At 47.1% G+C, this 57,671-nt stretch carries 45 protein-coding genes (1 of these 45 running past the window's edge); 27 read left to right on the top strand and 18 right to left on the bottom strand.

The window, feature by feature from the left end; genetic code table 11:
• From AB5903_RS04490 to gdhA, 4 genes are all read right to left on the bottom strand, one after another.
• A protein-coding gene (locus tag AB5903_RS04490; protein ID WP_272710801.1) for a cobaltochelatase subunit CobN crosses the window boundary here: on the bottom strand, positions 1-183 show its beginning. The gene continues 3,987 nt to the left of window position 1, outside the view; 183 of the gene's 4,170 nt are visible here — the first part of the coding sequence; the start codon lies at positions 181-183; its stop codon lies beyond the left edge, outside the window.
• A 16-nt stretch (positions 184-199) separates the two neighbouring features.
• Positions 200-2,449: a TonB-dependent receptor gene (locus tag AB5903_RS04485; protein ID WP_368117674.1), complete on the bottom strand. Its 2,250-nt coding sequence runs from the start codon at positions 2,447-2,449 to the stop codon at positions 200-202.
• Positions 2,450-2,451: 2 nt separating this feature from the next.
• Entirely contained in the window at positions 2,452-3,123 is a 672-nt protein-coding gene (locus AB5903_RS04480; protein WP_272710163.1) for an HmuY family protein, read from the bottom strand.
• A 199-nt stretch (positions 3,124-3,322) separates the two neighbouring features.
• Positions 3,323-4,660 (bottom strand): NADP-specific glutamate dehydrogenase, encoded by a 1,338-nt coding sequence (gene gdhA / locus AB5903_RS04475; RefSeq protein WP_005657089.1) that lies wholly within the window; start codon positions 4,658-4,660, stop codon positions 3,323-3,325.
• A 291-nt stretch (positions 4,661-4,951) separates the two neighbouring features.
• Here gdhA and AB5903_RS04470 point away from each other — a divergent pair, with 291 nt between their 5' ends.
• From AB5903_RS04470 to AB5903_RS04430, 9 genes are all read left to right on the top strand, one after another.
• Positions 4,952-7,918, top strand: coding sequence for a PEP/pyruvate-binding domain-containing protein (locus tag AB5903_RS04470; RefSeq protein ID WP_005657091.1), 2,967 nt, complete (start codon positions 4,952-4,954; stop codon positions 7,916-7,918).
• 201 nt (positions 7,919-8,119) lie between these two features.
• Positions 8,120-10,591: a DUF4493 domain-containing protein gene (locus tag AB5903_RS04465; RefSeq protein WP_005657093.1), complete on the top strand. Its 2,472-nt coding sequence runs from the start codon at positions 8,120-8,122 to the stop codon at positions 10,589-10,591.
• Between the two features lie 6 nt (positions 10,592-10,597).
• Positions 10,598-11,866 carry a DUF4493 domain-containing protein gene (locus AB5903_RS04460; RefSeq protein WP_005657095.1) on the top strand — a complete coding sequence of 423 codons (1,269 nt, stop codon included), beginning with the start codon at positions 10,598-10,600 and terminating at the stop codon, positions 11,864-11,866.
• A gap of 10 nt (positions 11,867-11,876) precedes the next feature.
• The gene (locus tag AB5903_RS04455; RefSeq protein ID WP_368117673.1) at positions 11,877-14,045 is read left to right on the top strand and encodes a DUF4493 domain-containing protein; all 2,169 of its coding nucleotides are present in this window, start codon (positions 11,877-11,879) and stop codon (positions 14,043-14,045) included.
• 13 nt (positions 14,046-14,058) lie between these two features.
• On the top strand, positions 14,059-14,793 hold the full coding sequence (locus AB5903_RS04450; protein WP_368117672.1) for a hypothetical protein: 735 nt from the start codon (positions 14,059-14,061) through the stop codon (positions 14,791-14,793).
• A 6-nt stretch (positions 14,794-14,799) separates the two neighbouring features.
• Positions 14,800-15,678, top strand: a complete 879-nt coding sequence (locus AB5903_RS04445; RefSeq protein WP_368117671.1) for a hypothetical protein — start codon at positions 14,800-14,802, stop codon at positions 15,676-15,678.
• Positions 15,679-15,683: 5 nt separating this feature from the next.
• Positions 15,684-17,273 carry a PCMD domain-containing protein gene (locus AB5903_RS04440; protein WP_368117670.1) on the top strand — a complete coding sequence of 530 codons (1,590 nt, stop codon included), beginning with the start codon at positions 15,684-15,686 and terminating at the stop codon, positions 17,271-17,273.
• 15 nt (positions 17,274-17,288) lie between these two features.
• Entirely contained in the window at positions 17,289-19,004 is a 1,716-nt protein-coding gene (locus tag AB5903_RS04435) for a DUF4493 domain-containing protein (protein ID WP_005657104.1), read from the top strand.
• 19 nt (positions 19,005-19,023) lie between these two features.
• The gene (locus tag AB5903_RS04430) at positions 19,024-19,812 is read left to right on the top strand and encodes a DUF4493 domain-containing protein (RefSeq protein ID WP_005657105.1); all 789 of its coding nucleotides are present in this window, start codon (positions 19,024-19,026) and stop codon (positions 19,810-19,812) included.
• A gap of 185 nt (positions 19,813-19,997) precedes the next feature.
• On the opposite strand, the gene AB5903_RS04425 is transcribed toward AB5903_RS04430, so the two are convergent.
• A complete protein-coding gene (locus tag AB5903_RS04425; RefSeq protein ID WP_272710175.1) occupies positions 19,998-20,900 on the bottom strand; it encodes a metallophosphoesterase in 903 nt (300 codons plus the stop codon).
• Between the two features lie 107 nt (positions 20,901-21,007).
• Between AB5903_RS04425 and menA the strand changes: the two genes are divergently transcribed.
• Positions 21,008-21,919: a 1,4-dihydroxy-2-naphthoate octaprenyltransferase gene (menA, locus tag AB5903_RS04420; RefSeq protein ID WP_005657109.1), complete on the top strand. Its 912-nt coding sequence runs from the start codon at positions 21,008-21,010 to the stop codon at positions 21,917-21,919.
• Positions 21,920-21,922: 3 nt separating this feature from the next.
• Here menA and rfbB read toward each other — a convergent pair whose 3' ends face one another.
• The 3 genes from rfbB to AB5903_RS04405 all read right to left on the bottom strand — a co-directional run bounded on the left by rfbB (position 21,923) and on the right by AB5903_RS04405 (position 24,615).
• Positions 21,923-23,062 carry a dTDP-glucose 4,6-dehydratase gene (gene rfbB / locus AB5903_RS04415; protein ID WP_005657111.1) on the bottom strand — a complete coding sequence of 380 codons (1,140 nt, stop codon included), beginning with the start codon at positions 23,060-23,062 and terminating at the stop codon, positions 21,923-21,925.
• A 54-nt stretch (positions 23,063-23,116) separates the two neighbouring features.
• Positions 23,117-23,989 (bottom strand): glucose-1-phosphate thymidylyltransferase RfbA, encoded by an 873-nt coding sequence (gene rfbA / locus AB5903_RS04410; protein WP_005657113.1) that lies wholly within the window; start codon positions 23,987-23,989, stop codon positions 23,117-23,119.
• Between the two features lie 134 nt (positions 23,990-24,123).
• Positions 24,124-24,615 (bottom strand): metallophosphoesterase, encoded by a 492-nt coding sequence (locus AB5903_RS04405; protein WP_005657116.1) that lies wholly within the window; start codon positions 24,613-24,615, stop codon positions 24,124-24,126.
• A 60-nt stretch (positions 24,616-24,675) separates the two neighbouring features.
• Between AB5903_RS04405 and AB5903_RS04400 the strand changes: the two genes are divergently transcribed.
• Positions 24,676-26,766 carry an RNA degradosome polyphosphate kinase gene (locus AB5903_RS04400; RefSeq protein WP_117902833.1) on the top strand — a complete coding sequence of 697 codons (2,091 nt, stop codon included), beginning with the start codon at positions 24,676-24,678 and terminating at the stop codon, positions 26,764-26,766.
• A gap of 90 nt (positions 26,767-26,856) precedes the next feature.
• Entirely contained in the window at positions 26,857-29,100 is a 2,244-nt protein-coding gene (locus AB5903_RS04395; protein ID WP_016661769.1) for an inorganic phosphate transporter, read from the top strand.
• 252 nt (positions 29,101-29,352) lie between these two features.
• On the opposite strand, the gene AB5903_RS04390 is transcribed toward AB5903_RS04395, so the two are convergent.
• Positions 29,353-30,777 carry a CCA tRNA nucleotidyltransferase gene (locus tag AB5903_RS04390; protein ID WP_005657121.1) on the bottom strand — a complete coding sequence of 475 codons (1,425 nt, stop codon included), beginning with the start codon at positions 30,775-30,777 and terminating at the stop codon, positions 29,353-29,355.
• Between the two features lie 82 nt (positions 30,778-30,859).
• Here AB5903_RS04390 and AB5903_RS04385 point away from each other — a divergent pair, with 82 nt between their 5' ends.
• Positions 30,860-31,690 (top strand): hypothetical protein, encoded by an 831-nt coding sequence (locus AB5903_RS04385; RefSeq protein WP_175455993.1) that lies wholly within the window; start codon positions 30,860-30,862, stop codon positions 31,688-31,690.
• Positions 31,691-31,861: 171 nt separating this feature from the next.
• Here the strand turns inward: AB5903_RS04385 and AB5903_RS04380 are convergent, their stop codons facing one another.
• From AB5903_RS04380 to AB5903_RS04370, 3 genes are all read right to left on the bottom strand, one after another.
• A complete protein-coding gene (locus tag AB5903_RS04380; protein ID WP_016661771.1) occupies positions 31,862-33,352 on the bottom strand; it encodes a RagB/SusD family nutrient uptake outer membrane protein in 1,491 nt (496 codons plus the stop codon).
• A 13-nt stretch (positions 33,353-33,365) separates the two neighbouring features.
• A complete protein-coding gene (locus tag AB5903_RS04375) occupies positions 33,366-36,494 on the bottom strand; it encodes a TonB-dependent receptor (protein ID WP_005657129.1) in 3,129 nt (1,042 codons plus the stop codon).
• 201 nt (positions 36,495-36,695) lie between these two features.
• Positions 36,696-37,097, bottom strand: coding sequence for a response regulator (locus AB5903_RS04370; protein ID WP_022104055.1), 402 nt, complete (start codon positions 37,095-37,097; stop codon positions 36,696-36,698).
• Between the two features lie 86 nt (positions 37,098-37,183).
• Here AB5903_RS04370 and AB5903_RS04365 point away from each other — a divergent pair, with 86 nt between their 5' ends.
• The 6 genes from AB5903_RS04365 (at position 37,184) to AB5903_RS04340 (ending at position 46,531) form a co-directional block, all read left to right on the top strand.
• A complete protein-coding gene (locus AB5903_RS04365; protein WP_005657133.1) occupies positions 37,184-38,818 on the top strand; it encodes an ABC-F family ATP-binding cassette domain-containing protein in 1,635 nt (544 codons plus the stop codon).
• Between the two features lie 78 nt (positions 38,819-38,896).
• Positions 38,897-40,276, top strand: a complete 1,380-nt coding sequence (locus tag AB5903_RS04360; protein ID WP_005657135.1) for an FAD-dependent oxidoreductase — start codon at positions 38,897-38,899, stop codon at positions 40,274-40,276.
• 62 nt (positions 40,277-40,338) lie between these two features.
• On the top strand, positions 40,339-40,746 hold the full coding sequence (locus AB5903_RS04355) for a DUF6769 family protein (protein WP_016661773.1): 408 nt from the start codon (positions 40,339-40,341) through the stop codon (positions 40,744-40,746).
• A gap of 113 nt (positions 40,747-40,859) precedes the next feature.
• On the top strand, positions 40,860-42,086 hold the full coding sequence (locus tag AB5903_RS04350) for an efflux RND transporter periplasmic adaptor subunit (RefSeq protein ID WP_118086298.1): 1,227 nt from the start codon (positions 40,860-40,862) through the stop codon (positions 42,084-42,086).
• An 11-nt stretch (positions 42,087-42,097) separates the two neighbouring features.
• Entirely contained in the window at positions 42,098-45,244 is a 3,147-nt protein-coding gene (locus AB5903_RS04345) for an efflux RND transporter permease subunit (RefSeq protein WP_368117669.1), read from the top strand.
• A gap of 57 nt (positions 45,245-45,301) precedes the next feature.
• On the top strand, positions 45,302-46,531 hold the full coding sequence (locus AB5903_RS04340; RefSeq protein WP_368117668.1) for a TolC family protein: 1,230 nt from the start codon (positions 45,302-45,304) through the stop codon (positions 46,529-46,531).
• Positions 46,532-46,547: 16 nt separating this feature from the next.
• Here AB5903_RS04340 and AB5903_RS04335 read toward each other — a convergent pair whose 3' ends face one another.
• The gene (locus AB5903_RS04335; protein WP_005657147.1) at positions 46,548-48,026 is read right to left on the bottom strand and encodes an rRNA cytosine-C5-methyltransferase; all 1,479 of its coding nucleotides are present in this window, start codon (positions 48,024-48,026) and stop codon (positions 46,548-46,550) included.
• Between the two features lie 146 nt (positions 48,027-48,172).
• Here AB5903_RS04335 and AB5903_RS04330 point away from each other — a divergent pair, with 146 nt between their 5' ends.
• From AB5903_RS04330 to AB5903_RS04305, 6 genes are all read left to right on the top strand, one after another.
• A complete protein-coding gene (locus AB5903_RS04330; protein WP_005657149.1) occupies positions 48,173-48,856 on the top strand; it encodes a DUF6249 domain-containing protein in 684 nt (227 codons plus the stop codon).
• Positions 48,853-49,401 carry an RNA polymerase sigma factor gene (locus AB5903_RS04325; RefSeq protein WP_217733030.1) on the top strand — a complete coding sequence of 183 codons (549 nt, stop codon included), beginning with the start codon at positions 48,853-48,855 and terminating at the stop codon, positions 49,399-49,401. The genes AB5903_RS04330 and AB5903_RS04325 overlap by 4 nt, the downstream gene beginning before the upstream one ends.
• Positions 49,385-49,711 (top strand): DUF5056 domain-containing protein, encoded by a 327-nt coding sequence (locus AB5903_RS04320; RefSeq protein WP_060385434.1) that lies wholly within the window; start codon positions 49,385-49,387, stop codon positions 49,709-49,711. Before AB5903_RS04325 ends, AB5903_RS04320 begins: the two co-directional genes overlap by 17 nt.
• A 223-nt stretch (positions 49,712-49,934) precedes the next feature.
• Positions 49,935-51,125 (top strand): cardiolipin synthase, encoded by a 1,191-nt coding sequence (gene cls / locus AB5903_RS04315; protein ID WP_258998680.1) that lies wholly within the window; start codon positions 49,935-49,937, stop codon positions 51,123-51,125.
• Between the two features lie 72 nt (positions 51,126-51,197).
• The gene (locus AB5903_RS04310) at positions 51,198-51,992 is read left to right on the top strand and encodes a thymidylate synthase (protein ID WP_016661792.1); all 795 of its coding nucleotides are present in this window, start codon (positions 51,198-51,200) and stop codon (positions 51,990-51,992) included.
• A gap of 51 nt (positions 51,993-52,043) precedes the next feature.
• Positions 52,044-52,532: a dihydrofolate reductase gene (locus AB5903_RS04305; RefSeq protein ID WP_016661793.1), complete on the top strand. Its 489-nt coding sequence runs from the start codon at positions 52,044-52,046 to the stop codon at positions 52,530-52,532.
• Positions 52,533-52,541: 9 nt separating this feature from the next.
• Here AB5903_RS04305 and AB5903_RS04300 read toward each other — a convergent pair whose 3' ends face one another.
• A complete protein-coding gene (locus tag AB5903_RS04300; RefSeq protein WP_016661794.1) occupies positions 52,542-53,018 on the bottom strand; it encodes an Lrp/AsnC family transcriptional regulator in 477 nt (158 codons plus the stop codon).
• A 189-nt stretch (positions 53,019-53,207) separates the two neighbouring features.
• Here AB5903_RS04300 and AB5903_RS04295 point away from each other — a divergent pair, with 189 nt between their 5' ends.
• Positions 53,208-54,485, top strand: coding sequence for an IgA Peptidase M64 (locus tag AB5903_RS04295; RefSeq protein WP_368117667.1), 1,278 nt, complete (start codon positions 53,208-53,210; stop codon positions 54,483-54,485).
• Between the two features lie 26 nt (positions 54,486-54,511).
• Entirely contained in the window at positions 54,512-55,045 is a 534-nt protein-coding gene (locus AB5903_RS04290) for a GNAT family N-acetyltransferase (RefSeq protein WP_016661796.1), read from the top strand.
• Positions 55,046-55,141: 96 nt separating this feature from the next.
• Here AB5903_RS04290 and AB5903_RS04285 read toward each other — a convergent pair whose 3' ends face one another.
• Genes AB5903_RS04285 through AB5903_RS04270 form a run of 4 tightly spaced genes read right to left on the bottom strand, consistent with a single transcriptional unit; the run spans position 55,142 to position 57,532 of the window.
• The gene (locus AB5903_RS04285) at positions 55,142-55,606 is read right to left on the bottom strand and encodes a biopolymer transporter ExbD (RefSeq protein ID WP_005657168.1); all 465 of its coding nucleotides are present in this window, start codon (positions 55,604-55,606) and stop codon (positions 55,142-55,144) included.
• The gene (locus AB5903_RS04280) at positions 55,606-56,196 is read right to left on the bottom strand and encodes a biopolymer transporter ExbD (RefSeq protein WP_005657170.1); all 591 of its coding nucleotides are present in this window, start codon (positions 56,194-56,196) and stop codon (positions 55,606-55,608) included. The genes AB5903_RS04285 and AB5903_RS04280 overlap by 1 nt, the downstream gene beginning before the upstream one ends.
• Positions 56,197-56,231: 35 nt before the next feature.
• Positions 56,232-56,717: a hypothetical protein gene (locus tag AB5903_RS04275; protein ID WP_005657172.1), complete on the bottom strand. Its 486-nt coding sequence runs from the start codon at positions 56,715-56,717 to the stop codon at positions 56,232-56,234.
• Positions 56,718-56,722: 5 nt separating this feature from the next.
• Positions 56,723-57,532 (bottom strand): MotA/TolQ/ExbB proton channel family protein, encoded by an 810-nt coding sequence (locus AB5903_RS04270; RefSeq protein WP_005657173.1) that lies wholly within the window; start codon positions 57,530-57,532, stop codon positions 56,723-56,725.
• Positions 57,533-57,671 lie beyond the last annotated feature (139 nt).

Raw genomic sequence — 57,671 nt, 5'->3', positions numbered from 1 at the left:
GGTACTGACTTCTGCTATCTTTATAAACGAATTATCATTAGCCTTGGCCATTTGTCCGAGACTGATAACTTGATAATTGACAAATGCTACTCTTGTAGAACTGAACCATAAGTTCCAGATACCTATAAGCAGCAACACGAGGACGGCCGCACAGCCGCTCCCCAATAGTTGTTTTTTCTTCATATCGATATTTTAATATTTATAACCCGAACATATCTGCAATATTAAGATTTACGGTTCCTATTACACTGATTCCTTTTTGCGGAACCTGCAGGGAACTATCGGCAGCCTTGTCTTTATAATTGAACAGGTTATCGATACCCAGATTGAGGGATATGCCTTTCGGAAGGGTAACTCCGGTATTCAACGAACACATCGTACGTGCATCGTAAGTGGTTATTTCATACGCATAAGTACCGTCATCATTTTGGTTTCTTGTATAAGTATCGAACTTTGCCCCCCACTGCCCGTTCAGCGAACAGTTAAAACCTATCTTTCCGAACTTATGCGAATACATAGCATTGAAAGTTGCCGTATGCGGGCGCACCAAAGAAGTATTCCGTCCGTCAACCTCTTCATAATCGTTCGTATAAGCATAAGAACCTGTCAATATCAGCCCGAAACCAAAACGGTAGCGCAAAATTGTCTCCAAGGCCGTAGTTTTGGCGTTATCGGCATTTACATATTGCATGTCGCTCGAACCGTCGCCCAATGACATATAGGCTATCTTGTTCCTGAAACGGTTGTGGGCAAAAGAAACCGACATGTTCAGCCCTCTCTTGGTAAACTCGCCGGACAGAGAGACTTGATTGCTGGTTTCCGGTTTCAAATCCGGATTACCGTACAGCATGAACCAACCCATACCACCCATATCGTATGCCTGGTAGAGTTCTTTCAGAGAAGGCGAACGGAATCCTTGTGCATAACCGGCACGGAAAGAGACATGGTCGCAAAAATGCCACAGTAAAGAAACCTTCGGAGTGACATGCCAATGATATTTCTCATGATAGTCGGCACGTACTCCCGCCACGATATTCAGCTCATCGAGGATATCCCAGTCTTCCTGCGCATAGAAAGCGTACAACTGGTTGTTAACATGGGAGCTGTCTTCCAGCATATAATGTTTCAGGTACTCAAAGTCACCTTCGAACCCGACACTGACAGTATGCTTGCCGAATGTTCCGGTATAATCGATACGCGGTGTCTGCTTGATATTACGGTAATCCGTAGTTTTCTTTCCGGATAAGAAATAGTCCTGGTTCTTCTGATAATTATCATAAATATATCCTATTACAAGTTGCTGTTTTTCTCCAGGAAGATATGTTACCTTACCGTTCAAGGTATAATCAAGGAATATGTCCTGGTACATCTTGCCCACACGCTTGTCTCGTTTATTGCGGTAAAACGAACCTTTCAAATCCGCATTTAGCTTTTCATTGCAGGTATAGCCTATTTTCTGCAAAAAATCCCAAATGTTGTATCCGTAGACCGTGGTGGAACCGGCATCTGCCTGCTTCTCTGCCGAAGAACCGTCACTTCCTTCCGTTACGGTGGTCTTACCTACCTCATCACCTATCTCATAAGTATCTTTTGTACGATAGGTAAGGCTGGTATAAGAAGTAAGACGATTTTTCTTCACACCGGTAGAAGCTGTATATTTCTGTCCGTTGGAACTGGCATAACGTGCATTCAAATTTCCGCTAAAGGGACGATTGGCGGTCTTTGTAATGATATTGATGACTCCACCCAATGCATTGGAACCATAGATTGTGGACTGGGCTCCCTTAATGACTTCTATACGTTCGATATCGTCTACATTGAAACGGGTAAAATCAACATTATGGTCGGCTCCTTCCCCACTTACGCGTTCGCCGTCTATCAAAAACAGCATATACTCTCCGTCCATGCCTTGATAAGATATCTCAGGCATCTGACTCATGGAATTATACCCAATCTGCAAACCCGGCAGTTCGTATTGCAGCAAAGTTTCGACATTCATCGGATTGAGTGCCTGAATCTCCTTTTGAGATATTACACGCGTCAGTACAGGTACCTCTTTCAACGGTTTTGCAACAAACGAACCGGTTACCACTACATCATTCAGTTGATTAGAAGAAGGAACCAATCGGATATGCAGTCGCGGCGGACGTACAGCCGGAACCGCTTTTACTTCCTGAGATTCGTATCCTATGAATGAAACCAACAGCGTATATTCTTTCGCATTTTCCAAACGGATAACAAATTCACCGTCGCTATCCGTGCCTGCTCCGAAAGTAGTTTCCAGCACCCTAACCGTAGCTCCAGGCATTGGCTGCCCGTTTTCATCTACGACATCTCCCAATATGGAATAGCGATAACGGTTGCTATCCCTTTCGTCCACTTCCTCCGCAAAGACAGTGGGCACTGCCGCTGCCAGCAAAAAAAGTAAGGAACAAAGAACCCGTCTCATTCTTATTTAATCGGGATAAATTCGTAATTGAATGTAACAAAACCGCTCTTATTCGTTTCAGAGTTTCCTGCAACTGTAAATTGAAGCTTCGCCCAACTGCCGTCCTTACACTTCAAAACTATCACATGCATTGTCGGTTCATAAATAGTAGGAGGCATACTACCTGTCTCCGTCTTTTTCACCCAACTGCACAACACTTTGTTCACAGTTGCAGTCTTGGCGTAACCGACGTTGCCTTGCATCATTTTGCTCATATCGGTGATGATGGCATATTCTTCATCCTCGTTTGTTATGTTTTCATCCGCTTTATAGTCTCCTTCAGGCAACTCCGTAATTTCATTCATATTTGTTTTCTCCGTATCGAAAACCATGCCACCGTTTGTTTTTATCTCATAACGGTGTATGGCGATATGCCATTCGATACCGATAGTTTCCTTCACTTTTGGCTCGCTTACCGAACCATCCGTATAAATCCATTCGCTTGTATCCGGATGTATTTCCGTTTCTCCGGTTTTCAGATTTACATAAGTCCATTTATCATAGGCAGATACATCCAGATTCGTTTTCGTACCTCCAACTCCGTCTCCCCATTGACTACCCTTATTATCGTCATCACTGCATGCTGCTCCTAATAAACCGATGGCCGCCATGACCAATACATCTTTAATTTTCATTTTAGCTTATTCCTTTTTAGCGTTAATAAATTAATTTTCACGCTGCAAAGTTAGATCGCACAGGTAGCTGGCACAATACCGATAAATAACTATATTAAAAACAATAATACCCACAAATAGTTAAAAAGTGCTGCCTGCACCTTCACAGGCGCAGGCAGCACAAACCACAAATACAAATACAACTAAACAAAGTTTTTCCTTAGATAATTCCCTGACCCATCATGGCGTGGGCTACTTTCATGAAGCCGGCGATATTAGCACCCTTCACGTAATTGATGTAGCCGTCGGGGTCTGTTCCGTATTTCACGCACTGAGCATGGATACCGTGCATAATGGCATGAAGTTTCTCGTCTACCTCAGCCGCACTCCAACTGAGATGCATTGCATTCTGTGACATTTCCAATCCGCTGGTAGCCACACCGCCTGCATTCACAGCCTTACCCGGTGCATACATAATCTTATTTTCAATAAAGAGGTCGATAGCTTCGGGGGTACATCCCATATTGGAGATTTCACCCACACAAGTCACCTTATTATCAATCAGATGCTGTGCATCTTCCCCATTCAACTCATTCTGTGTTGCACAAGGCAAAGCAATATCGGCTTTCACCTCCCACGGACGTTTGCCGGGAACGAAAGTAGAGCCGGGGAATTCATCGGCATACGGAGCTACGATATCATTGCCCGATGCACGGAGTTCCAACATATAATCTATCTTCTTGCCACTGATGCCGTTCGGGTCATAGATATAACCGTCGGGACCGGAAATCGTAATAACCTTAGCACCCAACTGGGTAGCCTTGGTAGCTGCACCCCAAGCCACATTTCCGAAACCGGAGATAGCAACCGTCTTACCCTTGATATCTATACCTTTGGTTTCCAGCATCTGGTTTACAAAATACAATCCACCGAAACCGGTTGCTTCAGGACGTATCAATGAACCGCCGAATTCCAGACCTTTACCTGTGAAAGTACCTGTAAATTCGCGTGTCAGTTTCTTATACATACCGAACATATAGCCCACTTCACGGCCACCTACACCAATATCACCGGCGGGTACGTCCATATCCGGACCGAGGTGACGCCACAATTCCAACATGAAAGCCTGACAGAAACGCATCACTTCCGCATCGCTCTTACCGCGCGGAGAGAAATCGGAACCGCCTTTACCGCCACCCATAGGCAGAGTGGTCAAAGCATTCTTGAAAGTCTGTTCAAACCCCAAGAACTTCAAGATAGAGAGGTTTACTGAAGCGTGGAAACGAATACCGCCTTTGTACGGGCCGATAGCATTATTGAACTGTACGCGATAACCGAGATTAGTCTGCACCTCGCCTTTATCATCCACCCACGTAACACGGAAAGTAAAAATACGATCGGGTTCAACCAACCGTTCTATGATTTTCGCTTTCTCGAACTCAGGATGCTGATTGTAGATATCTTCGATAGAAAGAAGTACTTCCTTTACGGCTTGAAGATATTCAGACTCGCCGGGATGCTTTGCCTCCAAAGAGGACATGATACGTTCGATATTCATAATATTACGTTTTAAAGGTTATTACCTTGTTAACTATTTGTTGCCTGAACAAAATGTCAATAAACAACACTGCAAATATAGGAAAACTTTTCAAAACACCTAAACATTGCAGCAATATTTTGATTAAATAATGATAAAACGTCAAATCACATAGAATATAAAAGAACAACAAACAAAAAAGCAGGGGACAACTGTATAAACTGCTTGCAAAGGTAATTCTTTATCCTTCATTCCTCATTCTTCATTTAAATTGCTACTTTTGTCCTCCGAACTAATAAACCATGAGAAAACATGCTCAGTAAGTTTAAATTAAACCAGCTCTATTTCAAAGATACGCAGTTTGCCAACCTCATGACGCGACGTATCTTCAATGTGCTTTTAATCGCCAATCCTTATGATGCTTTCATGCTGGAAGACGACGGCCGTATCGACGAAAAAATCTTTAATGAATATACTTCACTCTCCCTGCGCTATCCGCCGCGCTTTACACAGGTATCTACTTGCGAGGAAGCATTGTCCCAACTATCGTCCATGCCATACGACCTTATTATATGTATGCCGGGAACGGGAGATAATGAGGGATTTGACGTAGCGCGAACCATCAAGGGACAATACGAGCACATCCCTATGGTAATTCTGACCCCGTTCAGCCACGGCATCACCAAACGCATTGCCAACGAGGATCTCAGTTCGTTCGATTATATCTTCTGCTGGCTGGGGAACACCGACTTGCTGGTTTCCATCATCAAGCTGATAGAGGACAAGATGAATCTGGAACACGACGTCAGTGAAGTGGGCGTACAGATTATTCTTCTGGTAGAAGACGGTATCCGTTTCTACTCCTCTATCCTGCCCAATCTTTATAAATTTGTATTGAAACAGAGCCAGGAGTTTTCCACTGAAGCATTGAATGCCCACCAACGTACACTACGTATGAGAGGGCGCCCTAAAATCGTCCTTGCACGTACCTACAACGAAGCAATCGGCATATACGAAAAATACAAGAACAACATACTGGGAGTTATCACCGACGTCCGCTTCCCTCGCGTTGAACGCGGTGAGAAAGACGCACTCGCTGGTATCAAGCTGTGTGCCGCCATACGGAAAGAAGACCCGTTTGTTCCATTGATTATACAATCGTCCGAATCGGAGAACGTGTCGTACGCAGCCAAATACGATGCGGCTTTTATCGATAAGAATTCAAAGAAAATGGACGTAGACCTGCGCCGTATCGTATCGGACAATTTCGGTTTCGGCGACTTTATCTTCCGCAACCCCGACACACTGGAAGAGATTGCCCGCGTCAAGAATCTGAAAGAACTTCAGAATATCCTCTTTGCCGTACCGGCAGAATCGTTCCTCTATCATATCAGCCGCAACCATGTGAGCCGCTGGCTCTATTCACGCGCCATGTTTCCCATTGGCGAGTTCTTGAAACCTATTACGTGGAACAGTCTTCAGGATGTGGATGCCCACCGCAAAATCATCTTTGAAGCAATTGTAAAGTACCGCAAGATGAAAAACCAGGGTGTGGTAGCTGTTTTCAAACGCGACCGTTTCGACCGTTACTCGAACTTTGCCCGTATCGGCGACGGTTCACTGGGCGGCAAAGGCCGTGGCCTGGCATTCATTGACAACATGGTGAAACATCATCCGGAATTCGACGAATTTGAAAATGCCCGCGTTGCCATACCCAAAACGGTAGTACTGTGTACGGATGTGTTCGATGAATTCATGGAGACTAACAACCTGTATCAGATAGCCTTGTCCGATGCCGACGACGATGTGATTCTCCGCTACTTTCTGAAAGCCAAACTGCCCGACCGTCTGGTTGAGGACTTTTTCACTTTCTTCGATGTGGTAAAATCACCTATTGCCATCCGCTCTTCCTCACTATTGGAAGACTCGCATTACCAACCTTTCGCCGGTATATACAATACTTATATGATTCCTTATCTGGACGATAAGTATGAAATGCTCCGTATGCTCAGTGATGCAATCAAAGGAGTCTATGCTTCTGTATATTTCCGCGATTCAAAGGCTTATATGCAAGCCACAAGCAATGTCATCGACCAGGAGAAAATGGCCGTAATCCTGCAGGAAGTGGTCGGCAATCAGTATGGCGACCGTTATTACCCGTCCATGTCGGGCGTGGCGCGTTCGCTCAACTATTATCCTATCGGAGACGAAAAAGCTGAAGAGGGTATTGTCAACCTGGCACTCGGGCTGGGCAAATACATCGTAGACGGCGGTATGACTCTCCGGTTCTCTCCCTATCACCCCAACCAAGTTCTGCAAACCAGCGAAATGGAGATTGCGCTCAAAGAAACCCAAACACGTTTTTATGCACTCGACCTGCGTAACGCCGGACATGACTTCTCCATTGACGATGGTTTCAACCTATTGAAATTACACGTAAAAGAGGCCGAGAAAGACGGTGCTCTCAAATATATAGCTTCCACCTACGACCCTTACGACCAGATAATCCGTGACGGTTTATATCCGGGCGGGCGCAAGGTTATCACCTTCGCCAATATCTTGCAGCATGATGTATTTCCTCTGCCCCGCATTTTGCAATTGGCATTGAAATACGGACAGCAGGAAATGCGCCGTCCTGTAGAAATCGAATTTGCAGCTACCATGAACCGTGAAAAGGACAAGACCGGGACGTTCTACCTGTTGCAAATACGCCCGATTGTCGACAGCAAGGAAATGCTTGACGAGGACCTCACAGCCATTCCCGATGAAAAACTGCTGCTACGATCCAATAATTCATTAGGGCATGGCATAATGAATGAATTACAGGATGTAATTTATGTAAAGACCGACAACTACAGCGCTTCCCACAATCAGGAAATAGCCTGGGAGATAGAAAAATTGAACCAGCAATTTTTGGACGAGGGCAAGAACTATGTACTGATAGGGCCGGGACGTTGGGGCAGCAGTGATACCTGGCTCGGTATTCCCGTTAAATGGCCCCACATCAGTGCAGCGCGTATCATTGTAGAAGCAGGACTGACGAACTATCGTGTCGATCCTAGCCAGGGAACACACTTTTTTCAGAACCTGACTTCATTCGGAGTAGGCTATTTCACAATCAATGCTTTCATGAATGACGGTGTGTATAATCAAGACTTTCTGAATGCGCAACCTGCTGTATATGAGTCCAAATACCTGCGTCACGTGCACTTTGAACATCCTATAACCGCCAAAATGGACGGAAAGAAGAAACAGGGAGTAGTATTGCTACCCTCATGATAAGATTTTATGTCTAAAACAAGATTAAAACCAGATTAATCAACTATTCTTTTTTTGAGAAAAATGGGACAAATGATGTCCCATTTTTCATTTATAACTGCAAAACAAGGCGATAAGCGCTAATTATCTCATCTAAAAAACATATTTTTGTACCCGACTTCAAGAATTAGCAGGTAAAAAGATAACCAAACACTGTTGTTAATGGGTAAAAAATATACAACTTTTCTAACCCTGTTTACAGTAATATGTATTACATTGACCGGATGTGAGCGGGAGAATGAACAAACTGCAAACCAGGGCAGACTTAATCTGAAATTAGCAGTTGATACAAATGTAGAAAACATGGTAACACGTGCTACCGCTGATGAAGAGACATTACCCGACATCAACGACTTCTCAATTGCCGTTCTTCAAAATAATAATGTACAACTTACCTGGAACAGGTATGCCGACTTTACAGACGGAACGGAAATTGCAGCCGGCAACTATACACTAAAGGCCACTTATGGAAACATAGAAACCCAAGGTTTTGAAGCCCCTTACTACGAAGGAGCAAAAGAGTTCTCCATAAAAAAGAACGAAAGTACAAACATATCGGTCATATGTTATCTTGCCAATGTAAAAGTTACGACAGAATACACGGAACTTTTCAAAAAATATTTTACAGACTACACCGTAAACATACGCCCTGCCGGCAGTACGGACATCTCGTTCGACAAGAATGAAACAAGGGCCGCATACGTAAAGCCTGGCAAGATAAGCATTTACCTGTCAGGAAGCAAACAACAAGGAAACAAAGTCACATTTGAAGCCGCTACCATAGAGAATGCAAAGGCACGCCAGCATTACCGTCTGAAATTTGACGTACAAGCAGGGGGTACGGAATTGGATGTATCATTCACGGACGAAACGGAAAGAGTGCCGATAACCATAGATATTTCGGACGATGCCTTGAACACACAGCCACCGTTCTTTACGCCAACGGGGTTTGAATCGGGAGTTGCCCGGGAGTTAACGGAATGGACAGAACCCGAATCCCCTTTATCAGCCTTGCTGACGGCGCGTGGCGGAATATCCAAATGTGTCTTGACAACCCGCTCTCCTTCTCTGTTAAGCAAGGGATGGCCTGCCGAGATTGATCTGGTAAATCCGGAACCAGGCATGCTTACCACATTACAAGATTTGGGGCTGGAGTTAAAAGGATTAAGTGCCAATGTCGATAAAATGGCAATATTGGACTTCACAAAAGTACTGGTCAATATATCTCATTCGGAAACAGACGAAGAAAATACATTTACCTTGACCGCAACAGACAAATTGAGTAAAGTAAACAAAGAGCCATTGGTACTCAAAATCAAATCTCTGCCTAATGGTTTTGACGTAGCCAAGCCTATGAATGCCGAACGTGGAAGCACTACCATACTGCTGACCGTCATTTTGAAAGGGGACATATCCAAAGTCAGCTATCAATATCAGGCATACGGCTATTGGCAACCTTTAGTTCCTACAAGCATAGAGAGCGACAAAGATACGCACCAAGTAACCATCACGTTCAAAGACGGGTTACAGGAACCTCAACAGATAAAAGTAATTGCGGGAGATAAAGAAAAGACCGTGACAGTAGGAATCGGTGAATCATCCTGTTCCCTGACTGCTCCCGAAGGAGATGTATGGACTAAAAAAGCCACTCTCTATTTGGTTGGAGACACGGAGGGAACAACCGAATATCTGAAGACGGTTAAGGATATTACCGTAAAATGCAGAAAAGCGTCAGGAGACTGGTTTTCTCCATCACAAGAAAAAATAAAAAATGCGGTTGAGGTTAGCGGATTAGAGCCTGGCACCGATTACATATTTAAAGCCGTAATAGATGGAACCAATACAATTACCGTCAAGAATGAAGTATCCGTAAAAACCGAAGAAGCACTACAGATACCCAATTCCGGTTTTGAAGACTGGCATACAGATTCCGATACACGGTGGTCTGCTGGGACTTTTGGAGATTTCACCCACTATTTTTATTACCCTTATACTAAAGGTGCTACTGATATATGGTGGAATACAAACAACAAATATTCCCAAGCATGGGTTGTGGCACCGGTACAGACAACAACCTGTCCGGCCGTTATCTATGTAAAAGACGCAAAAAGCGGTGCTAAAGCAGCGGAGATTCACACAGCCGGTTCCGGCGGAGGATATTCGAGTACCCCTGTCACGATGTACCCCGAGGGAGCAAAAGCAGGACGCTTATTCATAGGGACCTATAATTGGAGTGACAAGAAAGAGACCGTAACAACTGGACATCTTTTCACCTCCCGACCCTACGGAATGAAATTCTGGTATAAATACACTCCCTATCAGACAGACAACTTTAAAGTTGAAATCGAGATACGCAGCGGGAATAAAGTCATAGCAGGCGGCTCGTACATATCAGAAGCCGCAAGTTCTGCAGACAGCGAATATCAGGAAGCATATATCAACCTCGACTACCAAGGAAATATGGAAAAAGCAACTGACATATATGTCAATATTCTATCAACAACCAAAACCTCTTTCGGCAGTGACGATTTACAGAAAGCCGGAACAATTGATTTGACAGATTGTGCAACAGGCTGGACCACCCATTTAGGCAGCCGCCTCAAAATAGACGATTTAGAACTTATATATGAATAACAAAATATGAAGAAATCAAACACCCTGTTTACTCTGGCATTCTTTGCTATTCTGGTATTCTCTTCATGCGAACGCGAGCAATGGGGAAACGCCCAAAAAGGTCCTGACGACATAGACAATCGTGCCGAAGGTCAAATAGGACTGTCTGCATTAAAAGTCTCCGTAGACGAGAAAACAGCTACTACAGTTACCCGTGCAGGAATCAATACCGACAATTTCATTATCCGCATTTACGATATGGATAAAGAAGGAAAAATGGTGCAAGAGTGGAAATGCAGCGAGATGCCCGAAATATTCACGCTAAAGGTAAGCCATTACAGTATCACAGCCATGTCTCACGAAGTACAACCGGCAGAGTTCGAAAAGCCCTATTACTTCTCCAAACAGGATTTTGAAATTACTGAAAATACGGTAACGGATCTTAAAGAACTGGTTTGTACCTTGAATAATATCAAGGTAAGAATAGCCTATGACAGCGAACTTCAAAAGCTGTTGGATGAAGACTCCAAAGTCCAGGTATCCGTCGGTGAAGGGCGTTTGGAATATGCAAAAGACGAAACACGTGCAGGATATTTCAAATCCATCGGTGAAACCAACATTCTGATTGCCGACCTCAGCGCAACCATTCAAGGAGAGAAAGTTACGATGTCCAAAGCCTTCATCGACGTCCTTCCCGGTGAAGAACGTATCATTAAATATTCGATGAAACAAAACAGCGGTGGTGACGGCGACAATGGAGAGATTGGAAAGGTCGACATCCAGATAGATGCAACATGTGAGGTTGTAGAGAAAGACATAACCATAGCCCCGGGAGAAGAAGAGCCGCTACCCGAACCCGAACCGAATCCCGAACCGAGTCCCGGAACCAAACCGGCAATCACCGGCAAAGGTTTCGATATTACCCAGAGCATAACCATACCACCCGGTGTCTCAACGGACAATCCCTATCCTGTAATTGTAAAAATAGCGGTACCGGAAGGTATCCGGAATTTAGAGATAGGAATAACTTCCAGCAGTACCGATTTTGCAAATGCCATTTCCGATTTGGGACTCACCGACTTTGACTTGGCAAACCCGGGAGCGTTAATCGGAATACTCCAGAACTTAGGTCTACCCTATGGGGATAAAGTTACCGGTAAAACCGATATTGACTTTGATATCAGTGGATTTACAGGATTATTGGTGGGCTTTCCCGGAACCCACAGATTCAATCTAAAGGTTACGGATAACAAAGGAAACACGGCATCCGCAATATTAGCCCTTATCGTAAATTAAGCAAAGCACAATGCTAAAGAGATACTTCAAATATTATCTGACAGCCATAACAGTGATTTCATTTATCGCCTGTTCGGAAAAGTACACCTTGAACGGAGAGGGAATGCTTCATTTGAAAGTAGGTGTAACCGACCAGGTGAAAGTTACAACCCGTTCTATGACCGATGAATTACAGGATTCTTTACAACGCCACTGTACAATCGACATCCTTAATGAAAAGGGAACCGTCCGCCGGTACAAAGGAGTAAACGAACTTCCGGAAGCGCTTTACCTCTCTGCCGGCAGCTACACAGCCCTTGTTACGGCAGGCGACTCAGTACCCGCTTCTTTCGAAACTGTATACTATAAAGAAGAACGTCCCTTCCACATTAACAGCGGCGAAGTTACCAACCTGGAGCTAACTTGCGGCATCGCCAATACGGTAGTTGCCGTAAAATATGATGAAGCATTGAGCTCCGTATTCCAAACCTATAAAGTTACGGTATCCACTGCAGACGGTACTTTAGATTATCTTCCCGAAACCAAAGACTCCATCGGCTACTACATGCTGCCGGCGGGCAATACTAAGCTGCAATGGCATCTGGAAGCAACCATGCCCAACGGAAAAAGCTATACAAAAGAAGGAAACATTCCGGATGCGCAATCCGCCTATCGCTACGACTTGTCCTTCAACTTCATACCGACAGACTACGCAGACGGTGGCGGTACGGTAAAAGTCAGTGTCAACGCCAATCCGATAAGAGAAATAACCGATGAAGTACAGATTTATCAACGACCTATCTTCCGCGGCGAAAACTTCGATATAACCTCTTCCGCATTCTATGAAGTAGGCATGGGAACGGAATTATCGTATACCGTAACAAGTACATCCGTACTCAATGAACTGTCCATGTACTGCGAACAATTCGCACAATGCGGACTTCCCGTCCGGATGAACCTCATGAGACTGACGGAAATGGAAAGGGGGCGTTTGGAAGCTTCCGGTCTGTCATACAAATCCGAATACAATACCGGCAGCGATGTCGGTACGATGCGTGTGACGTTTTCAGACGGTTTAATGAAACATATCACAGCAAAAGAAGGGACTTATAACATAATATTACATGCTACCGATGTCCGCAACCGCACCAATGAAGGGGTATTATCCATATCCGCTTCCGATGCAGTGGTGCTGACCAAAGAGGTTACAGAAGGTGACATATGGACATCGAAAGCAGTCTTGCGGGGCGGTCTGATGAAAGAAACATCCGATCCCTTGATATTCCGTTACCGGATAACCGGCTCATCCGACTGGAAGGAAGTGGAAGCTGTGTTGAACGGTAAAGAAATGACAGCTGCCATCACCGGTCTGAAAGTGGCTACCACCTATGAATATGTAGCGGTTGCCGGAGAAAAGGCATCTTCCGTGGTTTGCAGATTCACTACGGAGAAAGCCACCCAACTTCCCAATGCCGGGTTTGAGAAGTGGCATGGTTCCAAGCCGACCTATGTATACGAATCCGGCGGAACGATGTTCTGGGATACCGGCAACCACGGTTCACAAAAGGCCGGAACGGATATAACCACCGCGGACGGTTCTGTAAAGCATGGCGGTAGCTACTCAGCCAAACTGGAATCCAAATTCGCCAGCATGTTAGGCATCGGGCAGTTTGCGGCTGGCAATGTATTTTCCGGCAAATACCTGGCTACCAATATGGATGGTGTCGTAGGTAATGGTGTACTGGGTTGGGGACGTCCGTTCGAATCTCGTCCTACGGCATTGCGCGGATATGTCCGCTACCAATCCAATACCGTGAACTACGACAACAGTTGCGAATTTATCGACAAAGGCGATCCGGATATAGGAAGCATCTTTATCGTATTGGGCAACTGGCCCGGCGAAACATACGGCGGAGAGACATGGCCTGTAATAGTCAGAACCAACTATAAGACTCCGGGCAGCGCACAACTGTTCGATGTCAACAGCGAGTATATCATAGGTTATGGTGAAAAGGACTTCACATCTTCGACAGAAGGAGAAGGAATGATTGAATTCAACATTCCGGTAGAGTACCGTTATACCAACCGGAAGCCGACAGCTATCATCATCGTAGCCTCATCCAGTAAGTACGGCGATTATTTCAGTGGCGGAACAGGAAGTACGATGTGGCTCGACGACTTCGAATTAGTTTATGAATAAAAACATCTGTGAAGTGATACAAAAAGCAATCATCATAACATTAGCCCTGGCAGCTATCGCAGGCGGTAAAGTCCAAGCGCAAGAATTCAAACGCCAAATCGAACAAAGCACATTTGTTCCCAAAGGCCAATGGATAGCAGGCAGTTCGATATCTTACTCCGAACATACCGAGGATAACTACCAGTTCCTGATTATCGACGGATTCAAATCCGACGGCTATACATTCAAAGTCAGTCCCCTGGTATGCTATGCGTTTAAAGACAATATAGCGGCCGGAGGCCGGTTTGCCTACAGCCGTTCATTGATAAAGATAGATGGCCTGACGCTGAATATCGATGATGACAATCAGTTTGACATCAACGACCTGTATCAGTTGAAACACACATATTCAGGTATGCTGATACTGCGTAACTACATCAGTTTGGGCAAAAGCAAGCGGTTTGCACTCTTTAACGAAACCCAGCTGGAATGGTCGGGCAGCCAATCCAGAGTAATAAACGGAAAGGACGAGTCGGTCACCGGAACTTTCGCCACAACCACCGGCATGAGCATCGGAGCAGCACCGGGCATTGTGGCATTCATCAACAACTATACTGCAGTAGAAGTCAGTATCGGTGTGCTTGGATTGAACTTCAGTAAAACCAAACAGACAACCAACCAGGTGTATCAAGGCGAACATTCGTCAAGTAGCGCCAATTTCAAGATAAACCTGTTTTCCATAGGTCTGGGACTGGCCTTTTATTTATAATCAAGGATGAAGAAGTTACTTATATATATGGTGTGCATCATGGTGGGTATGGAAACAGTCCGGGCACAAGAAACGCAGGAAGTGTTATTCCAAGCGCACGACTCGTTACGGGTACGGACAGTTTATGTACACGACACGATATACATTGAACGGCCGGCTGTTGAAGCGACTCAACCGGACAGTTCGGAAATTATCTATACCAAACCGGTCGGACGCTTCGACCGGGGAATTATCAATTACCGTTTTATACCCAAAAAGAAATGGGTAGGCGGACTTACGTTCTCCTATATCAATTATGACGGCGAAGACAGCCGGATGCTGTTCTCATTGATAAAAGACTTTGATTGCAACTTCCGTACAATATCCGTCAGCCCATTTGTAGGTTATGCATTCAAGGACAATGTCATAGTCGGACTCAAAGCCGGGTATAACCACACCGTAGCCGACCTGGGTAACATATCGCTAAACATTGACGACGATTTGAGTTTCGACCTCAAAGACATACGCTATTCGGAAGACTCGTATAGCATCGCACTGTTCCACCGTTCGTATGTGGGACTGGACAGAGGCAAGCGCTTCGGATTCTTCAATGAGAGTTCGCTTTCCTACAACAATGGCAGCAGCACTTTCACCCGTGGCAAGGACGAAGCATTGAAACGCACGGAAACCACCATACACGAGATACATCTGGGTTTGAATCCCGGTGTTGCCGTATTCATCATGGAGAATGTATGCGCCGAGATGTCATTCGGTGTTGTCGGCTTCAAGTACAGAATAGAAAAACAGAAGAACAATGAAGGTGAAACAGGCAAACGCACTGCCAGCGGCGCCGACTTCAAAATAAACTTGTTCAACATAAATATAGGAATTACACTTTGCCTGTAAGATACATGAAGAAAATAAAAACATATGCAACCGGACTGTTCCTGATATTGGCAGGGCTGCTGAGCTCCTGCATAGAGAACAATGTACCCTATCCCATTATAAAGCTCGACATCACTGCGCTCGAAGTAGAGGGGGAAACTACAGGAGCAGTTATCAGTACGGAGAACCGTACAGTGACAGTGACCCTTGCCGATACCGTAAATATGAAGAAAGTATATATCAGGAAAGTGGAAATGACGGAAGGTGCAAGAAGCATCTTACGTCCGGACACGACTTTCGACCTGACCAATCCTCAAACGGTTATTCTGTCCCTCTACCAGGATTATCCGTGGAAAATCATAGCCAAACAGCCGATCGACCGCCGTTTTGTTGTAGAAGGCCAAATCGGTGAGGCCATTTTCTATGTAAACGAAAAAGAGAGAAGAGCCATTGCCTATGTAAGCAAAGAGCAGGATTTGTCCAAAATTAAAATCAAAGAACTAAAGTTAGGACCTACCGGCTCCACCATACACGGATACGACGGCAACGCCACGGTAATGAACTTTACAGGCGGACAACCGCAAATCGTAATCGTCACTTACCGGGATATACTGGAAGACTGGACACTCAATGTGTTCGAAACAGATGCTGTCAAGATAACATCGGCAGACGGTTGGGTCAATGTAGCCTGGCTGTATGGAGAGGGGCTTGAAGGCGAAGACAACGGCTTCGAAATACGTGAGGCAACCTCTGAAGAGTGGCAGAAAGTAGATGCTTCCTATATGATAACGACCGGTGGCAGTTTCTCGGCCCGCATTCCTCACCTGAAAGCATCGACCGCCTATGTCTGCCGTGCATATTCGGGAACTTCCATAAGTACGGAAAAGACCTTCACCACTACAGCGGCAATAGAACTGCCCAATGCTTCTTTCGATTATTGGAGCATGGATGGCAAAGTGGCAAACCCCTGGGAAGAAAATAGTACGCCATTTTGGGATACCGGCAATATAGGCGTTACCACAGCCAGTCAGAGCAATTCCACCCCCACCGATGACACCGCTGCCGGAAGCGGCAAAGCAGCCAGGCTGGAATCGAAGAATGTAATCGTGAAATTTGCTGCCGGCAACCTGTTTACGGGAAAATTCATCAAGGTGGACGGTACAAACGGTATTTTGAACTTCGGCCAGCCATTTACAGGCCGCCCGACAAAATTGAAAGGATACTACAAATATACCACCGCACCTGTCACAGACCTGCCAGCCGAAGGTAGTCAGGACTATACGCGTTTCCAAAATTACAAGGGAAAGCCCGATACATGTGCCATATACATCGCTTTGGGCGATTGGACGGAACCGATAGAGATACGCACCCGCCCTACCAACAGAAAGCTGTTTGACAAAAACGACGAGCATATCATCGCCTATGCCGAAATGTACAGCGGAACAACAGTAACGGAATACAAAAAGTTCGAATTGAACCTGGACTACCGTGTTACTAACCGTGTACCAACCTACATTGTCATCGTATGCTCGGCAAGTAAATATGGCGACTACTTCGTAGGGGGCAGAGGAAGCACACTTCACGTAGATGAGTTTAGTTTGGATTATGACTATTGAAAAGAATAAGAAGATATGAGAAACGCAATGCGATACATATTCATACTCTGCCTGTTTCTTGGGTTTACAAGCTGCCAGGAAGACGTTTTGCAACCCTCGTACAAAGGCAAAGGACGGCTCGTGCTGAAAGATGTGGATATTTCGGCAGAAGCCTCAGCAGAGACTGTCACCCGTGCCACAAGCACTTTTACCGCACCAACGGCATCTGAACTGACATACAAAGTAACCGATACGCAGACCGGAGAAGTGGTGTACAACCAAACAGGAGAGTTCACGTCTTTAGTATTGGATGAAGGCTTTTACAGGTTAGAAGCATCTTATGGAACGGAAAACATGGGAACCGCTCCTTATTTATATGCCGCAACAGAAGAGTTCCGGATTACAACAGCCACGGAAACAGCAAAGAGCCTTTCCGTAAAGCTATCCTGCGCAATCGTCCATCCTACAATAGCCGATAATTTGCTTGAGCACTACGACACCTACAAAATCGAGATTTCCGATGGGACAAGCATACAAGAAATCCCTAATAACGCTGACTTTTTTGTACCGGCAGGCAAGGATTATACATTAACATTATCCGGTACGAATACTTTAAATGAAGCAAAATCGAACTCTTGGGAACTAAAAGACGTGCTTGTCGCTAATCGCTATACACTGAATTGCAATCCCGATTTGCCTTCTTTTACACTACCGGAGCAAATGGAAGGAGATGTATGGAGTACATTTATATATATTACTCCTATGACGGCAACGAATATGAGCTCCAAACCGGAAATGACGGAAAAAGTGTTGGCCAATATCGTGTACGAAGCTTCAGCGGACGGAATTAACTGGATACAAGCTATAAATGATAATGGAAAGACTGTTATAAAGGGGCTCGTTGCCAACAACCAATATACCATCCGTTCCCGCTTTGGAAGCATCATCTGTACTAATTCACAGCAAGTAACAATGGAAAGTGCAGAACAATTGGAGAATGGCAATTTTGAATCAGTCTGGAATAAAAAAGAGATAAATGGAGGTAACGGCAGTTGGAGCCGTCCATTATATTGTTATTACCTTCCAGGTTGGAACACGAGAAATGAAAGAACGACCAAAGGTGGGGAAAGTGCCACAGGCTGGGGAACAGGAGTCGGTTATGGAGTCTGGTGGCGCTGGTGTTCCGGTACTGTTCCAACAGCAGACAGCAGCAAAGACGCAAATGCTGTAGAAATTTCAACATTGGCATTCTACAACAAAAAAGTCAGTGGCACTTGGAGCAGAGATGAAGTATATACTTATACCCGGGATAACGGAACAGCATATGCAGGTTACCTTTTCACAGGCACATTCGATAAAAACACCGATACATACACATTAGGCATACAGCATGAAAGCCGTCCTACAAGTATATCGTTCGACTACAAATATTCCCCTGTCATCAACGACAAGTGCCTGGCTTATGCCAAAGTATATAATGCGGATAAAAAAGAAATTGCAAGTACCATTGAATTCAACTCATCCGGACAAGAGGAGTATACCACACAGACTCTCAAATTTGAATATAATAAAGAGCATATGCAAAGCAAGGCCAAATATATTACTGTCTTTTTTCAATCCGGTTACGATACCACTATCTCCAATATGCATAGAGAAAACGGTGGTTACGGTAGTTCTCCCTTTGGAGAAGACCGTGTCGTAGGTAGTGTTCTCAAAATAGATAATGTTGTCTTAAACTATGATTACGAATAATTAAACCCCAATTATAACAATGAAGAAACTTTTAGCTTTAGCAGGAATTGCGCTGATTGCAGCAGCCTGCACCAATAATGATGAACCGGTACAAGAATGCGGACAGATTAATCTCACTCTGGAAAACTCCACTGCTCCTGAAATCGAAGTAAGCACCCGCACGGTAACAGACCTTACGGAAACGGATGCGAAGGACTACAACATACAAGTCCTCCAAAACGGCAATGTGAAATTAGAGTCAACCAACTTTCTGACCTTTAAGAACACCACCTTCATCTTCCCCATAGGAAGCGGCTACACAGTTACGGCTGAAAGCTGCACGGAAGAGGTTGGACAATCCGCTAATGACGGAGTGGGACAAATACGTTACTTCGGAACAAGCGCCCCTTTTGAAGTCAGGACCAATGAGATAAGCAACGTCAAAGTAACCTGCACTATGGCCAATGCCAAAGTAAGTATTGCCTATGACGAAGTCTTTGCACAGGTATTCAATGGTTATACCGTTGAGGTTTCTACAGAGGCGGAACCTTCACGGATCATCACCTTCGACAGTAACGGCAAATGCAACAGTACATACGATGCAGCGTTTTTTAACATCGACAGTAAAAATCCTAATCTGAAATGCACCGTTTCCGGTACATATAAAGGCAATGTGCGTACAGCAACGCAAACCATTCAGCTTGAAGCGGCAAAATGGTATAAACTGAATATAAAAACCAGCGCCAGCGGCAGAATTGACATGGGAATTTCGGTTGACGACACCGTAGAAGAAAAGCCTCAAGATGTAGAAGTAAATCCTTACTTATAAAACGCAGGATATATCCATTCTACGTTTTCAGCAACACCATCATCTGTTTGTAATATCAGAATGATGACGCAAGAGCATCCTCCAGCCATTCCACCCTGACAGCATAATTGTGTTTTTAGGGTGGCACAGTTGTGCCATTTAATAGGCACGGTTGTGCCACAAGCTTGGCACAAATATAAATACGCTTATAACTTTCTCAGTGTCAGGACTACCACCTCACTTGGTGCAAACAACCGCAGATTCTTACTGGAAGTTCCGATACCGTTTGTTATGATGACAGGTTGCTTGTCGGAATTAGTCCTTATCCCTTTCAGGAAACGTTGCCCGTAACGAGAAGGAACTACAGGAGCATACAGCCCGAACAGCGTTACCTGCCCGCCGTGCGTATGTCCTGCAAGCACAAGGTCGGCATTGGTTATGGGAACATCTTCGGCATAATCGGGAGTATGCGTCAGCAATATGACGAAGTCATCGGGAGAGAGGGAAAGCGTGGGCGACTGCCCGTTCCGTTCAAGATTGAAAGGATTGCGCACCCCGGCTATCACAATCCGCTCACCATTCCGCTTCAAAGTATCCGCTTTATGCTCCAGCAAGCGAATGCCCTGACGTTCCATTTCCTTTAGAATATCATCGTAACAAGCCTCATAATCATTGTTTCCAAGAACGGCATAAGTGCCCAAAGGCGTTTTCACAGCTCCCAATGCCGCAATCACAGCCGGAACATACTCGCAGCCCTCATGCAGGTCACCACCTATCAGCAGGGCATCGACCTGCAAATCATTCAACAGGCGGGTGATGTCCTTCAGCCCTTTCTCTTTCAGCAAACTACGGTAGTGCAAATCCGAGACAAAAGCCAGCCTGCAACCGTCGAATGCGGCAGGAACATCACGGTGTGCAAACTCATACTGCCTGATGCGCTTCACATTCTTATATCCGGATGCCGGAAATCCGGATATCCGGACAGAATACTCACCGGGAAGAGGCGAGGTAAAATTACGCGCAGACCGGCACGATGAAAAGAACAGCAATACCGGAAAAGAAAAAAACAGCAGTCTCCCGAACCCTCTATAAAACAGTGCCTGAGCCATAGATTTATCTTTATTGTTTGACGCAATGAATAATTTTACCCGAATAGCAGTGCAAAGATAACAAATCCTTTCACTATCTTTGTAGTATAACTTTCTAAAAGTACGACATGAAAGCAATAGCTACCAACTCGTTCCACGCATGGATACTTGCCGCCCGTCCCAAGACACTGACGGGAGCCGTTATTCCCGTATTGACAGGTTCTGCTCTGGCATTTGCCGATGAAGCATTCAACATCATACCGGCGCTGCTATGTGCCCTGTTTGCCTGCGGCATGCAGATTGCCGCCAATTTCATCAACGACCTTTACGATTACCTGAAAGGCAGTGACCGTGCAGACCGCCTCGGCCCCGAACGTGCCTGCGCACAAGGCTGGATTACTCCCACAGCCATGAAACGAGGGATAGCAGGTATGCTCATATTTTCCTGCCTCATAGGTTGCACACTCTTGCAGCAGTGCTGGGGACAATTGCCTCACGGCGGTTGGGAACTGATACTGCTGGGGTTGCTCTGCGTAATATTCGCTTTCCTATACACCACCCTACTCTCCTACAAAGGCTGGGGTGACTTGCTCGTACTGGTTTTCTTCGGCTTTATCCCCGTAGGCGGAACTTATTACGTACAAGCCCACTCCATTACGGCCGACGTATGGGTAGCCTCGTTCATCTGCGGTCTGGTAATAGACACCTTGCTGGTCGTAAACAACTACCGCGACCGGGAACAGGACGCCCTCAGCGGCAAACGTACGCTGATTGTCCGTTTCGGCGAACCTTTCGGCCGTTACCTATATCTGGGATTAGGCGTGGCAGCCGCCTTGCTCAGCCTATGGTTTGTTTATACCGGCAAAATAGAGCCGCTTGCCTTTATCTGGGCTCCCTGCGTCTACCTCTGCCTGCATGTGCTGACCTGGCACAGAATGGCAGCCATACGAAGCGGTAAAAAACTAAACAGCATATTAGGTGAAACCTCACGTAATATGCTGTTCTTCGGCTTGTTGCTAAGCCTTGCCTTTATTCTGTAACGGTTATTTCTTTCCGTACATTCTTTCGTAGTACTTCTGATAATCGCCGCTGGTAACTTCTTCCACCCAGTCCTGATTATTCAGATACCATTCGATGGTCTTAACGATACCCACTTCAAATTTTGTTTCGGGATACCAGCCTAAGGCATCCGTTATCTTGGTGGGGTCGATGGCATAACGCTGGTCATGACCGAGGCGGTCCTTCACGAACGTTATCAGATCTTCGTTTATCCAACTGATGTCAATCTGTCCGTCGGCATCTTTCACTTGCTTTTTCAGGACTGCACGGTATTTCGGCTCCTCTTCCATGAGACGGCGGATAGTAGCGATAGTCAGTTTCACAATCTCCAGATTGGTCTTTTCGTTATGGCCGCCTACGTTATAAACCTCACCTTCCACGCCTTTGCGCACTACAAGGTCGATGGCCTTACAGTGGTCTTCCACGTACAGCCAGTCGCGTACATTGCTGCCGTCACCGTACACTGGCAGGTTCTTGCCTTCAAGGATATTCTTTATAATCAGCGGAATCAGTTTTTCCGGGAAGTGATACGGGCCGTAGTTATTGGAACAGCGGGTGATGGTAACAGGCATTTTGTAGGTATCATGATAGGCCATCACCACCATATCGGCACTGGTCTTGGAAGCGCTGTACGGGCTATGCGGACACAGCGGGGTCTTCTCCGTGAAGAAGCCTTCCGCTCCCAGCGAACCGTAAACCTCGTCCGTAGATACCTGATGATAGCGCACTCCGTTACGCCAGGTAGGATAGCCTGACTCGTCCTTACCCGTCACCCATGCACGACGGGCGGCATCCAGCAGATTCTGAGTACCCAGAATGTTGGTCATAAGGAACAGTTGCGGATTCTCGATACTGCGGTCTACATGGCTTTCGGCTGCGAAGTTCACCACATAATCGAATTTATATTTGGCAAACAGTTCATCGGCAAGGATACGGTCGCAAATGTCGCCTTTCACGAAGAAGCAACGTTCATCATCGATGTCCTTGGCAATAGTACCTAAATTGCCCGCATAGGTCAGGGCATCCAATATTACAACTTTTATATCGTCGTGCTTCGCCAGAATATACTTTATATAATTAGCTCCGATAAAACCGGCAGCACCGGTTACAAGATAAGTCTTCATAAATTAAAAATTGAGAATTAAAAATTAAGAAATAGAGAAGTCACATGTTTCTTGTCAGCGGTACGAGTCTGCAAGTTCCATCAGATATTTGCCGTATTCGGTTTTTCCAAGCTGTTCACCGAGACGATGGAGCTGGTCTACATCTATCCAGCCTTTGCGCCATGCTATCTCCTCAATACAGCTCACACGGAACCCCTGACGGTTCTGTATGGTAGCAACGAAATTGCTTGCTTCGAGCAGGCTGTCGCAATTACCCGTATCCAACCAGGCGAATCCACGTCCGAAGAGTTCCACTTTCAGCGTTCCTTCTTCCAGATAAAGACGGTTGAGGTCGGTTATTTCATATTCACCGCGGGCAGAAGGCTTCAAGGCGGCGGCCTTTTCCGTCACAGTAGAATCGTAGAAGTACAAACCGGGAACCGCATAATTGCTCTTGGGCTGTGCCGGTTTCTCTTCTAGAGAAATGGCCTTGCCGTCGGCATCGAACTCTACCACGCCGTATGCACGCGGGTCTTTTACATAATAACCGAAGATACATGCACCCTTCTCGATAGAAGCGGCACGCTTCAACATGGCGGAAAAGCCCTGACCATAGAACATATTATCGCCCAAGATAAGGCATCCCGGCTCACCGTTCAGAAATTCCGCTCCAAGCACGAAAGCCTGTGCCAGTCCGTTGGGCTTTTCCTGTATCTTATAAGAAAAAGACATACCAAGCTCCTCGCCTGTTCCTAACAAATCGCGAAACATGGGTAGGTCGCGCGGAGTGGAGATAATCAGCACTTCACGTATTCCCGCCAGCATCAATGTAGAAAGGGGGTAGTAAATCATGGGTTTGTCGTAGACCGGCATAATCTGCTTGGAGATAGCCTTTGACAATGGATAGAGACGAGTGGCGCTGCCACCTGCAAGAATAATTCCTTTCATATTTCAGTTCTTTATTGGATTGACTTCAAATGTAGAATAAAATAAGAAGGAGGACAATGCCCCACGGCTCTCGTTGCTATTCAGGGCACAAAGTTCTGAAAAAGTTCTGACATGACAAAATAATAAAGTCAAAATCAGCCGGCAAGCTCTATGACTTCAAGGTCTTTGAACACGCCGTTGTCCACAACGAAACGCACCATGGTACGCACTTTATGAAAGCCGTAAATGCCCGCTGCGCCGGGGTTTATATGAAGCATGCCCAGTGTCTTGTCGAACTTCACCTTCAATATATGCGAATGACCGCTGATGAACAGTTTGGGCGGATGCACCAGAATGCTTCCCTGTATGGACGGATCGTATTTGCCGGGATAGCCGCCGATATGTTTCATCAGCACCTCGGCGCCGTCTACCGTAAAACGGAGCACCTGCGGATAGAGCCGGCGCAGATCCTGCCCGTCTATGTTGCCGTACACCGCACGGAACGGACGGAAAGCCGCCAGCTTCTGTGCCACTTCCAACGTACCGATGTCACCTGCATGCCATATTTCATCGCACGGCTCGAAGTACTGCAAATACTTCTCATCCCAATACCCGTGCGTATCCGACAGTAAACCAACTTTTGTCATTTTTCATTTGTTTATGTGTGCAAAGGTAGCTATATTTGGAAAATAAACCTAATCTTATTTATGGAGAGCAGATATTTCAAGCGCGACATCAGTTGGTTGTCATTCAACTACCGGGTATTGCTGGAAGCGGAAGACGATACACTGCCGCTGTACGAGCGCATCAACTTTATATCCATATACTCGTCCAACCTGGAAGAGTTCTACAAAATACGTGTGGCCGACCATAAGGCCATTGCCACCGGCGCCGCACACAGCGATGAAGAGAGTGTGCAGTCCGCCATGCAACTGGTGTCCGAAATCAACGAAGAGGTGAACCGCCAACTGGAAGAGCGTATCCGCATCTACGAACAGAAAATACTGCCTGCCCTGCGGCAACAGCACATCATCTTCTACCAAAGCCGCAACGTAGAGCCTTTCCATAAAGAATTCCTGCGGAGCTTCTTCCGGGAAGAAATCTTTCCGTATCTCTCTCCCGTACCTGTCAGCAAGGACAAGGTAATATCGTTCCTGCGCGACAACCGTCTGTACCTTGCCATACGACTGTATCCGAAAGGAGACAAGGGCACAGAGGGACAAGCAAACAAAGGAAGAACTCCCCAATACTTCGTGATGAAGCTGCCCTACAGCAAAGTGCCCCGCTTCATCGAGCTGCCCAAGCACGGGAAGAACTACTACCTGATGTTCATCGAGGACATCATCAAAGCCAATATCGACACGATATTCCCCGGCTACGATGTGGACAGCAGCTACTGCATCAAGATTTCGCGGGATGCGGACATACTGATAGACGAGTCCGCCAACACATCCGAAATTATAGAGCAGGTGAAAAGCAAAGTGAAAAAACGCAAGATAGGAGCCGTCTGCCGTTTTGTGTACGACCGCGCCATGCCCGACGATTTTCTGGACTTCCTTGTAGATGCCTTCCGCATCAACCGCCAGGAACTGGTTCCGGGCGACAAACACCTCAATATGGAAGACCTGCGGCATCTGCCCAATCCGAACAATGCCGTGCGCCCCATCCGCAAGCCTCAGCCCATGAAGCTGACCTGCCTGGACGAGCGGGAGTCCATCTTCCGGTATGTGGAGAAAAAAGACCTGCTGTTGCACTACCCGTACCACTCTTTCGAGCACTTCATCCATTTCCTGTACGAAGCCGTACACGAACCCACCGTGCGCGAAATCATGGTAACCCAATACCGCGTTGCGGAAAACTCCGCAGTTATCAACACCCTGATAGCCGCCGCACAGAACGGTAAGAAAGTAACCGTTTTCGTAGAGCTGAAAGCCCGTTTTGACGAGGAGAACAACCTTGCCACCGCCGAGATGATGAAAGCCGCCGGTATCAATATCCTGTTCAGCCTGCCCGGACTGAAGGTACATGCCAAAGTAGCCCTTGTGCTGCGCCGCGACAGACAAGGCCACAAACTGCCCAGCTATGCCTACATCAGCACCGGAAACTTCAACGAAAAGACCGCCACGCTCTATGCCGACTCCGGTCTGTTCACCTGCAACCCCATACTCGTAAACGACCTGCACAACCTGTTCCGCACTTTTCAGGGCAAGGAAAATCCCGTGTTCCACCGCCTGCTGGTGGCACGCTTCAACCTGATTCCCGAACTGAACCGCCTCATCGACCATGAAATAGAACTGGCGAAAAGCGGAAAACAAGGAAGGATTATACTCAAAATGAACGCCCTGCAAGACCCCGCCATGATAGACCGCCTGTACGAAGCCTCGCAGGCCGGAGTCAGGATAGACCTTATTGTACGGGGTATCTGCTGCCTCATTCCCGGACGGAAGTACAGCCGTAACATCCGTGTAACACGTATTGTGGATACATTTCTGGAACATGCCCGCGTGTGGTACTTCGGCAACGGCGGGAAGCCGAAACTTTTCCTCGGTTCGCCGGACTGGATGCGCCGGAACCTGTATCGCCGCATAGAGGCTGTAACCCCAATTCTGGACCCGGATTTGAAACGGGAACTGTCGGACATGCTTTCCATCCAGCTCTCGGACAAGCGCAAAGCCTGCTTTGTGGACGACCACCTGCGTAACCGCTGGAAATCAGCCCGTCCGCAAAAGGAGAAAGTACGGGCGCAATATACTTTCTACGAATACCTGAAAAGCGGAGAACTGAAAGTGGAAAGTTGAGAGAGAAGTTTGTAACATTTCTGTAACATATATGACATTTCCCTGCAACACGAAACACGTTCCTTTGCAACCGGAAATAAAATACATGTTATGGAAACTATCTACTTATGCATTGTCATCTTCCTGTTCGTCCTCGCGGTCTTCGACCTAGTCGTGGGTGTCAGTAATGATGCGGTTAACTTTCTACAATCTGCTGTCGGAGCCAAAGCAGCATCTTTCAAGACGATACTGTTTATAGCAGGTATCGGTGTATTCATCGGCGCTGCCCTCTCCAACGGCATGATGGACATTGCCCGTCACGGTATCTACCAGCCGGAGCATTTTTATTTTGCGGAAATCATGTGCATCCTGTTGGCAGTGATGCTGACAGACGTGGTACTGCTGGATGTATTCAACACCATGGGAATGCCGACGTCCACCACCGTATCCATGGTCTTTGAACTGCTGGGCGGAACCTTTGCCCTCGCCCTCATCAAAGTGTATGGCAGCGATACGCTCGGGCTGGGCGATCTTATCAACACAGACAAGGCATTGTCCGTTATCATGGCGATATTCGTATCCGTAGCCATCGCCTTTTTCTTCGGTATGCTGGTGCAATGGCTGGCACGTATCGTCTTCACTTTCAACTACACCAAAAAGATGAAGTACAGCATCGGTATCTTCGGCGGTATCGCAGCTACTTCCATCATCTACTTCATGCTGATAAAAGGTTTGAAGGACAGCTCTTTCATGACTCCCGAAAACAAGCACTGGATACAGGAGAATACTGCTATGCTCATCGGCTGCTTCTTCGTGTTCTTCACCATATTGATGCAGGTGCTGCACTGGTGCAAGGTAAACGTATTCAAGATAGTGGTTCTTCTGGGTACCTTCGCCCTCGCCCTCGCCTTTGCCGGCAACGACTTGGTGAACTTCATAGGTGTGCCCCTTGCCGGTTACTCCTCTTTCATCGACTATACGACCAACGGCACTGCCGCAGGTCCCGACGGCTTCCTGATGACCTCACTGCTCGGCCCTGCCAAAACGCCGTGGTACTTCCTTATCGGTGCGGGCGCCATCATGGTATATGCGCTGTGCACATCCAAGAAAGCACACAATGTAATCAAGACTTCCGTCGACCTCTCTCGCCAGGACGAAGGTGAAGAGAGCTTCGGCAGCACTCCCATAGCACGTACACTGGTACGTTTCAGTATGACGATAGCCAACGGACTTTCCAAAGTGATGCCCGAAAGCGGCAAACGCTGGATTGAGACCCGTTTCCAAAAGGACGAAGCCATCATTGCCGACGGTGCGGCGTTCGACTTGGTACGTGCCTCCATCAATCTGGTACTTGCCGGCCTGCTCATTGCCCTGGGTACTTCACTGAAACTCCCGCTCTCCACCACTTACGTTACTTTCATGGTGGCTATGGGTACTTCCCTTGCCGACCGCGCCTGGGGACGCGACTCCGCCGTATTCCGTATCACCGGCGTACTGAGCGTTATCGGCGGCTGGTTCATCACTGCCGGAGCGGCGTTTACCATCTGTTTCTTCGTTACCTTCGTAATTCATTTCGGAGGTACAATCGCTATCATCGCCCTTATCGGTCTGGCAGTATTCATGCTGATACGCAGCCAGGTAATGTACAAGAAGCGCAAAGAGAAGGAAAAAGGAAACGCTACCATCAAGCAACTGATGCAGAGCACGGACAACATGGAGATTCTGGAATTGCTGCGCAAGCACACCCGTGAGGAATTGGGCAAAATACTGGAATTTACGGAAGATAACTTCGAACGCACCGTCACCGCTTTCCTGCACGAAAACCTGCGCGGACTGCGCCGGGCAATGGGTTCCGTGAAGTTCGAGAAACAACTGATTAAACAGATGAAACGTACCGGTACGCTTGCCATGTGCCGCCTGGACAACAATACGGTGCTCGAAAAAGGACTTTACTACTACCAGGGCAATGACTTTGCCAGCGAACTGGTATATAGTGTGGGACGTCTTTGCGAACCGTGTCTGGAGCATATCGACAATAACTTCAAACCGCTCGACACCATCCAGAAAGGCGAGTTTGCCGATGTAACGGAAGACATCGTTTACCTGTTGCAGGTGTGCCGCCACAAGCTGGAGAACAACAACTACAATAACTTCGAAGAAGATATACACAAAGCCAACGACCTGAACGGCCAGCTCGCCCACCTGAAACGCGAAGAGTTACAGCGCATTCAAAGCCAGTCCGGCAGCATTAAGGTAAGCATGGTGTATCTGACGATGATACAGGAAGCACAGAATATTGTGACCTACTCCATCAACCTGATGAAGGTGAGCCGAAAATTCCAGGCGGAAGAGTAAGGACATTCCTTTATCAACCGAAAGTTAAGCGATATACATTTTGCTAAGAGGCTGTCAAAACTAAAATGAGCCTCTGAAAAGTTACAGATTGTAATTATAACCTTTAAAAGGGCCGTATCAAACTCCACTTTGAGAGTTATGATACGACCCTTTTCTGATTCTTTCAGAATGTGCAAATTTCAAGTTAAAAGTTTATCTCCTCAAAATTGAATTTTGACACACTCCCTGTTTTCTTCCATAGAGTGCCGGAGCCTATTTCAGCCCCATTTTCTCCGCCCGTTGCAGCATAAACGCACGGGCTGCTTCATACTCATTGGGAATGACGCCGTCCAATATGGCATCCTTGATAGCACTCTTCAATGCACCCACTTGCTGGCAGGGGGGAAGATTGAATGTTTTCATAATCTCCTCACCGCTGACAGGAGGCTGGAAGTTACGGATACGGTCGCGCTCTTCCAAGTCCTTCAGTTTCTGACGCACCAGTTGGAAGTTGTTCAGAAAGCGCTGCTTGCGCTCCATATTCTTGGAAGTGATATCGGCCTCACACAAGGTCATGAGGTCGTCTATATCATCGCCAGCCTCAAACAGCAGGCGACGTACGGCCGAGTCGGTCACCACATCATCCGCTATCACTATGGGACGCATGTGTAGCCCTACCAGCTTCTGCACGTATTTCATCTTCTCATTCATGGGAAGCTTCATTCTCCGGAAGATATCGGGTATCATCTTCTCGCCGATGAAGTTATGGTTGTGGAATGTCCATCCGGCACGAGGTTCCCAGCGTTTGGTCGCTGGTTTGGCTATATCGTGCAGAAGGGCTGCCCAGCGCAGCCAGAGGTTATCGGTCTTTTTGCTGATATTATCGAGCACTTCGAGCGTATGGTAGAAGTTGTCCTTATGCGCTCTGCCATTACGGGTTTCAACGCCTTGCAAGGCAACCAGTTCCGGGAAGATGAGCTGCAACAGGCCCGAACGGTCCAAGTCTATAAATCCTTTGGACGGAACGGGAGAGAGCAGAATCTTGTTCAGCTCGTCTGCAATGCGCTCTTTGGATATGATGGAGATGCGCTCTTTGTTGCGGCATAAGGACTCGAACGTATCATCGTCGATATAGAAATTCAGTTGGGTGGCAAAGCGGATACAACGCATCATGCGCAGAGGGTCGTCGCTGAAGGTTATGTCCGGGTCGAGCGGCGTGCGGATGGTCTTCTCCTTCATGTCCGCCATGCCGCCGAAGGGGTCTACCAACTCGCCGTAACGCTGACTGTTCAGGCAGACCGCCAAGGCATTGATAGTAAAATCCCGGCGGTTCTGGTCGTCTTCCAGCGAGCCGTCCTCAACAATCGGTTTGCGCGAATCGTGCGTGTAGGACTCTTTACGTGCACCCACAAACTCCACTTCCGTGCCGTGATACTTCAACTGCGCCGTCCCGAAATTCTTGAAAACAGAAAGATGCGCGCCGCGCCCCAAACGCCTGGCAAGCGCCTCGGCCATTGCAATGCCGCTGCCCACTACTACCACATCGATGTCTTTGGAAGGACGCTGCAGGAATATGTCGCGCACGTAGCCGCCGACTACGTAGCACTCCAGTCCCAATTCATCCGCTGTTTCGGAAATCCGCTTAAATATGCTGTCACTGAAACGCTGCTTCAGTTCTTCTGTCGTCAATTCAATCATTTGTCAATAAATCATTTTGAGGGTGCAAAGATACGGATATTATTTTTTATTTTTGCCCCCACTAACATCAAGAATGAAAATTATGAAGAAAGCAGCATTCCTTGCGTGCCTCTGCTGCACGCTCTTCTCTTGCAGCAATGTAGAGAAAAAAGCAGGAGAGAAACTCCAGGCAGCCCGCGAAGCGTTTGAACGCGGAGATTACAGCGAAGCGAAGATTCAGATTGACAGCATCAAGATACTCTATCCGAAGGCCTTTGAAACACGCCGCGAGGGTATCGGACTAATGCAGCAGGTGGAACTGAAAGAACAGGAGAAAACGCTGGTCTACCTCGACAGTATGCTCCAGGAAAAACAAAAAGAGGTGGATGCCATCAAGAAGAATTATACTTTCGAGAAAGATGCCGAATATCAAAAAATCGGCAATTACCTGCATCCCTCACAAGTAATAGAAAAGAACCTGCACCGCTCTTACCTGCGTTTTCAGGTAGATGAAACCGGAGTGATGAGCATGACTTCCATCTATTGCGGCCCGCATAACATCCATCACCTCGCAGTGAAAGTCACCGTACCCGACGGCAGTTTTGCCGAAACCCCGGCTTCCAAAGACAGCTATGAAACGACCGATTTGGGCGAGAAGATAGAGAAAGCGGACTATAAGCTGGGCGAAGACGGTAATGTAATCGCTTTCCTCAATCTGAACAAAGACAAGAATATCCGCGTACACTATCTTGGCGAACGTTCCTATGCCACTGTCATGACACCGAACGACCGCAAGGCGGTGGCAGCTGTCTATGAACTGGCGCAACTGCTGTCTTCCATCACGGAAATCAAGAAGAATATGGAAGAGGCCAACCTGAAGATTGAGTTCGTAAAACGCAAAATGCAGGAAAGAGAAAGTAAGAAGACGGAGTAACAAATCTGAAGATATGCCGGTTACGCACTATTCAGGGTACTATTTTTAGGCACGGATTACGCAGAATTACGCGGATTACACGGAAAAAGAATAAAATAAATCCGTGCAATCCGCGTAATTCTGCGTAATCCGTGCCTAAAAAAACATCAATCACTACCCAACACCCTTCTCCTATAGATTAGGATTCGCATTCGTCTCCTTTTCCGGAATGGCATACAAATAATACACACTGTTCGGCACAAACTTCGTTCCGTCGGGAAAGGAAGTAAACCAATGACCTTCGGGGTTATATTCCCTATAAGTATCTCCCTGCTGCCAGCAATCGTACGTTTTCTCCGCTTCCTCCTTCGTCAACGGCATGCGTTCTACCGAACGTTGCGTACGGAGAATATCGGTAATGCCGAATCCCTCACCCCACAATTCGCGGCGGCGTTCCAGCAGAATATCATCGACAAGCCGTTCCTGCGTCTTGCCTGCCAGATCATAATCGGCAAGTCCGCGGGCATTACGCAATGTGTTCAACGGCTTCACGGCTTCCTCCAACCGTCCTTCACGAGCCAGTGCTTCCGCAGCTATCAGATACATCTCGGCGGAACGCATCACGACGATATCACCGGTCTGGTCGGCACGGATGCGGAACTTGCGATAACCCAAATAGCCTTCGCGCATCCACTGGAACAGCTCCAGACGGATATCCCCCGCTTCGAAAATGTCCTTAAAATGCGGGTCGGCCATAAAACTGTTATACGCATCAGGGGTCACCACATCAATATAATAGAAATTATAACTGGCGTCGGACTGACTCACAGATTGGGGATGCCCCCACATCCATTCGGTATTGGATATGTCGTTAAAGCCCATATACGTTTTGGCATCCGTCATCAAAGTATATCCTTCAGCCGCCTCAAGTGCAGCCCCGGCGGCTTCATTCCATTGTCCGGTAAGCAAACAGGCACGTGCCAGCAATCCGTTGACAACGCTTACATCCGGCTTGAACTTGGATTTATCGTCCGGACGGACATACCCTTCAAGAAGCTCCTTAGCCTTATTCAGGTCTTTGAATATCTGCGTATATATCTCTTCCAGGGTAGCCTTCCCTTTGGGCTCTGTCGTAGAGGCGGTAGGTTCCGTATAAAGAGGAACAGCCGGTGCGGAAGGGTCTTTCAGGTAAGTAAACTGGTAGTGCTGAGCCAGATGCAGATAACAGAAAGCCCGCAAAGCGTAGGCTTGCCCCTGGGAATGGCGGAAATCGGCCGTATTATCATCACCGGTCGCGGTAATGGAAATGGCGGTATTGCAATTGTCAATAGTCTTGTACATCAGATACCAGGCAAATGCGGTGCGGTTGTTGGCCGGCATCCCCACATCGTTAAACTGGTAGGATGAGTTGAAACCATACATTGGACGCGACACCACATCGTCCGCCATCATGTCGTCCTGCAACATCAGGGCACGATAGCCGATATTGGCATACGTACTGCTGTACTCAAACAAGTTATACCATGCACCGTTGAAGATACGTCCGGCATTGGAAGGTACGGGGACGATCCCCGAATCTACGGCGTCCGTAGGTTTGTTGTCGAGAAAGTCTCCGCTGCACGAGGACAAGACGGATAATAATCCCACTGCGAGGATTGCTGTATTTTTAAGGAAAGTATTCATTGTTAACAGTGATTTAGAATGAAACATTAAGCCCGCCCGAAATGGAACGCATGGCAGGATAACGGTAATAGGTCAGTCCTGTGATGCCCTGCTCCGGGTCCAGTCCCTGATTCTTGGAGAAAGTCAGCAGGTTGTCCGCCTGTACAAAAAGTTGCAGGCTGTTCAGGCTGATTTTCTTTATCAACGGCTGCGGGAAGTTGTAGGACAGCGTGATGTTCTTCATCCGCAGATACGAATTGTTGAACAGATTGCGGGTGGAGTTGGAGTTCCAGTTATTGGACACTGTTTTCAAGGCCGGCACGTCCGTGTAGCGGTTTTCCGGCGTCCAGCGTTTCAGTATCTCGGTAGACCAGGCACGTCCCGGATTGCTTCCGTTGCTCCACAGCATCGTAATGTCACGGTCTACGATATAACCGCCTATGCTGTAGGCAAAGATGGCGGACAACTCAAAGCCCTTGTATGAGAAAGCGGTGTTGAACCCGCCATACACCTTAGGGAGCGAGGATTTGTCCACATAGTAATAATCAGCCTGAGCATAGTCATTGGTGGTGGTGCGTCCGGTGATATTGCCCTGCTCATCCTTCACGTTCTTATACCACAGCGGGTCGCCGTTGTCCGAGTCTACCCCTGCCCATTCGCGCAGATAGAAGTCATAGACCGAACGCCCTTCCTTCAGGCGGGTAACTCCGGTAACGGGCATGTCTTTCAGCGGAAGGTCGGTCACCACGTTCTTGTAGTGCGTAAGGTTGACTCCCATACGCCACATAAAGTCACGGGTGTGTATAAGCGTTCCTTTGAGGTCTATTTCAAAGCCCGTATTCTTTAAAGCACCTATATTCTCGTCCATAGAAGTATAACCCAGGGAAGTTGCCAACGGACGGGAATACAGCAGGTCTTTGGAACGGCGCTGGAAGAAATCGAACGAACCGGAGAAACGGTTATCGAACAATGAAAAGTCGATACCTACATTGAGGTTGAGGTTAGTCTCCCATTTCAAATCGGGCGTTGCAAGACGGTCGGACACCAAAGCATTCTCACCTGCCTGTGAAACGATAGAATACAGTCCGCTGCTGGCATAATACGTACCCAGGTTGTCATTGCCCTGCGCGCCATAACTGGCTTTTAAGGTCAGGGCGGAAAGCCAGTCGGCGGTATTCTGCATGAACGCTTCGCGGTCTATGCGCCACGAAGCTCCCAACGACCAGAAATTGCCCCAGCGTGTACCCGGTGCGAAACGCGAGGAACCGTCGCGACGGTAGGAAGCGGAGAAGAAATACTTGCTCCGGTAGTCATATTGGGCATTGATAAGATAGCCTAACAGTGAATAATCGATGCGATAGCCCGTGCCTGCGGTTACAAGCGAACCGACAGCCAGTTCCGGCATATCGGGCACAGCCATGTTGCTTCGTGCCGCCTGCAACACATCGTAACGGTAAGAGTAAGCCTCTTGTCCGGCAAGGATATTGAAGTGGTGCTCGCCGAAAGTCTTATCGTAGGTCACGATATTATTCCATGTCCATGAGAAGGTACGGGTATATTCGCGGCTTGCTCCACCGCCCGTATTGACGGCAGGGCCAATTTTGGGATTGGTATAATCCAGCGTATTGTAGTCTATCAGGTCGAAGTTGAAGCTGGTCTTGAATTTCAACCCTTCAAGGAAAGTGACCTCAAGGAAAGTACGTCCGGAGAACTCGTCCCGCATACGCTCGGATTTATCATTGGGTAAGGTTGCAGGCAGGTTCCAGTTGGCTGTAGCGCCCGACGGCCGGTAGGAACCGAAGTCGTAAATCCGCTTTCCTTCCGAGTCGAGTTTGTATGTGCCGTCGGCATTCATCTCATACACAGGATAAAAATCGGGCATTAGACGTCCGGCGTTAATGACATTGCTCGTTTTGGCATCGGACGAAACCGGATAGTTCTGTATGGAGTGGGCATAGCTCATATTCACACCGCCGCGCAACCAACGGGTTATCTCGCTCGAAATGTTGGAACGCAAGTTGAAGCGTTGGTAGCCGGACTCAAGGGCAATACCCTTGTCGTTCAGATAGCCGGCCGAGAAATAGTACTGGTTGGTCTTTCCGCCACCGGAAACATTCAATCCGACTTCCGTACGCAATGCCTGTTGTTCCATTTCCTTCTGCCAGTCCACATTCCAAAGCGGAGTAGCGCCGGCAAGCAGTTTGCCGTCCGTACCTACAGGTTGCGGATAGTTGGGTCCGTAGGGATTAGGGCCGCCGCCCATCAGCTTGCCTACCAGGTCTTTCGAGGCTTGGGCAGCTGCGGTCTGCGGAGTATATTTATCCGAATTCAGAGCATATTGGTTGCGCAAAGCTTCCCAATAGAGTTCGAAGTACTGATTGGTTCCAACACGGTCGTAATCGCGGATAGCCCGGTTGGAACCACCGAAGCTGGCATTGATGCTGACCGTGGTTTTCGAGTCGGTATGTCCCTGCTTGGTAGTTATGATAATGACACCGTTGGCTCCCCGCGAACCGTAGAGAGCAGCCGAAGCGGCATCTTTCAGTACCGTCAGCGAAGCTATATCTTCCGGATTAATGGAGTTGATGCTACCGTCGAAAGGGACGCCGTCCACCACATAAAGCGGGGCGCTCGACGCATTGATAGAGCCGATACCGCGAATACGTATTTCGGCATCCGTACCCGGCTGGCCGCTGGGAGCACTTGCCTGAAGTCCGGAAACCGTACCTTCGAGCGCACGCGACACATTGGACACCTGCATCTTGGCAATCTCGCTCCCCTTTACCGTGGAAGCCGCTCCCGTAAAGCTATACTTCTTGGCAGTGGCATAAGCCACTACCATTACCTCATCCAGTTGTTCGCTGTCCGGAAGCAATTCCGCATTGACAACTGTGCGTCCATTGACTTTCTGTTCTGTAGTTTTCAGTCCGATAAAGCTAAAGACCAGCGTACCGTCCGCCGGTACGGTAAGGGTATATTTCCCGTCAACGTCAGTTACCGTTCCGTTGTGAGTACCTTTCACCAATACCGATGCTCCCGGCAAAGGTTCTCCTTCCGACATCACAACGCCCGATACACGGATATCACCGTCTGCTGAAGCCTGTAATGCTGCCACGAAGAATATAAACAGTGATATTAACAAAAAGCGCAGTTTACTATTCATTCCGTTAAATTTTGGTTAGACTTCATTAACAAAAGAATAGAAATTTTGTTCAGAACCTGCTTAATTTTTGTTCAGCATTCTTTAGAGAATTCTTTGTGAGGATGTTTTTCTGTCTTTATGAGGAGTATAGCAAGCTATATAACTCTTTAATCAAAATATAAACAAGCCCTAAGATACAGTTATCTTTTCATTGCGGAAAGCCTACCATTCCAGTCGGGGAAGGTAACTGCTCAAGCAGTTGCGCAAGGTGCTCAATGTAATGGGCTTTACCAATACTTCCGAAGCACCGCTCTTTATGGCATTTTCACGGTCGGTAGAGAAAGCATAGGCCGTTTGCATGATAACAGGCAATGTTCCGCCTTCCCGGCGTATAATTTGCGTAGCTTCCAAACCATTCATTACAGGCATCTTAATATCCATCAGTATTGCATCCGCCCTGTCACGGTATTCACGAAACAAAGAGACAATCTCCTCACCGTTCTTCGCCCACATTATCTCACACTTTCTCCCTATAATAGCCTTTATCAACTTAAAGTTACTATCATCGTCTTCCGCAACAAGGATGAGCGGACGGTAATCTACCGATTGATTATCGATTTCCATAACCTGTATTATTGTTTGTCCGAGACAAAGGTATAAAAAATAATATATTTGCATTATCTTTGCACCTTATTTTTAAAAACGACATAATGATTTCTATTGACGGACTCGCCGTAGAATTCGGCGGCACAACCTTATTCAGTGACATATCCTTCGTAATCAACGAAAAAGACCGTATCGCCCTCATGGGAAAGAACGGAGCCGGAAAAAGTACATTACTTAAAATACTCGCCGGAGTGCGGCAGCCCACCCACGGCAAAATCTCCGCACCGAAAGATTGTGTCATCGCCTATCTGCCCCAGCATCTGATGACAGAAGACGGACGTACCGTCTTTCAGGAAACGGCACAGGCCTTTGCCCACCTGCACGAGATGGAAGCAGAGATAGACCGCATGAACAAGGAACTGGAGACCCGTACCGACTATGAAAGCGACAGTTACATGGAGCTTATCGAACAGGTGTCTGCCCTAAGCGAGAAGTTTTATGCCATCGATGCCACCAATTACGAAGAGGACGTTGAAAAGGCATTGCTCGGCCTCGGATTCACCAGAGAGGACTTCAACCGCCAGACAAGCGATTTCAGCGGTGGCTGGCGCATGCGCATCGAGCTTGCCAAACTGCTGCTGCAAAAACCTGACGTACTGCTGCTGGACGAGCCTACCAACCACCTCGACATCGAGTCCATCCAATGGCTGGAAGAGTTCCTTATCAACAATGGGAAAGCCGTCATCGTCATCAGCCACGACCGCAAATTTGTGGATAACATCACGACCCGTACCATTGAAGTGACTATGGGACGAATCTACGACTATAAAGTAAACTACTCCAAATACCTGGAGCTCCGCAAAGAGCGGCGCGAACAGCAACAAAAGGCATACGACGACCAACAGAAGTTCATCGCCGAAACCAAAGAATTCATCGAGCGCTTCAAGGGAACCTATTCCAAAACCCTGCAAGTGCAGAGCCGCGTCAAGATGCTGGAAAAGCTGGTGCTTCTGGAAGTGGACGAAGAAGATACTTCGGCATTGCGGCTGAAATTCCCGCCCTCGCCGCGCTCCGGCAATTATCCGGTGATTATGGAGAACGTAGGAAAGACATACGGCGACCATGTCGTGTTCAAGAATGCCAACCTCACTATAGAGAGAGGCGACAAAGTGGCTTTCGTAGGCAAGAACGGCGAAGGTAAGTCCACATTGGTAAAATGTATCATGGGAGAAATAGAACACGAAGGAACGCTTACCATCGGACACAATGTACAAATAGGCTATTTCGCCCAAAACCAGGCATCCTTGCTGGATGAGAACCTGACCGTATTCCAAACCATCGACGACGTAGCCAAAGGAGAAATCCGCAACAAGATTCGCGACCTGCTGGGAGCTTTCATGTTCGGCGGACCGGAAGAGTCCATGAAGAAAGTGAAAGTGCTGTCCGGTGGCGAGCGCACACGCCTTGCCATGATTAAGCTGCTGCTGGAACCCGTAAACCTGCTAATTCTGGACGAGCCTACCAACCACCTGGACATGAAGACCAAAGATATTCTGAAACAGGCACTCATGGACTTCGACGGTACACTGATACTTGTGAGCCACGACCGTGACTTCCTGGACGGACTGGTGAGCAAAGTGTACGAGTTCGGCAACAAGCGGGTGACCGAGCACCTGAGCGGCATCTATGAATTCCTCGAGAAGAAGAAAATGGATTCGCTTCGCGAACTGGAACGGTAAACTTTCATTAACTTACTTCCCGCAACAAACAAACAGTTCCTATTGTTTCATTGCCACAAATTCCTAATTACGAATGAAATGAAACAATATGACGCTATCATCATAGGGTTCGGCAAAGGCGGAAAACTGCTGGCTGCCGAACTCGCCAACCGCAACTGGAAAGTGGCAATCATCGAACGTTCTCCGCAGATGTACGGGGGAACATGTGTGAATGTAGGGTGTATACCCACCAAAGCGCTGATTTACGAATCGGAACAGGCCGAACGGCTCTACCGGGACGACTACGGCAATCAGGCCAAATATTATGCACTCGCCATAAGGCGGAAAAACAAGCTCGTATCATTCTTGCGGGACAAGAATCACGAGCGTATCAAGGAGCACCCCAATATTACGTTGTATGACGGTACGGCATCTTTTGTATCCGACGATACGGTAAAGGTCGTCTCGCACGATAAAAAGGAAATTCTCCTTAAAGGAAAGGAAATTTTTATCAATACGGGAGCTACCCCTATCCTGCCCGCCGTGAAAGGAATCGACGCAAGCAAGCATGTATTCACCAGCGAAACGCTACTCCAACAGAGCAAACTTCCCGGACGCCTGCTCATTCTCGGCGCCGGCGCTATCGGAATGGAGTTTGCCACCATGTATGCGGGGTTTGGAAGCAAAGTCACGTTACTGGAAACGGGCAGCCGCTTTATGCCCAAAGCCGACCGGGACATTGCGGAATCCATGCTGGAATCTCTGAAAAGGAAAGGCATCGAGATACGTTTGAACGCCTATGCCCTGTCCGTATACGACACTGCCGATGGCATAACATTGACCTATACGGACAATTCCGACAATACCCCCTATTTTTGGGAAGGAGACGCACTGCTGCTTGCCACCGGACGCAGACCGATGACCGACGGCCTCAACCTGCACGCAGCCGGCATACGGACCGACACCCGGGGAGCTGTCATCGTCAATGAACATCTTCAGACCACCGCCCCGCATATATGGGCTATGGGAGACGTAAGAGGCGGAGCCTTGTATGACTATTTATCCCTGGATGATTTCCGCATTATCACCAACCGGTTGTTCGGCAATAAAAAGCGAAAGACCGATGACAGGATTCCGGTTCCATATGTCATTTTTACAGATCCGCCGTTGGCGCATATCGGCATGACCGAAGAGGAAGCCGTAAAACGCGGTTATTCGCTTCAAGTGTCCCGGTTGCCGGCTGCCGCCATACCGCGTGCCCGTACCTTGCAGCAGATAGACGGTATGATGAAAGCCATTGTCAACGCACATACGGGACGCATAATAGGCTGCACCCTGTTTTGTATCGATGCGCCCGAAGTCATTAATTTAGTATCGCTTGCCATGAAGAATGATTTGCATTACAGCATTCTGCGGGATTTCATCTTTACGCATCCCAGTATGAGCGAAGGATTAAATGATTTATTCAAGGCTTTTTAGCATCTTGGGTTTGGCAGTTAAGTGATTAACTTCTATCTTTGCGACCAATCAAAGAGAGAGGGATGAAAACGAAAAGGTACATTGCATACTTTCTGTTCTTCATCAGCATGATTATGCTGATAGTACCTGTCATTCCTCATCATCACCACGAAGACGGCATAATCTGCATGAAAAACGACCTGCCGTCCGACGGGTGCTGCCAGCATCAGGGCCCTTGCAGCGAACATTGCTGCTGCGACACCGGATGCATGACCACCCATTTCTTCCAACAGACACCCAACTCGGACAACAGTAACCTACATCCGTGTTTCGTGTGGGTGAACACATTATTTACCGAACCGCTTCTCAAACTCCTGGCTCTGCCCGAGGAAACGGGTATCAGGCAAGAGTTTGTCTACCTGGAATCTCTTCACGGCACGTTCATCACACGTGCCACAGGGCTTCGTGCGCCCCCTTCCGTCCTTGCTTGACCGATAGTTGCCGGAAACGGTTATCCTGCCGGCACAGGAATGTATGCAACCCGGTTGCACCGACCATTCTCTAATTTTGCATTTCCAAACAAGTAAGGACAAAAACAATTATCATGAAGAAAATTCTATTCATGGGAGTCATAGGATTATTCCTGTTAGGCTCCTGCAACAGCAAGTCCGGTGAAGGACACAATCACGAAACGGAAGAACACGCCCATGCGGGACATGACCACGAAGGGCACGACCATGAAAACGAAGGTCCCGGACACCACCATGACGACGGACACCACCACGGTGAGGAAACCGTTGCCGCACATAGCGACGAAATCATATTGCCCCCGGCCAAAGCGCAGGCTGCCGGAGTAGCCGTAAGCACCATCGAACCGGGCGTTTTCAATCAGGTGATTAAAACCAGCGGGCAGGTTATGGCCGCACAAGGCGACGAAAGCGTTGCCGTAGCTACCGTGGCAGGTGTCGTTTCTTTTTACGGAAAAGTCATAGAGGGCATGAGTGTCGGCAAAGGTACTCCCCTCGTGGTGCTTTCGTCCAAGAATATGGCGGACGGCGACCCCGTACAAAGAGCGCGCATCGCTTACGAAACAGCCCGAAAAGAGTATGAACGGATGAAAGAACTTCTCCCCAATAAAATCGTTTCGGAGAAAGACTTTGCTCAAGCCCGACAGACGTATGAGAATGCCCGTATCAGCTATGAAGCCGTTGCCAAGAACCATTCGGCCCAAGGACAGGCGGTAACCTCTCCCATCAGCGGATACGTGAAAAACCTGTTGGTAAAGGAAGGCGATTATGTAACCGTGGGACAGCCGCTCGTAAGCATCACTCAAAACCGCAGACTGTTCCTGCGCGCCGATGTTTCGGAAAAATACTATCCGTATCTCCGCACCATCGGTTCCGCCAACTTCTGCACTCCCTACAACAATAAGGTATATACACTGAAAGACCTGAACGGCCGCCTGCTCTCTTACGGAAAGGCATCGGGCGACAACGGTTATTATGTGCCCGTCACTTTTGAATTCGACAACAAAGGGGATATCATTCCCGGCTCATTTGTCGAGATATTCCTGCTCTCCTCGCCTATGGAGAACGTTATTTCACTCCCCCATACGGCTCTGACCGAGGAACAAGGCAGCTTCTTCGTATACCTGCAAGTAGATGAGGAAGGATACAAGAAACAACTGGTCACTCTTGGAGCCGATAACGGCGAACGGGTACAAATCCTTTCCGGAGTCAAGGCAGGCGACAAAGTGGTGACTCAAGGCGCTTATCAGGTGAAACTTGCAGGCGCTACCAATGCAATTCCGGCACATAGCCACGAACACTAAACAGTACAGTCATGTTAAACAAGATAATACATTTCTCTCTTCAGAACCGCATACTGGTGCTGGTGGCATCGGTACTGCTGCTGATAGGCGGTACGTATACCGCAATGCACACAGAAGTGGATGTGTTTCCCGACCTGAATGCGCCAACCGTGGTTATCATGACCGAAGCCAACGGTATGGCAGCCGAGGAAGTGGAACAGTTGGTTACTTTTCCTGTTGAAACGGCTGTAAACGGTGCTACGGGAGTACGCCGGGTACGTTCTTCTTCCACCAACGGGTTTTCCGTTGTATGGGTTGAGTTCGACTGGGAAACGGATGTCTACCTGGCACGCCAGATTGTAAGCGAGAAACTGGCGGTTGTCAGCGAGTCCCTTCCCTCCAATGTAGGCAAGCCTACGCTTGGCCCGCAATCGTCTATCTTAGGCGAGATGCTGATTGTAGGACTTACCGCCGACTCGACTTCCATGCTCGACCTGCGCACCATAGCCGACTGGACTATCCGTCCGCGCCTTCTTTCTACCGGCGGCGTGGCGCAAGTTGCCGTACTGGGCGGCGACATCAAAGAGTATCAGATTCAACTCGACCCGGAACGGATGCGGCATTATGGCGTAACCCTTACCGAAGTGATGAACGTTACGCGTGAAATGAATCTGAACGCCAACGGCGGAGTGCTTTATGAATACGGAAACGAATACATCGTGCGCGGTGTCATCTCCACCGACCGGGTGGAGCAACTGGCAAAGGCTGTTGTCAAATTGCAGGACGGCAGTGTCCAGCCCGCAACGTCCAATGCTCCGTATTCCGCTTCCCCCATTTTGCTGGAAGACATTGCCGATGTACGTATCGGAGCCAAACTGCCGAAGCTGGGTACGGCTTCCGAACGCGGCAAGCCCGCCGTACTGCTGACCGTAACCAAGCAACCCGCCACAAGCACGCTTGAACTGACCGACAAACTGGAAACATCCCTCAAGGACTTACAGAAGAACCTGCCGCCCGATGTAAAAGTCAGCACCGATATTTTCAGGCAAAGCCGCTTTATAGAAAGTTCCATCGGCAACGTACAGAAATCACTGTTTGAAGGCGGTATATTCGTTGTTATCGTACTGTTCCTGTTCCTTGCCAACGTACGGACTACCGTAATCTCATTGGTGACGCTTCCCTTGTCACTGATAGCTTCGCTGCTGGCGTTGCACTATATGGGATTCACCATCAACACAATGAGCCTCGGCGGTATGGCAATCGCCATCGGTTCGCTGGTGGACGATGCCATTGTCGATGTGGAGAACGTATACAAACGCTTGCGGGAGAACCGGATGAAACCGGAAGCGGAACGCCTGCCGATACTGGAAGTTGTATTCAACGCTTCCAAAGAAGTGCGTATGCCTATCTTGAACTCCACGCTCATTATCGTGGTAAGCTTCGTTCCTCTGTTTTTCCTGAGCGGCATGGAAGGCCGTATGCTTGTGCCTTTGGGCATTGCCTTCATCGTGGCATTGGCAGCTTCTACGGTTGTGGCACTGACGGTGACACCTGTATTGTGCTCCTACCTGCTGGGCAAAGAAAAGATAAAAGACGAAAAGCGTTCCACCGGCGATTCGCCCGTAGCACGCAAGATGAAAGAGTGGTACGGTGCAGCGCTTGCTTTTGTGCTGGGTCATAAGAAGAGCGTATTGGGCGGAACCATCGGTCTGTTTGCAGTGGCGCTTGCCTGCTTCTTCACATTGGGACGCTCGTTCCTGCCGCCGTTCAACGAAGGTTCGTTCACAATCAACATATCATCCCTGCCGGGCATTTCACTGGAAGAGAGCGACAAGATGGGACATCGTGCCGAAGAACTACTGCTTTCCATCCCCGAAATACAAACCGTAGCCCGCAAGACGGGACGTGCCGAACTGGATGAACATGCCTTAGGCGTGAACGTATCGGAAATCGAAGCTCCGTTCGAGCTGAAAGACCGTTCGCGCAGCGAGCTGGTGGCCGATGTACGTGAAAAGCTGGGTACGATTGTAGGCGCCAATGTGGAAATCGGCCAGCCTATCAGCCACCGTATCGATGCCATGCTGTCGGGTACGAAAGCCAATATAGCCATTAAGCTGTTCGGCGACGATTTGAACCGCATGTTCGCTTTGGGCAATGAGATAAAGAATACCATTCAGGACATTCCCGGCATTGCCGACCTGAACGTGGAGCAACAGATTGAACGTCCGCAGCTTATCATCGCTCCCAAACGGGAAGTGCTTGCCAAATACGGCATCTCCTTGCCGGAGTTTTCGGAGTTTGTCAACGTATGCCTTGCCGGCGAAACCGTATCCCAGGTATATGAAAAAGGAAAAAGTTTCGACCTCACCGTACGCGTAAAGGATGATTTGCGGGATGAGATGGAAAAGATACGTAACCTGATGCTCGATACTGGCAACGGACAAAAGATACCGCTGAACTATGTAGCGGAAGTACGCTCGGCAATGGGACCTAACACTATCAGCCGCGAGAACGTGAAACGGAAAATCGTAATCTCCGCCAACGTTGCCGACCGCGACCTGCGCAGCGTGGTAAACGACATACAAGAGCGTGTGGACGCCTCGATAAAACTGCCGGAAGGCTATCACATCGAATACGGCGGCCAGTTTGAAAGCGAACAGGCTGCAAGCCGCACGCTGGCTTTGACTTCATTCATGTCTATCGTAGTGATATTCCTGCTGCTGTACCATGAGTTCCGTAGCGTAAAGGAAAGTGCGATTATCCTTATTAACCTGCCTTTGGCACTGATTGGCGGTGTATTCGCCCTGCTCGTCACAACGGGCGAAGTCAGTATTCCGGCTATCATCGGCTTTATTTCGCTCTTCGGTATCGCCACCCGAAACGGTATGCTGCTCATCAGTCATTACAACCACTTGCAGCAGGAAGAGGGATACGGTGTGTACGACAGCGTGATACGCGGTTCGCTGGACCGTTTGAATCCTATCCTGATGACGGCACTGTCCAGTGCGCTTGCATTGATTCCGTTGGCACTCAGCGGCGACCTGCCCGGTAATGAAATACAAAGTCCCATGGCAAAAGTTATTCTGGGCGGATTGCTGACTTCCACTTTCCTGAACGGTTTCATCATTCCGATTGTCTACCTGATGATGCACGGAAAGAAAGAAGAGATGCATCCGTAATGACTCCGGACAGCCATCCCGTTATAACGATCAATAAAAAACTTAATAACAGAAGATATGAAGCAACTATTTATATTCACCGCCACCATCCTCGCCTGCATGGGGATGAGGGCGCAGGAAACCGGCATTGACTCCGTGCTTCGCCAGATAGAAGCCAACAACAAGGAGTTGCAAGCCAATGCACAACTTATCTCATCACAGAAGCTGGAGAGCAGGACCGAGAACAACCTGCCGGATCCCACCCTCTCATACGCCCATCTCTGGGACTCTAAAAACAGCGATGAAACCGTAGGGGAAATGGTGGTTTCCCAAAGCTTCGACTTTCCCACCTTATACATAACAAGAGGAAAGATGAACCGTCTCAAAACCGGAGCACTGGATGCACAGGCGGCAACCATGCGCCAGCAGATATTGCTGCAAGCCAAAGAAGTGTGCCTGGACATCATCATGCTGCAACACCAGCAGGAGTTGCTCGATGCACGGCTGAAGAATGCAGAGGAGCTGGCCGCCATGTATGCCAAACGGCTGGCTACGGGAGATGCCAATGCCCTGGAAACAAATAAAATCAATCTGGAACTGTTGAACGTACGTACCGAATCGCGCATGAACAGTACTGCCCTGAACAATAAAATCAAGGAACTGCTGGTACTGAACAGCAACCAGCCGCTTACTCCCGGACGTCCCTTCCCCGACGGCCCCACCGTACCTACCGCCAAAGCCCTCGGACTGACGGACTATCCCCTGGTTCCGTTGCCAACCGATTTCCATCGGGTATGCAGCGAACTGCTTGCCGCCGATCCCTCTCTGCAATCATTCGACAGCGAAAGCGCCGCAGCCCGCAAGTTCATTTCAGCAAGCAAGCAAGGGTGGCTGCCGAAACTGGAGTTGGGCTATCGTCGCAATACCGAATCGGGACATCCGCTGAACGGTGTTGTCGTAGGCTTCTCTTTCCCGCTGTTCTCAAATAAAGGAAAAGTGAAGATAGCCAAAGCCCAAGCCATGAACATCGACTTCCAGAAAGATAATGCAAGAGTAAAAGCAAGCTCCGAGTTATGGCAGCTCTACGAAGAAGCCCGTAACCTGGACGCTTCCATGCAGGAATACAAACGGACCTTTCAGGAACAGCAGGACCTGACTTTACTGAAACAGGCTCTTGTAGGCGGACAAATCAGTATGATAGAGTATTTTGTCGAAGTTTCGGTCGTTTACCAAAGCAAAACAAATCTCCTGCAACTGGAAAACCAATACCAGAAAGCAATGGCGCGGATATATAAGAACGAACTGTGATGAAGGTGGAATCAAGTCAAGAATGCACTTTCACCACCGTCTCCGGCAAATAGCCGCTACGGATACGCCACTCCTGCGGATAAAGATTATTGGCACGGTTACCTATATTCTTGACAAAGCCGAGAGGCACATGCTTATATGTCAGCAAAACAACTCCGCGAGGGGCTGCATCCGAAAGGGTGACAGCCTCTTTGCGTAAATAGGCAATGGCCTGTTCATACGATATTTCTTCACAAGGGAAAGCATCCGATACCAATATCCCGCTCACAGCCAAGGCATGACAGGGAATCCAATCCTTGCCTTTCTGTCCGGCAATCTCCAATCCAGCCTGTACAATACGTAAGGACGACTGCAATGCAGACAGTTCCGGAAGATAACATTTTGGGAAAGCGCTGACATTGCCGCCTTTCTGGATAAACTCATACTTATCCGCAGTAAAAATCCACTTCTGCAATATCGCAAGCTGCTCCTTGGAAAGTCCCGGAGTTTGCTTCCCTTTTCCCTGGACTTTACGTCCTTTTTCCCTGGACTTTTCTACTCTGAGCCCTGGAGTTTCAGGAGCAATTGCCAGGGAAATGAGTTGCTTATCCCCGGAGTTTCGGACGCTCATGCCCGGCTTCCGGAGAACTGCCAGAAAGAAGCCTTCTCCCTGGGTTTTATGAGGCAGGAAACGATAAACAGGAAAGGATTCTCCCTGCAACAAATTACCCGTTATATTCCACTCTTCCGCAACATCGAGCGGAAGCACCTCTGCACCGAATTCATCCCTTATCCAACGGATGTTTTCTTCGTTTTCCTTTGTGTTATAAGTACAAGTGCTATATATCAGTATGCCGCCCGGTTTCAGACAAGGCCAGATATCCGCAATAATTCTCCGCTGCCGCTGCCGGCAGATTTCCACATTCTCCGGGTTCCACTCGCTTATGGCAACAGGGTCTTTGCGGAACATACCCTCACCGGAGCAGGGCACGTCCGTCAATATCACGTCGAAGAAATCTTCCAGCGGTGTAAAGTCCGACGGATCGCTATTGGTAACCACCACATCGGGATGCCCCCACTTGGTCAGATTCTCGGCAAGTATCTGAGAGCGGTTGCGGATAACCTCATTGGCTATCAGCAGACTATTGTCGGGAAGGAGGCTTCGGATATGCGTCGACTTACCGCCCGGAGCGGCGCAAAGGTCGAGCATCACTACCGGTTCCTCACCCATATACTGCTTCAGAGCCTGTTCAACAAACATGGACGAAGCTTCCTGTACATAATAACAGCCCGCATGGAACAAGGGATCAAAAGTAAATGTCGGGCGTTCTTCCAGGTAAAAACCGGAAGTACACCAGGGAACGGCATGTTCTCCGGAGCGGAAAGCAAAAGGTTTCAGCGGATTCAACCGGATGCTGACGGATTGCTCCGATTCCAGAGAAGTCACTAATTCCTTATAATCCTCATCTCCCAAAAGAGTGCGGGTATAGTCTGCAAAAGAAACGGGTAGTTCCATAGGTTTTACTTTTTAAATACGCAAAGGTAGTATAAATATTTTGCGGTTGATAATAGCTTTTCTAAAAAAAATGTCGTCTCTTTGCAACTTTCCAAGCAAATGGGTACGTCTAACACACAAAGAAACCTATAAAAACAAAAAACAGCATGATTATGAAACGCATTATCTTCGCACTGACAACCGCCTTAATGCTTTGCACATTGGCACAAGGAAAGAACCGGACCGTTACGGAGAATGACAGTCTGGGAAACAAACAAAGAGTCATAGAATTGAAGGATACCGTGATTGACGGAAAAGCCGTTACGGACACCCTTAGCATCATGACTTACGAAAACAGTTCAAACAGTAACTCAGAAAGTGACGATGATTACAAGCATCATAGCAGTGCTTACGATTTCGGCTGGAATATCGGACATGCCACGAGAGACGCAGTCATTGCGATTACAGCCATTGTGTTCGTTTTCGGCTTTCCTTTAATCATCGTATTCATCATCTTTTTCTTCCGCTACAAAAACCGGAAGGCCAAATACCGCCTGGTGGAACAAGCATTAGCCAGTGGACAACCGCTGCCGGAAAATCTGTTTAAAGAAGCCGATTCGACAGATATCCGCAGTAAAGGAATCAAGAATGTGTTCGTCGGTATCGGGCTGTTCATATTCCTCTGGGCCATTACCGAAGAATTCGGACTTGGCTGCATAGGCCTGCTTGTCATGTTCACAGGCTTCGGACAGCTCGTCATCTACTATACGCAGCAAGACAGAGCCCCTAAAAGCAATGATAAATCCGATAATGCAAGAACCGTCTTTCCGGAAAAGAATGCAGAAAAATGAGTCAGCTCAATGATATATCGTTAGTCGCACAGGTCGTGGTGTTTCGCAACACCAGGGCCTTCGACCAGTTAGTAGGAAAGTATCAGTCGTCCGTACGGCGTTTTTTTCTGCACCTGACTTGTGGCGACAGCGAATTGAGCGATGACCTGGCGCAAGATACATTCATTAAAGCATACACCAATCTCTCCTCATTCAAAAACCTGTCCAGTTTCTCCACCTGGCTCTACCGTATTGCTTATAATGTATTTTATGATTATCTTCGCACCCGTAAGGAGACCGACAGTCTGGAAACACTCCGGGTAGACGCTCAATACAGTACGCAGCAAAACGACATAGGGCGGCACATGGACATTTACCGTGCGCTGAATATGCTGAAAGAAACAGAACGGACCTGTATCACTCTTTTTTATATGGAAGACCAAAGTATAGAGAAGATTGCAGACATTACCGGCTACCCGACAGGAACAGTAAAAAGCCACCTGTCGCGGGCCAAAGAAAAAATGGCTACCTACTTAAAACAAAATGGTTATGACGGAAAACAATGATAAACTCCTGATTGATTTCTTTGCCGAAAACCGGCAGGAAATACCCGACAATGGCTTCACCCGCCGTGTGATGCGCCATTTGCCCGACCGTACCCGACGGATTTCACAAGTATGGGTTACGTTCTGTTTCACGCTGGCATTAGTGCTGTTCTTTGTTTTCGACGGATTGCAACAGGTATTGGGTACACTTCGTGAAACACTCACCGCCGCTGCCCAAAGCGGAGTCACCGAACTTGATCCCAAATCTTTATTGGTTGCGGGCATAGTATTACTCTTCCTGCTCTATCGCAAAATATGTTCATTGGCTTAAACGCTTTGGAAATCGCAAACGGTAATTTCCTCATAGAATAAATAAACTTCCTTACAGAACAATACAATCAACCCCTACCTTGTTAATAAAAGGTAAGGGTTGATTTTTTTATAAACAAATGAACATATCTCAATGATATATTGTATATTTGCGAACTCATAAAACTAAATAAACTTATAAAGTTTTGAGACAGATTTCATTCATCATATTATTTACATTTTTTATTGGAAGCGTCCGAGCGCAAAGTACCAGCGATTCTCTTGTAATGAACTACATGCAAGATATGGAAATACCGCTGACTTACAACAATAAAGTCGAACTATTGATGACCGGTCGTGAAAAGTTTATTGATTTATTCGAAACTATCCGCCATGCCCGGCACCACATTCATCTGGAATATTTCAATTTCCGTAACGACTCCATCGCCAATGCCCTTTTCGATTTACTGGCAGAAAAGGTAAAAGAAGGTGTAGAGGTACGTGCCATGTTCGATGCGTTCGGCAACTGGTCCAATAACCAGCCGTTGAAAAAACATCATTTGCAGGCGATAAAGGCACGCGGCATCGAACTCGTCAAGTTCGACCCCATCACCTTTCCCTATATCAACCATGCCATGCACCGCGACCACCGGAAGATAGTGGTTATCGACGGAAAAATCGGCTATACGGGCGGGATGAATATTGCCGACTATTACATCAACGGCTTGCCTAAAATCGGTAAATGGCACGACATACACATGCACATAGAAGGGGATGCCGTACGTTACCTGCAAGGTATCTTCCTGACTATGTGGAACAGGGAAACCGGACAACACATCGGCGGTCCGGCATACTTCCCCAACCTGCCCCAATTTCCGGACAGTATAGCCGAGGAGATTGCAATAGTAGACCGCACCCCGCGGGAAACACCCCGGTCTATCAGCCATGCCTATGCCGTTTCGATAGAAGCTGCTCAAAAAAATATCCAGATAGTAAACCCCTACTTCGTTCCGACGAAATCCATCCGTAAGGCTATCAAGAAAGCGTTAAAGAAAGGTACGGAAGTGGAGATTATGATACCGGCTGTATCGGATATTCCCTTTACGCCCGAAGCCTCTTTTTATATCGCACATAAATTGATGAAACGGGGAGCCAAAATTTACTTGTTCAAGGACGGATTTCACCATTCCAAAGTAATGATGGTAGACAGCGCTTTCTGTACGGTAGGCACTGCAAACCTCAACAGCCGCAGCTTGCGCTACGATTATGAGACCAATGCTTTCATCTTCGACCCTTCAACAACGAACCAGTTGAACAGCATGTTCGAGAGGGACAAAAAGAACAGTACCTTGCTCACGCCCGAGATGTGGAAAAAGCGCTCCGGCTGGAAAAAGTTTCTCGGCTGGGTAGGAAATCTGCTGACTCCTTTCCTGTAAATCTTATAGCGCAAATTTTCAATATACCGAGAACTTTGCCTACCTTTGGCAAGGCTTTTAATAAGTAACTCCATGAAACAATATTTAGACTTACTCAACCGTGTACTGACTGAAGGCATAGAAAAAAGCGACCGTACCGGAACCGGTACAATCAGCGTATTCGGACACCAGATGCGTTTCAATATGGACGAGGGCTTCCCTTGTCTGACTACCAAGAAACTTCATTTGAAATCCATCATCCACGAACTGCTCTGGTTCCTGAAAGGCGATACAAACGTAAAATACCTGCAAGAGAACGGGGTACGCATCTGGAATGAATGGGCCGATGAGAATGGAGATTTGGGGCATATCTACGGTTACCAATGGCGTTCGTGGCCGGATTACAAAGGCGGAACCATCGACCAAATCAGTGAAGCGGTGGAAACAATCAAGTACAACCCCGATTCACGCCGTATCATAGTGAGTGCCTGGAACGTCGGCGATTTGGACAACATGAATCTGCCGCCTTGCCATGCATTCTTTCAGTTTTATGTAGCCAACGGACGACTCAGTCTGCAACTTTACCAACGCAGCGCGGATATTTTTCTGGGAGTACCTTTCAATATCGCATCGTACGCATTGCTCTTGCAAATGGTAGCCCAAGTTACGGGATTGAAAGCCGGGGATTTTGTACATACCCTGGGAGATGCACATATCTATCTGAACCACTTGGAACAAGTGAAACTCCAACTGAGCCGTGAGCCGCGGGCACTTCCGCAAATGAAAATAAATCCGGATGTAAAGAACATATTCGATTTCAAGTATGAAGACTTTGAATTGGTCAATTACAATCCTCACCCGCATATTGCCGGAAAAGTAGCGGTATAGGAAAGAGAGTATCTTCTATCATTAAAAGACCACTTGATTACATCAGACAATATGATTAGCATTATCGCCGCAGTAGACCGACACATGGCTATCGGTTATGAAAACAAACTGTTATTCTGGCTTCCCAATGACTTGAAACGTTTCAAAGCGCTTACTACCGGGAACACCATCATCATGGGACGGAAAACATTCGAATCACTCCCTAAAGGAGCTTTGCCAAACCGACGCAATATTGTATTGTCTACCCGTCCCGACACCCTATGTCCGGGTGCGGAAATCTTTCCTTCTCTTGAAGAAGCTTTGAAGCACTGTGAACAGGATGAACAAATCTATATTATAGGCGGAGCCAGCGTATACCGCCAGGCTTTGCCATTGGCAGACGCACTCTGCCTGACAGAGATAGATGCCGAAGCTCCTCAAGCAGATGCCTACTTTCCGGAAGTAACCCCTGAAATATGGCAAGAAAAAAGCAGGGAATCCCATCCTATAGATGAAAAACATCCCTGCCCTTATGCTTTTGTCAATTATATCCGCCGATAACCGGTAGGATTATTCATCCTCATCGTCTATCACTATCGGCATCTGACGTTTAATTGCCTCGTGGAATGAAATCAACGTTTCCGTACGAGACAACCCCAACGGTTGCAATTTATCATGAATAATGCTCAGCAAATGATGATTGTTCCGTGCATACAGCTTAATAAACATATCGTATTTACCGGTAGTAAAGTGACATTCCACGATTTCAGGAATGGCTTCCAGCGCTTTTGTCACGGCATCAAAAGTTGCGGGATCTTTTAAATAGATTCCAATATACGCACAAGTCTCATATCCTATCTTTTCCGGATCTATAACATATTCCGACCCTTTCAATATACCCAGATTTGTCAGTTTCTGAATACGTTGGTGAATAGCTGCTCCGGATACATTACAAGCTCTGGCAACTTCGAGGAAAGGAATACGCGCATTATCGGCAATCAGCTGCAATATCTGCTCGTCTAAAGTATCCAATTGATGATGTCCCATTTCTAATCTCAATAATTAATTAAATAAATTATTTTACCGTATTCCCCTACGGCAATGTGCAAAGTTAGCGATTTTTTCATGAATAAAAATACGAATTATAACTTTTCTTGCTAAAAAGAGAATAATCATACATGCAGGGGAATACAGACAAAAATCGTATATTTGTGAAATGATTAAATTATTATGGACATGAAAAAGCATATCTTATTCTTACTCTGTTTAATAGCCGTAGCATCTACCCGCGCACAAGTCTTTGCTGACCATTTTGCAGATAAAACCCTTCGCGTCGATTATATCTTTAACGGCAATGCATCCGGGCAAGCTATCTGTCTGGACGGGTTATCCGCTCTCCCCACCTGGGCAGGAAGAAAGCATCATCTGGCGGAACTCCCGTTGCAAGGCAACGGGCAGATTATTATGCGCAATGCAGCCAGCGGAAAGACTATTTATACTACCTCTTTCTCCTCACTCTTCCAGGAATGGCTGGAAACGGACGAAGCCCGGAATGTAACTAAAGGATTTGAAAATACATTTCTCCTTCCCTACCCGCTTCAACCGGTTGAAATAGAAATAACCCTGCTCGACCCACGCCGCAATGTCCGCGCGTCCATGAAACACATTGTGCATCCAAACGATGTATTGATAGAGCAAAAAGGAAATTCACACATCACACCGCATAAATACCTGCTGCACAACGATAGTCCGGAAAAGTGCATCGATGTAGCCATTCTTGCAGAAGGATATACACTCCAAGAAATGCAGACATTCAATGAAGATGCAGATATCGCTTGCAAAAGCATTTTCGACCACGAACCTTTCAAATCTATGAAGAAACGGTTCAATGTAGTAGCCGTAGCCAGTCCTTCCACAGATAGCGGAGTCAGCGTGCCAAGATTGAACGAGTGGAAACATACTGCCTTCGGTTCACATTTCAGCACGTTCTATTCCGACCGTTATTTAACAACATCACGCGTAAAAGCAATTCATGATGCTTTAGCCGGAATACCCTATGAACACATTATCATATTGGCTAATACGGAAGAATATGGCGGTGGCGGTATCTATAACTCATACACCCTCACAACAGCCCATCATCCGATGTTCCGGCCGGTAGTAGTACATGAATTCGGACACAGTTTCGGCGGACTTGCCGATGAATACTTCTATGATAATGATGTCATGACCGATACCTATCCCTTGGATATAGAACCGTGGGAGCAGAACATCAGTACACAAGTGGACTTTGCAGCCAAGTGGAAGGACATGCTTAGTGAAAATACTCCCGTTCCCACTCCGGCAGAGGTAAGCGAAAACTATCCGACAAGCGTGTATGAAGGCGGCGGTTATTCAGCGAAAGGGATCTTCCGACCGGCAGAGAATTGCCGCATGCGCACCAATGAATATCCGGCTTTCTGCCCTGTGTGCCAACGCGCTCTTCGCAGAATTATTGAGTTTTATACCGAATAAAAAAACAAATTTTAAAGAACCTGCTTATGATTAAATTTCAACGCATCACCACCACAGATGCAGCCTTGTACAAGTACATGGAGCAGTTGATGACTGCTTCTTTCCCTTCTGAAGAATATCGTCCATTGGAAGAATTGCGTAATTATACAGATAGCAAACCGCACTTTTACTGTAACATTATTCTCCATAAAAATACTCCGGTAGGCTTTATTACCTACTGGGATTTCGGACACTTCTGCTATGTAGAGCATTTTGCCATTGACCCGTCTCAACGCAATGGAGGCCATGGCAAAAACGTTTTAAACCATTTATGCCACCAGCTAAAGAAACCCATTATCCTGGAAGTGGAAATGCCGGAAGAAGAAATGGCAATACGCCGAATCAATTTCTACAAACGGCAAGGTTTTACATTATGGGAAAAGCCGTACATGCAACCGCCTTATAAATCCGGAGATGATTACCTTCCCATGCTATTAATGGCTTATGGCGATTTAGAATGCGATAAAGACTTCGAACAGGTTAAAAAGTGCATCTATCGGGAAGTATACAACACTAAATAAATAGGAACACTCATTCTTCCAAAGTTCCCATACATAATAAAATAAAGGTCGCCTGTTTTCACAAGCGACCTTTATTCAATATAGTCTGAACTAACTTTACTGACGCGGCTGCGCAGAATAGTTAATCTTCAATGCATACGCTTTACGAAGAGCCTCTTTGATATCTGTTACGATACCCATTTTCGTATCTTGGTCAACTTTCAAAGACACTGTCATCTGCGGCTGATCCTCTTCCTTCATACTGGCACGTTCACCAATAATATAGTCTTGGATTGCTGCAACTTCAGCATAACTGTCATTCAACTGGATACGGCTTTCATTACCTAATTTCTTACGGAATTCAGCAGTAGGTTTTCCTACATAGATAAACGTAACCAAAGACTTCTTTTCAAGTTTTTCCAACTCTGTAGCTTGCGGAACCTTAAACTCAACCTTTAATGTTACCTCACGCATAGTTGTTACAATCATGAAGAAGAACAACAGGGTGAAGATAAGGTCAGGCAGAGAAGAAGTGTTCAACGCCGGCATTTCTTTTTTACCAGTCTTATTAAATTTTCCCATTACTTCTTATCTCCGTATTTTTTAGGTTCTGCCTCAGAGATCTTCTGAGGATAAATGTCACGAATTGCTTTTTGTTGATCGTCATTCAAATCAACATAGTTCTTTTGCCATTTTTCCTGAGCCAACTCATCACGTAACTCATTGTATGCTGCAACCAGCTCGTTTTGTACAGCAAGATATGCCTTATAAGAAGAGCCACGGTCGCAACGCAAAGAAATTACATGCTTTTCCGTAATCATCATGTTACCAAAGAAAGGAATATCCTTTGCATGTTTTTCCGGTTTGGTTTCATCGTTATACGGATTGGCAATAAATTCTTTTGCTTTAGCACGTAACTGATCTGTTGTGATATAATCGTTTCCGCACATTAACTGGTCGTTCATATTCAGGAAGACCTGCAACACGTTGCGTTCCTTCAACTTAATATCGTCATTCTTTTGGTTCTGCTCCGGTGGTGGCGGCAAGCGTCTTGCCAAACCACGGTCAGTATCCATTGACGTTGTAATCAAGAAGAAGATCAACAACAGGAAAGCAATATCCGCCGTAGAACTTGAGTTAATATCAGGAACTTTTCTTTTTCCTTTTGCCATTGTAATTACTCTTTAAATTGAGTTATCTCAATTGATTATGATAATTTCTTCTTAATACTACTAAAGATGATAGCAAGCACTGTTGCACCAAACAGGATGTAGATAGAATAAAGGAACATATCAGTGATCTTCAACCAGAACGGAACATTGTCCGTACCGTCATAACCCGGGATATTAAGCGGTTCATCACTACCCATAGCCCATGCTATAACAACAACTGCAACCAATACGATTACACCGATCAAAGACTTCAATGCATTTCCCGGATTATCTTTCAAGGCAGTTCCGAACTGGAACAGGAAAGCAGCCACTGTAGCAACGACAGCGATACCAAACAAACCGTACATCAAGAAGAGCAGTGCATCGGTTTGGGCGGGTTGCCACATTTCAGAGTCAACGCTCATAAGTACTGCATCGCCCTGAGCATCTCCACCGAAGTAGAACAAGCCCAACACTACCAGAATGGCAGCGAACATTACGTACAGTACGTAGTATGATACTTTATATGATAACTTAGCCATTTTACTTATTTTTTGTATTTCAAGTCATATTTGATAACCATATCCAACAGTGAGATAGAAGAATCTTCCATTTCGCTGGTCAAAGCTTCAATCTTAGACAGGATATAGTTATAGAATACCTGCAGAATCAAAGCAACGATCAAACCGAAGATAGTTGTAATCAAGGCAACCTTCATACCACCTGCTACAACCGTCGGAGAGATATCACCTACTTGTTGGATCTTATCAAATGCCTGCACCATACCGATTACAGTACCCAAGAATCCTAATGACGGAGCCATTGCGATAAACAGTGTGATCCAAGAGCAACCTTTTTCCAGGTAACCTGCCTGTACACCACCGTAAGATACAACTGACTTTTCAACTACATCGATACCCTGATCGATTCTCATCAAACCCTGATAGTAGATAGAAGCGATAGGACCTCTTGTGTTGCGTGCAATGTCTTTGGCAGCTTCAACATCACCTTTTTCCAAAGCAGCTTCGATAGCGGCAATAAACTTCTTGGTGTTGATTTCAGCCAAACTCAGGTAAATGATACGCTCGATACAGAAAGCAAGACCGATAACCAATGCGATGGCAACCAAACTCATGAAAGATGCAGTACCTTCAATAAATTTAGTCTTGATTTCTTTGTGAATACCGCCTTCTTCAGCTACAACAGGAGCGGCAGCTTCATCAGCAGGAGCTGCTTGTGCTGCAGGAGCAGCTTGTTCTGTTTGTTCAGCAGCAGGAGCATCTTGAGCCTGAGCAAGTTGAGTTGAGCCAAATGTTAAGACTCCCATCACAGCAACAATTGCAAATAACTTTTTCATTGTGTGTCTAATTTTTAAGATTAATTAATTAAATTACTTATTATGTTTATTTATTGTTCTTCTCTTATTTTAAAACTTCGCGGAGAGACGGGGATTCGAACCCCGGATACCCTTTAGGGGTATACACGCTTTCCAGGCG

Origin of the sequence: Bacteroides sp. 2201st1_D9_2201SCRN_220225, from assembly GCF_040928965.1 — a bacterium.
In the GTDB taxonomy this organism is placed as follows: domain Bacteria; phylum Bacteroidota; class Bacteroidia; order Bacteroidales; family Bacteroidaceae; genus Bacteroides; species Bacteroides stercoris.
This window is presented reverse-complemented; position numbering and strand designations above follow the sequence as displayed.

Coding starts and splice junctions, on each gene's coding strand:
- AB5903_RS04485 (WP_368117674.1), bottom strand. CDS start 2,449: ATGAGACGGGTTCTTTGTTCCTTACTTTTTTTGCTGGCAGCGGCAGTG.
- AB5903_RS04480 (WP_272710163.1), bottom strand. CDS start 3,123: ATGAAAATTAAAGATGTATTGGTCATGGCGGCCATCGGTTTATTAGGA.
- gdhA (WP_005657089.1), bottom strand. CDS start 4,660: ATGAATATCGAACGTATCATGTCCTCTTTGGAGGCAAAGCATCCCGGC.
- AB5903_RS04470 (WP_005657091.1), top strand. CDS start 4,952: ATGCTCAGTAAGTTTAAATTAAACCAGCTCTATTTCAAAGATACGCAG.
- AB5903_RS04465 (WP_005657093.1), top strand. CDS start 8,120: ATGGGTAAAAAATATACAACTTTTCTAACCCTGTTTACAGTAATATGT.
- AB5903_RS04460 (WP_005657095.1), top strand. CDS start 10,598: ATGAAGAAATCAAACACCCTGTTTACTCTGGCATTCTTTGCTATTCTG.
- AB5903_RS04455 (WP_368117673.1), top strand. CDS start 11,877: ATGCTAAAGAGATACTTCAAATATTATCTGACAGCCATAACAGTGATT.
- AB5903_RS04445 (WP_368117671.1), top strand. CDS start 14,800: ATGAAGAAGTTACTTATATATATGGTGTGCATCATGGTGGGTATGGAA.
- AB5903_RS04440 (WP_368117670.1), top strand. CDS start 15,684: ATGAAGAAAATAAAAACATATGCAACCGGACTGTTCCTGATATTGGCA.
- AB5903_RS04435 (WP_005657104.1), top strand. CDS start 17,289: ATGAGAAACGCAATGCGATACATATTCATACTCTGCCTGTTTCTTGGG.
- AB5903_RS04430 (WP_005657105.1), top strand. CDS start 19,024: ATGAAGAAACTTTTAGCTTTAGCAGGAATTGCGCTGATTGCAGCAGCC.
- AB5903_RS04425 (WP_272710175.1), bottom strand. CDS start 20,900: ATGGCTCAGGCACTGTTTTATAGAGGGTTCGGGAGACTGCTGTTTTTT.
- menA (WP_005657109.1), top strand. CDS start 21,008: ATGAAAGCAATAGCTACCAACTCGTTCCACGCATGGATACTTGCCGCC.
- rfbB (WP_005657111.1), bottom strand. CDS start 23,062: ATGAAGACTTATCTTGTAACCGGTGCTGCCGGTTTTATCGGAGCTAAT.
- rfbA (WP_005657113.1), bottom strand. CDS start 23,989: ATGAAAGGAATTATTCTTGCAGGTGGCAGCGCCACTCGTCTCTATCCA.
- AB5903_RS04405 (WP_005657116.1), bottom strand. CDS start 24,615: ATGACAAAAGTTGGTTTACTGTCGGATACGCACGGGTATTGGGATGAG.
- AB5903_RS04400 (WP_117902833.1), top strand. CDS start 24,676: ATGGAGAGCAGATATTTCAAGCGCGACATCAGTTGGTTGTCATTCAAC.
- AB5903_RS04395 (WP_016661769.1), top strand. CDS start 26,857: ATGGAAACTATCTACTTATGCATTGTCATCTTCCTGTTCGTCCTCGCG.
- AB5903_RS04390 (WP_005657121.1), bottom strand. CDS start 30,777: ATGATTGAATTGACGACAGAAGAACTGAAGCAGCGTTTCAGTGACAGC.
- AB5903_RS04385 (WP_175455993.1), top strand. CDS start 30,860: ATGAAGAAAGCAGCATTCCTTGCGTGCCTCTGCTGCACGCTCTTCTCT.
- AB5903_RS04380 (WP_016661771.1), bottom strand. CDS start 33,352: ATGAATACTTTCCTTAAAAATACAGCAATCCTCGCAGTGGGATTATTA.
- AB5903_RS04375 (WP_005657129.1), bottom strand. CDS start 36,494: ATGAATAGTAAACTGCGCTTTTTGTTAATATCACTGTTTATATTCTTC.
- AB5903_RS04370 (WP_022104055.1), bottom strand. CDS start 37,097: ATGGAAATCGATAATCAATCGGTAGATTACCGTCCGCTCATCCTTGTT.
- AB5903_RS04365 (WP_005657133.1), top strand. CDS start 37,184: ATGATTTCTATTGACGGACTCGCCGTAGAATTCGGCGGCACAACCTTA.
- AB5903_RS04360 (WP_005657135.1), top strand. CDS start 38,897: ATGAAACAATATGACGCTATCATCATAGGGTTCGGCAAAGGCGGAAAA.
- AB5903_RS04355 (WP_016661773.1), top strand. CDS start 40,339: ATGAAAACGAAAAGGTACATTGCATACTTTCTGTTCTTCATCAGCATG.
- AB5903_RS04350 (WP_118086298.1), top strand. CDS start 40,860: ATGAAGAAAATTCTATTCATGGGAGTCATAGGATTATTCCTGTTAGGC.
- AB5903_RS04345 (WP_368117669.1), top strand. CDS start 42,098: ATGTTAAACAAGATAATACATTTCTCTCTTCAGAACCGCATACTGGTG.
- AB5903_RS04340 (WP_368117668.1), top strand. CDS start 45,302: ATGAAGCAACTATTTATATTCACCGCCACCATCCTCGCCTGCATGGGG.
- AB5903_RS04335 (WP_005657147.1), bottom strand. CDS start 48,026: ATGGAACTACCCGTTTCTTTTGCAGACTATACCCGCACTCTTTTGGGA.
- AB5903_RS04330 (WP_005657149.1), top strand. CDS start 48,173: ATGATTATGAAACGCATTATCTTCGCACTGACAACCGCCTTAATGCTT.
- AB5903_RS04325 (WP_217733030.1), top strand. CDS start 48,853: ATGAGTCAGCTCAATGATATATCGTTAGTCGCACAGGTCGTGGTGTTT.
- AB5903_RS04320 (WP_060385434.1), top strand. CDS start 49,385: ATGACGGAAAACAATGATAAACTCCTGATTGATTTCTTTGCCGAAAAC.
- AB5903_RS04310 (WP_016661792.1), top strand. CDS start 51,198: ATGAAACAATATTTAGACTTACTCAACCGTGTACTGACTGAAGGCATA.
- AB5903_RS04305 (WP_016661793.1), top strand. CDS start 52,044: ATGATTAGCATTATCGCCGCAGTAGACCGACACATGGCTATCGGTTAT.
- AB5903_RS04300 (WP_016661794.1), bottom strand. CDS start 53,018: ATGGGACATCATCAATTGGATACTTTAGACGAGCAGATATTGCAGCTG.
- AB5903_RS04295 (WP_368117667.1), top strand. CDS start 53,208: ATGAAAAAGCATATCTTATTCTTACTCTGTTTAATAGCCGTAGCATCT.
- AB5903_RS04290 (WP_016661796.1), top strand. CDS start 54,512: ATGATTAAATTTCAACGCATCACCACCACAGATGCAGCCTTGTACAAG.
- AB5903_RS04285 (WP_005657168.1), bottom strand. CDS start 55,606: ATGGGAAAATTTAATAAGACTGGTAAAAAAGAAATGCCGGCGTTGAAC.
- AB5903_RS04280 (WP_005657170.1), bottom strand. CDS start 56,196: ATGGCAAAAGGAAAAAGAAAAGTTCCTGATATTAACTCAAGTTCTACG.
- AB5903_RS04275 (WP_005657172.1), bottom strand. CDS start 56,717: ATGGCTAAGTTATCATATAAAGTATCATACTACGTACTGTACGTAATG.
- AB5903_RS04270 (WP_005657173.1), bottom strand. CDS start 57,532: ATGAAAAAGTTATTTGCAATTGTTGCTGTGATGGGAGTCTTAACATTT.